The organism is Blastococcus sp. SYSU DS1021, from assembly GCF_054050995.1.
The window spans coordinates 1-57,671 of record NZ_JBJHAL010000020.1 but is presented as its reverse complement, the minus strand read 5'-3'; the positions used below and the strand labels follow the sequence as shown (position 1 = coordinate 57,671).

45 protein-coding genes (1 of these 45 running past the window's edge) are annotated in these 57,671 nt (G+C 73.8%); 15 read left to right on the top strand and 30 right to left on the bottom strand.

Annotation, left to right across the window (positions count from 1 at the left end; genetic code table 11):
* Positions 1 to 472 carry the final stretch of an acyl-CoA dehydrogenase family protein gene (locus ACI8AP_RS15150; protein WP_456590186.1) on the top strand. The gene continues 740 nt to the left of window position 1, outside the view, so only the last 472 of its 1,212 coding nucleotides appear in the window; the start codon falls outside the window, past its left edge; the stop codon is at positions 470 to 472.
* Positions 473 to 535: 63 nt separating this feature from the next.
* Here ACI8AP_RS15150 and ACI8AP_RS15145 read toward each other — a convergent pair whose 3' ends face one another.
* A complete protein-coding gene (locus ACI8AP_RS15145; protein WP_456590185.1) occupies positions 536 to 790 on the bottom strand; it encodes a hypothetical protein in 255 nt (84 codons plus the stop codon).
* A gap of 112 nt (positions 791 to 902) precedes the next feature.
* Between ACI8AP_RS15145 and ACI8AP_RS15140 the strand changes: the two genes are divergently transcribed.
* Together ACI8AP_RS15140 and ACI8AP_RS15135 are read left to right on the top strand one after the other, a co-directional pair.
* Positions 903 to 1,412, top strand: a complete 510-nt coding sequence (locus tag ACI8AP_RS15140) for a SigE family RNA polymerase sigma factor (RefSeq protein ID WP_456590184.1) — start codon at positions 903 to 905, stop codon at positions 1,410 to 1,412.
* A 1-nt stretch (position 1,413) separates the two neighbouring features.
* Positions 1,414 to 2,808: a hypothetical protein gene (locus ACI8AP_RS15135; RefSeq protein ID WP_456590183.1), complete on the top strand. Its 1,395-nt coding sequence runs from the start codon at positions 1,414 to 1,416 to the stop codon at positions 2,806 to 2,808.
* Between the two features lie 86 nt (positions 2,809 to 2,894).
* Here ACI8AP_RS15135 and ACI8AP_RS15130 read toward each other — a convergent pair whose 3' ends face one another.
* Positions 2,895 to 3,110, bottom strand: a complete 216-nt coding sequence (locus tag ACI8AP_RS15130; RefSeq protein ID WP_456590182.1) for a hypothetical protein — start codon at positions 3,108 to 3,110, stop codon at positions 2,895 to 2,897.
* Positions 3,111 to 3,316: 206 nt separating this feature from the next.
* Between ACI8AP_RS15130 and ACI8AP_RS15125 the strand changes: the two genes are divergently transcribed.
* Positions 3,317 to 4,267 carry an acyl-ACP desaturase gene (locus ACI8AP_RS15125; RefSeq protein ID WP_456590181.1) on the top strand — a complete coding sequence of 317 codons (951 nt, stop codon included), beginning with the start codon at positions 3,317 to 3,319 and terminating at the stop codon, positions 4,265 to 4,267.
* Positions 4,268 to 4,337: 70 nt separating this feature from the next.
* Here the strand turns inward: ACI8AP_RS15125 and ACI8AP_RS15120 are convergent, their stop codons facing one another.
* Both ACI8AP_RS15120 and ACI8AP_RS15115 read right to left on the bottom strand, forming a co-directional pair.
* Positions 4,338 to 4,856, bottom strand: a complete 519-nt coding sequence (locus ACI8AP_RS15120; RefSeq protein ID WP_456590180.1) for an N-acetyltransferase family protein — start codon at positions 4,854 to 4,856, stop codon at positions 4,338 to 4,340.
* Positions 4,857 to 4,933: 77 nt separating this feature from the next.
* Entirely contained in the window at positions 4,934 to 5,443 is a 510-nt protein-coding gene (locus ACI8AP_RS15115) for a GbsR/MarR family transcriptional regulator (protein WP_456590179.1), read from the bottom strand.
* Between the two features lie 75 nt (positions 5,444 to 5,518).
* On the opposite strand from ACI8AP_RS15115, the gene ACI8AP_RS15110 reads away from it, so the two are divergent.
* Together ACI8AP_RS15110 and ACI8AP_RS15105 are read left to right on the top strand one after the other, a co-directional pair.
* Positions 5,519 to 6,448 (top strand): ABC transporter ATP-binding protein, encoded by a 930-nt coding sequence (locus tag ACI8AP_RS15110; RefSeq protein ID WP_456590178.1) that lies wholly within the window; start codon positions 5,519 to 5,521, stop codon positions 6,446 to 6,448.
* Positions 6,445 to 8,049 (top strand): ABC transporter permease, encoded by a 1,605-nt coding sequence (locus ACI8AP_RS15105; protein ID WP_456590177.1) that lies wholly within the window; start codon positions 6,445 to 6,447, stop codon positions 8,047 to 8,049. Before ACI8AP_RS15110 ends, ACI8AP_RS15105 begins: the two co-directional genes overlap by 4 nt.
* Before the next feature lie 39 nt (positions 8,050 to 8,088).
* Here ACI8AP_RS15105 and ACI8AP_RS15100 read toward each other — a convergent pair whose 3' ends face one another.
* Positions 8,089 to 9,633: an LCP family protein gene (locus tag ACI8AP_RS15100; RefSeq protein ID WP_456590176.1), complete on the bottom strand. Its 1,545-nt coding sequence runs from the start codon at positions 9,631 to 9,633 to the stop codon at positions 8,089 to 8,091.
* A 164-nt stretch (positions 9,634 to 9,797) separates the two neighbouring features.
* On the opposite strand from ACI8AP_RS15100, the gene ACI8AP_RS15095 reads away from it, so the two are divergent.
* The 3 genes from ACI8AP_RS15095 (at position 9,798) to ACI8AP_RS15085 (ending at position 14,096) form a co-directional block, all read left to right on the top strand.
* Positions 9,798 to 10,586, top strand: a complete 789-nt coding sequence (locus tag ACI8AP_RS15095) for an exodeoxyribonuclease III (RefSeq protein WP_456590175.1) — start codon at positions 9,798 to 9,800, stop codon at positions 10,584 to 10,586.
* Positions 10,587 to 10,608: 22 nt separating this feature from the next.
* The gene (yaaA, locus tag ACI8AP_RS15090) at positions 10,609 to 11,355 is read left to right on the top strand and encodes a peroxide stress protein YaaA (RefSeq protein WP_456590174.1); all 747 of its coding nucleotides are present in this window, start codon (positions 10,609 to 10,611) and stop codon (positions 11,353 to 11,355) included.
* A 140-nt stretch (positions 11,356 to 11,495) separates the two neighbouring features.
* On the top strand, positions 11,496 to 14,096 hold the full coding sequence (locus ACI8AP_RS15085) for a SpoIIE family protein phosphatase (RefSeq protein WP_456590173.1): 2,601 nt from the start codon (positions 11,496 to 11,498) through the stop codon (positions 14,094 to 14,096).
* 12 nt (positions 14,097 to 14,108) lie between these two features.
* On the opposite strand, the gene ACI8AP_RS15080 is transcribed toward ACI8AP_RS15085, so the two are convergent.
* Entirely contained in the window at positions 14,109 to 15,851 is a 1,743-nt protein-coding gene (locus ACI8AP_RS15080) for a DEAD/DEAH box helicase (RefSeq protein WP_456590172.1), read from the bottom strand.
* 63 nt (positions 15,852 to 15,914) lie between these two features.
* Here ACI8AP_RS15080 and ACI8AP_RS15075 point away from each other — a divergent pair, with 63 nt between their 5' ends.
* Positions 15,915 to 17,333, top strand: a complete 1,419-nt coding sequence (locus ACI8AP_RS15075; protein WP_456590171.1) for an amidase — start codon at positions 15,915 to 15,917, stop codon at positions 17,331 to 17,333.
* A gap of 110 nt (positions 17,334 to 17,443) precedes the next feature.
* On the opposite strand, the gene ACI8AP_RS15070 is transcribed toward ACI8AP_RS15075, so the two are convergent.
* From ACI8AP_RS15070 to ACI8AP_RS15055, 4 genes are all read right to left on the bottom strand, one after another.
* Positions 17,444 to 18,802 carry a glucose-6-phosphate dehydrogenase gene (locus tag ACI8AP_RS15070; RefSeq protein ID WP_456590170.1) on the bottom strand — a complete coding sequence of 453 codons (1,359 nt, stop codon included), beginning with the start codon at positions 18,800 to 18,802 and terminating at the stop codon, positions 17,444 to 17,446.
* Positions 18,799 to 20,658, bottom strand: coding sequence for a glycoside hydrolase family 15 protein (locus ACI8AP_RS15065; protein WP_456590169.1), 1,860 nt, complete (start codon positions 20,656 to 20,658; stop codon positions 18,799 to 18,801). Before ACI8AP_RS15065 ends, ACI8AP_RS15070 begins: the two co-directional genes overlap by 4 nt.
* A 71-nt stretch (positions 20,659 to 20,729) precedes the next feature.
* Positions 20,730 to 25,745: an NAD-glutamate dehydrogenase gene (locus ACI8AP_RS15060; RefSeq protein ID WP_456590168.1), complete on the bottom strand. Its 5,016-nt coding sequence runs from the start codon at positions 25,743 to 25,745 to the stop codon at positions 20,730 to 20,732.
* A gap of 70 nt (positions 25,746 to 25,815) precedes the next feature.
* Complete coding sequence (locus ACI8AP_RS15055) at positions 25,816 to 26,187, bottom strand: phage holin family protein (RefSeq protein WP_456590167.1); 372 nt, start codon at positions 26,185 to 26,187, stop codon at positions 25,816 to 25,818.
* A 291-nt stretch (positions 26,188 to 26,478) separates the two neighbouring features.
* On the opposite strand from ACI8AP_RS15055, the gene ACI8AP_RS15050 reads away from it, so the two are divergent.
* Entirely contained in the window at positions 26,479 to 27,672 is a 1,194-nt protein-coding gene (locus ACI8AP_RS15050) for an AAA family ATPase (RefSeq protein ID WP_456590166.1), read from the top strand.
* Between the two features lie 213 nt (positions 27,673 to 27,885).
* A complete protein-coding gene (locus tag ACI8AP_RS15045; RefSeq protein ID WP_456590165.1) occupies positions 27,886 to 28,341 on the top strand; it encodes an ATP-binding protein in 456 nt (151 codons plus the stop codon).
* Between the two features lie 199 nt (positions 28,342 to 28,540).
* Here the strand turns inward: ACI8AP_RS15045 and ACI8AP_RS15040 are convergent, their stop codons facing one another.
* The 18 genes from ACI8AP_RS15040 to crcB all read right to left on the bottom strand — a co-directional run bounded on the left by ACI8AP_RS15040 (position 28,541) and on the right by crcB (position 49,732).
* Positions 28,541 to 29,035, bottom strand: a complete 495-nt coding sequence (locus ACI8AP_RS15040; RefSeq protein ID WP_456590164.1) for a hypothetical protein — start codon at positions 29,033 to 29,035, stop codon at positions 28,541 to 28,543.
* A complete protein-coding gene (locus ACI8AP_RS15035) occupies positions 29,032 to 29,394 on the bottom strand; it encodes a response regulator (protein WP_456590163.1) in 363 nt (120 codons plus the stop codon). The genes ACI8AP_RS15040 and ACI8AP_RS15035 overlap by 4 nt, the downstream gene beginning before the upstream one ends.
* Positions 29,391 to 29,924 (bottom strand): chemotaxis protein CheX, encoded by a 534-nt coding sequence (locus ACI8AP_RS15030; protein ID WP_456590220.1) that lies wholly within the window; start codon positions 29,922 to 29,924, stop codon positions 29,391 to 29,393. Before ACI8AP_RS15030 ends, ACI8AP_RS15035 begins: the two co-directional genes overlap by 4 nt.
* A gap of 5 nt (positions 29,925 to 29,929) precedes the next feature.
* Complete coding sequence (locus tag ACI8AP_RS15025) at positions 29,930 to 30,313, bottom strand: response regulator (RefSeq protein ID WP_456590162.1); 384 nt, start codon at positions 30,311 to 30,313, stop codon at positions 29,930 to 29,932.
* Position 30,314: 1 nt separating this feature from the next.
* Positions 30,315 to 31,139 carry a CheR family methyltransferase gene (locus ACI8AP_RS15020; RefSeq protein ID WP_456590161.1) on the bottom strand — a complete coding sequence of 275 codons (825 nt, stop codon included), beginning with the start codon at positions 31,137 to 31,139 and terminating at the stop codon, positions 30,315 to 30,317.
* Positions 31,136 to 32,251 (bottom strand): protein-glutamate methylesterase/protein-glutamine glutaminase, encoded by a 1,116-nt coding sequence (locus tag ACI8AP_RS15015; RefSeq protein ID WP_456590160.1) that lies wholly within the window; start codon positions 32,249 to 32,251, stop codon positions 31,136 to 31,138. The genes ACI8AP_RS15020 and ACI8AP_RS15015 overlap by 4 nt, the downstream gene beginning before the upstream one ends.
* Positions 32,252 to 32,741: 490 nt before the next feature.
* A complete protein-coding gene (locus tag ACI8AP_RS15010; protein ID WP_456590159.1) occupies positions 32,742 to 33,644 on the bottom strand; it encodes a hypothetical protein in 903 nt (300 codons plus the stop codon).
* 306 nt (positions 33,645 to 33,950) lie between these two features.
* Entirely contained in the window at positions 33,951 to 34,403 is a 453-nt protein-coding gene (locus ACI8AP_RS15005) for a chemotaxis protein CheW (RefSeq protein WP_456590158.1), read from the bottom strand.
* A gap of 1 nt (position 34,404) precedes the next feature.
* Entirely contained in the window at positions 34,405 to 36,900 is a 2,496-nt protein-coding gene (locus tag ACI8AP_RS15000; protein WP_456590157.1) for a chemotaxis protein CheW, read from the bottom strand.
* A gap of 219 nt (positions 36,901 to 37,119) precedes the next feature.
* On the bottom strand, positions 37,120 to 38,676 hold the full coding sequence (locus ACI8AP_RS14995) for a methyl-accepting chemotaxis protein (protein WP_456590156.1): 1,557 nt from the start codon (positions 38,674 to 38,676) through the stop codon (positions 37,120 to 37,122).
* A 430-nt stretch (positions 38,677 to 39,106) separates the two neighbouring features.
* A complete protein-coding gene (locus ACI8AP_RS14990; protein WP_456590155.1) occupies positions 39,107 to 40,720 on the bottom strand; it encodes a methyl-accepting chemotaxis protein in 1,614 nt (537 codons plus the stop codon).
* 299 nt (positions 40,721 to 41,019) lie between these two features.
* Entirely contained in the window at positions 41,020 to 42,621 is a 1,602-nt protein-coding gene (locus ACI8AP_RS14985; protein WP_456590154.1) for a methyl-accepting chemotaxis protein, read from the bottom strand.
* 377 nt (positions 42,622 to 42,998) lie between these two features.
* Positions 42,999 to 44,630, bottom strand: a complete 1,632-nt coding sequence (locus ACI8AP_RS14980; RefSeq protein ID WP_456590153.1) for a methyl-accepting chemotaxis protein — start codon at positions 44,628 to 44,630, stop codon at positions 42,999 to 43,001.
* A gap of 258 nt (positions 44,631 to 44,888) precedes the next feature.
* A complete protein-coding gene (locus ACI8AP_RS14975; protein ID WP_456590152.1) occupies positions 44,889 to 46,496 on the bottom strand; it encodes a methyl-accepting chemotaxis protein in 1,608 nt (535 codons plus the stop codon).
* Between the two features lie 297 nt (positions 46,497 to 46,793).
* Positions 46,794 to 47,531, bottom strand: a complete 738-nt coding sequence (otsB, locus tag ACI8AP_RS14970) for a trehalose-phosphatase (RefSeq protein ID WP_456590151.1) — start codon at positions 47,529 to 47,531, stop codon at positions 46,794 to 46,796.
* Complete coding sequence (locus tag ACI8AP_RS14965) at positions 47,528 to 48,943, bottom strand: alpha,alpha-trehalose-phosphate synthase (UDP-forming) (protein ID WP_456590150.1); 1,416 nt, start codon at positions 48,941 to 48,943, stop codon at positions 47,528 to 47,530. Before ACI8AP_RS14965 ends, otsB begins: the two co-directional genes overlap by 4 nt.
* A gap of 49 nt (positions 48,944 to 48,992) precedes the next feature.
* Positions 48,993 to 49,352 (bottom strand): fluoride efflux transporter FluC, encoded by a 360-nt coding sequence (locus tag ACI8AP_RS14960; RefSeq protein WP_456590149.1) that lies wholly within the window; start codon positions 49,350 to 49,352, stop codon positions 48,993 to 48,995.
* Entirely contained in the window at positions 49,349 to 49,732 is a 384-nt protein-coding gene (crcB, locus tag ACI8AP_RS14955; RefSeq protein ID WP_456590148.1) for a fluoride efflux transporter CrcB, read from the bottom strand. Before crcB ends, ACI8AP_RS14960 begins: the two co-directional genes overlap by 4 nt.
* Positions 49,733 to 49,820: 88 nt before the next feature.
* On the opposite strand from crcB, the gene ACI8AP_RS14950 reads away from it, so the two are divergent.
* The 3 genes from ACI8AP_RS14950 to ACI8AP_RS14940 all read left to right on the top strand — a co-directional run bounded on the left by ACI8AP_RS14950 (position 49,821) and on the right by ACI8AP_RS14940 (position 53,894).
* Complete coding sequence (locus tag ACI8AP_RS14950; RefSeq protein WP_456590147.1) at positions 49,821 to 50,918, top strand: CaiB/BaiF CoA transferase family protein; 1,098 nt, start codon at positions 49,821 to 49,823, stop codon at positions 50,916 to 50,918.
* A 211-nt stretch (positions 50,919 to 51,129) separates the two neighbouring features.
* A complete protein-coding gene (gene murJ, locus ACI8AP_RS14945; protein WP_456590146.1) occupies positions 51,130 to 52,668 on the top strand; it encodes a murein biosynthesis integral membrane protein MurJ in 1,539 nt (512 codons plus the stop codon).
* Positions 52,669 to 52,751: 83 nt separating this feature from the next.
* Positions 52,752 to 53,894 (top strand): ATP-grasp domain-containing protein, encoded by a 1,143-nt coding sequence (locus tag ACI8AP_RS14940; RefSeq protein WP_456590145.1) that lies wholly within the window; start codon positions 52,752 to 52,754, stop codon positions 53,892 to 53,894.
* 14 nt (positions 53,895 to 53,908) lie between these two features.
* On the opposite strand, the gene ngg is transcribed toward ACI8AP_RS14940, so the two are convergent.
* The gene (gene ngg, locus ACI8AP_RS14935; protein ID WP_456590144.1) at positions 53,909 to 55,669 is read right to left on the bottom strand and encodes an N-acetylglutaminylglutamine synthetase; all 1,761 of its coding nucleotides are present in this window, start codon (positions 55,667 to 55,669) and stop codon (positions 53,909 to 53,911) included.
* An 11-nt stretch (positions 55,670 to 55,680) separates the two neighbouring features.
* A complete protein-coding gene (locus ACI8AP_RS14930) occupies positions 55,681 to 57,465 on the bottom strand; it encodes an N-acetylglutaminylglutamine amidotransferase (protein ID WP_456590143.1) in 1,785 nt (594 codons plus the stop codon).
* Positions 57,466 to 57,671 lie beyond the last annotated feature (206 nt).

Below are 57,671 nucleotides of genomic sequence, written 5' to 3'. Positions count from 1 at the left end.
CATGATCGCCCAGGCGCGGCTGGGCCCCGGCCGCATCCACCACTGCATGCGCGCCATCGGCATGGCCGAGCGGGCGCTGGCGCTCATGGTGGAGCGGACCCAGAACCGGGTCGCGTTCGGCCGGCCGCTGTCCGAGCAGGGCACCGTGCGGGAGGCCATCGCGCTCTCACGCATCGAGATCGACCAGGCCCGCCTGTACGTGCTGAAGACCGCCGACCTGATCGACAAGTACGGCGCGAAGGGCGCCCGGACCGAAATCTCCGCGATCAAGGTCGCCGCACCCAAGGTGGCCCTCGACGTCATCGACCGCGCGATCCAGGTGCACGGCGGCGCGGGCGTCAGCAACGACACCGTGCTCGCCCGCTTCTACGCCAGCGCGCGGACGCTGCGCATCGTCGACGGCCCGGACGCGGTGCACATCCGCGGCGTGGCCAAGGAGGAGCTGGCGCGGGAGCGCCCCTTCACCGGCTGAACGAGGCCCGCACGACCGGTGGCCCGGAACCGCTCGTGGTTCCGGGCCACCGCCGTCCCCGGCTCAGGGGGTGAGCGTCGTCCCGAAGCCCCCACCCGCGAGCTTGCTCATCAGCTGCGTCCGGTCCAGCCCCACCGCGGCCAGCGCGTCGCCGTCCCGGTCGGTGTCGATCTCGTCGGGGAGGCGCGCCTCGACCTGGTCGGCCGTGCCGTTGTCCCCCTCGGTGCGCAGCACGCGCACCAGCTCCTTCTTGTCCAGCTTCACCCGGTCCTCCGTCCGCCGCCCGTCGGGCGTCGTCGTGAGTGTGGTGCGGGTCACCACGGGTCGCAACGGCGCCCGAGCGGAACCGTTCAGGTCACGATCCGGTCACGGCGGCGTTCGTCCACCCACCCCTCGGCCGTCCTAGTCAGTGACGACGGAGGGGGGCCCGGTGGGACGAACGGACGACGACGCCTTCGAGGCGTTCGTCGCGGCACGGTCCGGTGAGCTGCTCCGGACCGCCGTGCTGCTGACGAGGGACCGCGGTCACGCCGAGGACCTGCTGCAGACGGCGCTGGTGAAGGCCTACCGCCGCTGGGGACGGATCTCCGGCGACCCCTTCCCGTACGTGCGCCGGGTGCTGGTCACCAGCGCCGCGAGCTGGTGGCGGTTGCGCAGCACCCAGGAGATCGTGTCGCTGCCCGCGCACGACCCCGCCACCCCCGACGCGACCGACGCCCTCGCCGAGCGGGAGCGGATGGCCCAGGCGCTCGGCACCCTCCCGCCGCGCATGCGGGCAGTGCTCGTCCTCCGCTACACGGAGGACCTCAGCGAGGCGGCCACCGCCGAGCTGCTCGGCTGCTCGGTGCACACCGTGCGGAGCCAGACCGTCCGAGGCCTCGCCCGCCTCCGCACCGCCCTCGCTGCCACCGTCCCCGCCAACGCCTTCGAGGAGTGCTGACGTGACGATCTCCGACGGCGATCTGGAAGCCGGCCTGCGAGACCTGCGCTACCGCGCCGACGTCACCGCGCCTCCCCCGGCCGACCTGGCCGAGCGCACCCGCGCGCGGTACCGCGCCCAGCGGCGGTCCCGGACGGCCATGGCCGTCGGCGGCCTGGTGGCCTTGGCGGTCGCCGTCGGGGTGCCGGTCACGACCTCCGGCCTGCTGAGCGGCGAGCGGGGCGGCGAGGTCGCGGTGCCGGGCAGCCCGACCCGGAACCCGGCGCCCTCCCTCTACGACCTGCCGACGCGCGGCTCGCTCGCCGGGGACGAGGAGTGGCTGGCCGGGGTCCGCGAGCTGGACTGGGTCCCTCCGGAGCTCGCCGCCCAGCTGCCGCCGGGCGTCGAGCTGCCCGATCCACCGGTCGAAACCCGCCGGGTCGCGTGGGCGGGTGAGGTGGCCGGCAGCCGGGTGACGCTCGTCCTCGGCCGGACCGAACAGGAGGGCGTGGTCCAGGCCTGGTTCACCGGTCCCCGCGACGCCGCACCGGACGAGATGGTCCCGGTCGGCCTTCTCGCGCCAGCCCCCGGCCTGGAGTCCGCGGAGCTGTTCGCCGCCCCGTACGGGGCGCCCGAGCAGCGCATGGTGGTGGTCGTCGGCGCGCCCGGGGACGAGGCCCGGGTGCTGACCGGCCGGACGGTGACCGCGTCGGCCGACGTCGTCGACCAGTGGGAACCGGTGCCGATGGAGGAGGGCGCCGGCGCGCTGGCGCTCGGCGGGTCCTCCGACTGGCCGACAGGCCTCTCCGTGGAGCTGTCCCGGCCCGGCCAGAGCCGGCCCCTCAACCGCGCCAACACCACCGAGGAGGACCTGACCAGGGCCTGGAACGAGCCGGTGGAGATCGCCGACCCCCGCGGGCTGCGCGGGCTCGCCCACGAGGAGGTGCTACAGCAGGCCGCGATACAGCTCGCCGGGCGGTACGGGTTGCCGCTCCGCGACCTCCGCCCGACCCTGCTCGCCGCCGGCGCCGTGGACGGTGACCCGGGGACCCGGACCCTGCTCCTGGGCGTGACCTTCCCCTCGGGCGCGACGGGGGCCGCGTTCGTCGACTACTGGACGGACCAGTTCGACATGGCGCAGGAGGACTCGTTCCGCGTCGCGCTGGCCCCGGCCGGCACCCCGCTCCTGGAGCGGGTGTTCGCCGTGCCGACGTCGAACTCGGTCACGATCAGCGGGCCGGAGTCCGGCGCCCTGGCCGAGATCTATCTCGCCGACGGCAGGCTGCACGCCACGGTGCCGCTGGTGGACGGCGCCGGGGTGGGTCCGCTGGGGTCACCGACGCCCGACCGGGTGCGGATCCTGGACGCCAGGGGTGCGGTCGTCGCCGAGGCGCCGGTCTCGGAGCCCGACGGATGAGCGAGCCGGCGTCGGTGACCGCGATGCGGCAGCTGGCCGAGGAGGCCCGGCGGCGCGGAACGGCCGTCGCGCGACGGTTCGAGCACTCAGCCCCGGGTGGCGCGACGGACGAGGAGACCGCCGACGACCGCGAGCACCACCGCCACGGCCAGCTGGCCGATGCCCACGCCCGCCTGCTCGGCGGCGAACCAGGTCGGCGAGGACACCAGGAGCACGAAGGCGACCCCCAGGACGAGCAGTCCGATCAGGCGTTCGCGGCGGGCGTTGCGTGAGACGGGAGCGCCGGGGGACGGGTCGGTCATGCCCCCACCCTGCCAAACCGGCCCGCGCGCCGACCGGAGACGGCAGCCGGCCCGTTCGGGTCGGACGGCGGGGCCGGGCGGGCGCTTCCTCCCGGATGCCCGATCGAGGGGTAGCGACAGGCCGTCGGGGGAACCCGTACGAGCACGACCGGAGCCACGTCGGCGTAGGTTGCGACGACGCAGGTCGAGCCGACCCGGAGGTCCCCATGCCCCAGACATCCCCGCAGGCAGCCGTGCTCACCGAGCTCGAACCGGTGGTCGCGGAGAACCTCGACCGGCACATCAGGATGGCCAAGGAATGGCATCCGCACGACTACGTGCCCTGGGACGAGGGGCGCAACTTCGCCTTCCTCGGCGGCGAGGACTGGTCCCCCGAGCAGTCCCGGCTGGACGCGACGGCCAAGGCCGCGATGTTCGTGAACCTGCTGACCGAGGACAACCTGCCCAGCTACCACCGCGAGATCGCCACCCGCTTCGGCCGGGACGGCGCCTGGGGGCAGTGGGTGGGCCGCTGGACCGCGGAGGAGGGGCGGCACGGTGTCGCGCTGCGCGACTACCTGGTCGTCACCCGCGGCGTCGACCCGGTGGAGCTGGAGCGGGCCCGGATGGACTACATGACCACCGGCTACGACTCCGGGGACAAGACCCCGCTCGAGGCCGTCGCCTACGTCTCGTTCCAGGAGCTCGCCACCCGGGTGTCGCACCGCAACACCGGCAAGGCCACCGGTGACCCGATCGCGGACAAGCTGCTGGCCCGCATCGCAACCGACGAGAACCTGCACATGATCTTCTACCGCAACCTGGTGACGGCGGCGTTCGACATCGACCCCGACGAGATGATGAAGGCCGTCGCCAAGGAGGTCATGACCTTCGAGATGCCCGGCGCGAACATGGCCAACTTCCGGAAGAACTCCACGATCATCGCCAAGGCCGGCATCTACGACCTGCGGCTGCACCACGACGAGGTGGTCAGCCCGATCCTGCGCACCTGGAAGGTCTTCGAGCGCAGCGACCTCGGCCCCGAGGGCGAGCAGGCCCGCGAGCAGCTGGCCGAGTTCCTCGCCGGCCTCGACGCCCAAGCGACGAAGTTCGTGGAGAGCCGCGAGCGGATGCGGGCCCGCATGGCGGCCAAGGGCGAGGTCCCGGTCCAGGTCTGACGCAAGACGTCTGACGCGAGGGGTCTGACGCGAGGGCGACGGGCGGCGGCTCGAACCGTCCGCCCGACGCTCAGAGCGGACAGGCCATGACGATCTCGTCGCGGTCGTCGCCCGGTGCGACCCGGATCGCGCCGGGCAGCCGCCCGACCTCCTGGTAGCCGAGCCCCCGGTAGAACCCGTCCACGCCGGTGCCCCCGCGAACGGTCAGGTGCAGGAATTCCCAGCCCCGGTCCCGGGCGATCCGGTGCACCCCGTCCATGAGCACCCGACCGAGACCCTGGCCCTGGCGCGAGGGGTGCACCTGCACCCGCAGCACCGTCCCCCAGTGGCGGCGCAGCGGGCTCAGCGACCCGACGACGCTGGCGAAGCCCGCCGTCTCGCCGTCCACCTCGAGCAGGGCGAGCACGTCCCGGCCGGAGTGGACGCCCTCCAGGAGCTTGTCGAGCAGCGGGACGACGTCGTCCTGCGTCACCGGCGGCACGAACCCGACGGCGCCGCCGGCGTTGGTGACGTCGGTCCAGCAGGCGAGCAGCTCGGCGCGCAGCGCCGCGTCGACGGTGGCAACGGGCCGGACGGAGGGAGCGGGCACCCGGCCATTCTCCGTGGCGGCGCTCGGCGGCCTGCGGCGCCCCTCGGCGCGCAGCGGGCGGGTGCCCGCGCCCCGGGTCAGCCGGAGCGGCCGGGTACGACGCGACGGACCCGCTCCGCGGGCCAGCGGGCGACCGCCTCGGCGAGCACCTCGTGCAGGAAGGCGAGGAACTCCCGGGTCTCGGCCAGCCGGCGCCCGCCCGGGCGGTCGACGCCGATCAGCTCGATGCCCCCCGCGACGACGTCCTCGAACCGCTGCAACGCCGCCAGCTCCGCCCCGGCGAACCGCGTCCACAGGTTTTCGTCGTCGAGGACGTAGAGGTCGCTGCGCGTCCCCGGCTCCCGTTCGCGGACGAGGAACCCGACCTGCACCAGCTGGCGGACCGCGCCACTGATCGCGGCCGGGCTGACCTGCAGCCCCTCGGCCAGCTCGGCGGCGGTGTAGCGGTCGGCGTCGTCGGCGAGGGCGTAGGCGAAGACCCGGGCCGGCATCGGCGGCATGCCCGACTCCCGCAGGACCAGGGCGAACCGCTCGACGAAGCGGAGCAGGGTGGCCCGCTCCTCGTCCGTCGCATCCACGCTGGTCACTCCCTCACGGTACCGGACCCGTCGGGCACGCAATGAACTTCACAACTTTGTGAAATGAGTGTAGGTTCTGCCGCCGTGACCACAGCCATCTCCGTCTCCGGCCTGGTGAAGACCTTCGGCGCCACCCGCGCCCTCGACGGCCTCGACCTCGAGGTCGCCTCCGGCGAGGTGCACGGCTTCCTCGGCCCGAACGGGTCCGGGAAGTCCACGACCATCCGCGTGCTGCTGGGCCTGCTCCGCCCCGACGCGGGCCGGACCGAGCTGCTGGGCGGTGATCCGTGGCGCGACGCCGTCGCGCTGCACCGCCGGCTCGCCTACGTCCCGGGGGACGTGACGCTGTGGCCGACCATCAGCGGTGGCGAGGCGATCGACCTCATCGGCGCACTGCGCGGCGGCCTCGATCCGCGGCGCCGCACGGAGTTGCTGGAGCGCTTCGACCTCGACCCTCGGAAGAAGGCGCGCACCTACTCGAAGGGCAACCGGCAGAAGGTCGCCCTCGTCGCGGCGCTCGCCTCCGACGCGGAGCTGTTCATCCTGGACGAGCCGACCTCGGGCCTGGACCCGCTCATGGAGGCCGTGTTCCAGGAGTGCATCCGCGAACTGCGCGCCGAGGGCCGGACGGTGCTCCTGTCCAGCCACATCCTCGCCGAGGCCGAGGCCCTCTGCGACCGGGTGAGCATCATCCGGCTCGGCCGGACCGTGCAGAGCGGCACGCTGGCCGAGCTGCGCCACCTCACCCGGATGTCCATGGCGGTGGAGACCGAGCGTCCCGCCGACGGGCTGAGCTCCCTGCCCGGGGTGCACGACCTGCGGCACGAGGACGGCCGGGTGCACTTCGACGTCGACACCGACGCGCTCGACGGGGTGCTGCGCCACCTCGCCCCCCTGGGCGTGCGCGGCCTGACGAGCACCCCGCCCACCCTCGAGGAGCTGTTCCTCCGGCACTACGGCGACGAGCTCGCCGCCGACGGCGTGCCCGTTCCCCAGGAGGCGGGGCGGTCGTGAGCAACGCATCGAGCACGCTCGCCGGCACCGGCGCCCTGTTCCGCTTCGCCCTGCGCCGGGACCGGCTGCGGCTGCCGATCTGGATCGCCGCCGGCACCTTCATGGTGCTCACGCAGTCCGTCTCCAGCCAGGCCCTCTACGACACCCCCGCCGACCTGGCCGCGTACCAGGCCTCGGTCGGCAGCAACGCGGCGACCATCGCGCTGGCCGGCCCCCCGGTCGGGCTGGACACCGTCGCCGGCGCGGTCGCGTTCGAGATCTCCGCGACGCTGATGCTGATCGCCGCGCTGATGGCGATGTTCACCGTCACCCGGCACACCCGCGCCGACGAGGAGGCCGGCCGCACCGAGCTGCTCCGGTCGGCGCGCGTCGGCCGGCACGCGCCGCTGCTGGCCGCCGTGCTGCTCTCCTCGCTGGCGTGCGTCGTGCTGGCGCTGACCATCGGCGCGGCCACGACGGCCTCGGGGCTGCCGGCGGTCGGCTCGTTCGTGCTCGGCGCGTCGGTGGGCGCGTGCGGGCTGGTCTTCACCGGGATCACCGCGGTCGCCGCCCAGGCCACCGGTTCCACCCGCGGCGTCTACGGCCTGGTCGGTGGGCTGTTCGCCGTCGCGTTCGTGCTGCGCGCCATCGGCGACATCGAGGGCAACTGGGTGGTGTGGACCTCGCCGATCGGCTGGGCGCAGGCCACGCACCCGTTCACCGACGACGCCCCCGCCCCCCTGGCACTGTGCCTCGTCGTCGCCGCCGTCCTCGTCGTCGCCGGCTTCGCCCTGCTCGACCGCCGGGACCTCGGCTCCGGGCTCGTGCAGCCCCGGCCCGGCCGGCCCACCGCGCGGCGGGCACTCCTCTCCCCGCTCGGGCTGGCGCTCCGGCTGCACCGCGGTGCGCTCATCGCCTGGACGGTCGGGCTCAGCCTGCTCGGCGTGGTCTACGGCGCCCTGGCGGAGTCGGTCGAGACGCTGATCGCGGGGAACGAGCAGGCACTGGCCGTCTTCGGCGACCCCGACCTCGGCCGGCTCGTCGACGCCTACCTCGGCACAACGTTCGCCGTCACGGCACTGCTGGCCTCGGCCTACGCGGTGTCGGCGGTCCTCCGGGCCCGCACCGAGGAGTCGGACGACCGGGCCGAGGTGCTGCTCGCCACGGCGACCAGCCGCCCGGCCTGGCTGGGCAGCCACGTGCTGGTCGCGCTGCTGGGCTCGGCGCTGGCGATGACCGCCGCGGGGGTGACCACCGGGCTGGTGCGGGTGGCGCAGACGGGGGACGCGGCGGCGCTCGGCCGGATGGTGGGCGCTGCGGTCTCCTACGTCCCGGCCATCTGGGTCGTCGCCGGCATCGCCGTCGCGCTCTTCGGGCTGCTGCCCCGCCTGGCCGCGGCCGTGGCGTGGGCCGCGGTCGGGCTCTTCCTCGTGATCACCATGTTCGCCGAGTCGTTCGACTGGCCGGGCTGGGTGAGCGACCTGTCGCCGATCGCCTGGATCCCGACGCTGCCGCTCGAGGAGTGGCGACTCGCGCCACTCGTCGGGCTGGCCGGTGTCGCCGGCGTCCTCCTGGCGGCCGGTTTCACCGGCTTCCGCCGGCGGGACATCGCCCTGGGCTGATCGGCACCGCCCTGGGCCGTCCGGCATCCGCCCGGGTGCTCACTTGGTCGGCGGCTCGCCCTCCGCGCGCGCCTCGGCCGCACGGGCCGGGTCGTAGGCGCAGGCGTCGGCGACGTCGATGACCGGGTCGTCCTCCGGCTCGGGGGCCTCCGGCGGTCCAGGGGCTTCCGCCCCCGGCGCCCCGTCCCCCGGCGGCGCAGGCGCAGGCGCCGGCGGCGGGTCGATCGCCTCCTGCACGAGCTGCCGGATCCGGTCGTAGTCCGGATACGCGGGATCGATCACCGAGGGGTCGAACACGACGCTGCGGATCTCGGCGTCCTTCACGAGGAAGGCCAGGTCGACGAAGTCGTCGAGCCGCGAGCGCGGGATGTCGGTGCTGACGATGTCCTCGGTGGTCGCGGCCAGCTGCTGGTAGCGCTGCAGGAGCGTCACCGGGTCGGCGGCGTCGACGATCGCGGAGATGGTGCAGCGCTGCCGCGCCATGCGGTCGTAGTCGCTCAACCCGAACCGGCCCCGGGCGAACTGCAGCGCGGTGTACCCGTCCATGCGGCGGTCCGGCCCTGGCTCGATGTAGTCGTCGGGCAGCTCGCCGGTGCCCGGGTCGCCGTTGATGGGCACGTAGTAGTTCACGTTGACCGTGATCCCACCGAGCGCGTCGACCAGCCGGCTGAACCCCTCAAGGTTGACCAGCACGAAGTAGTCGATCCGCAGGCCGAGGGCCTCCCCGACGCCCAGCTTCAGGAAGTCGGCGCCCGGGTCGTCGGTGGGGCCGAGGGCGTCGGGGTACCAGGCCGGGCCGTTGCGGTAGACGGCGTTGAGGAGGCTCTCGCTCTCGCTGCCGGCGTCGAAGCCCTCGGGGTAGAGCTCGGCCAGCGGGCTGTCCTCGGGGAACGGCAGGTCCTGGAGGTTGCGGGGCAGGCTGAACAGGAGGGTCTCGCCGGTGGCGGTGTCGGTGCTGGCCACGATGACCGTGTCGGTGCGAACGCCCTCACGCCCCTCCCCGCCGTCGCCCCCCAGCAGCAGCACGTTCACCCGCTCGCGCCCACCGAAGAGCTCGGCGGTGCCGTCGTCCGGCTCCTCGTCGACGGTGGCCGACCTCCGGTCGTCGTCGAACACACCGGCGATGAGGTCCCGCGACGTCGTCGCCAGGCGCCCCACGAAGACGGCCGGGACGACGATCGCCACGACGAGCACCGCCACGACCAACCCGCCGGCGACGCGCCGCCCGCGCGACGTGCCGGCCGGCACGAGCATCCGGTAGCCGGCCACGACGACGGCGATCCACAGCGCGGCCAGCACGCCGATGCCGATGGTGGTCCAGAGCAGGACGTCGGTGTCGACGAGGGTGCGGGCGGCGAACCGCTGTCCCCCGGTGGCCAGCCACCCGGCGGCGGCGGCCAGGAGGAGGAAGACGGTGAGGACGACCGCGCCGAGCCGTCGGCGGCCGGCGGCGAGCAGCGCGACGCCGGGCACCAGCGCGCCGAGGACGGTCCAGCCGAGGGCGGCGCCGAACCCGCGCCGCGGAACGGCCCCCGACGCCCGCGCTCCACGCTGCGGGGCGGGAGGTGTCGTCCCGACGGTCATCCCACGCCCTCCGCGCCAGCCCAGCTCACGCGGCCATGCTCCCACCGTTCGGCCAGGTCGGGACGCCCGCGGCCGGCCCTCCGGGCAGGTCCGCCCGATCCGGCGACACCGACACCCGGGGCGGCCGGGCCGCTCCGTCGGTGGCTCTCCGTAAGCTCCGGGTCGTGCGCCTGGCCACCTGGAACGTGAACTCGATCCGCACCCGCGCCGACCGCGTCGCGGCCTTCCTGGAGCGGCACGACGTCGACGTCCTGGCCATGCAGGAGACCAAGTGCCGGGACGACCAGTTCCCGCTGGACCGGTTCACGGCGCTCGGCTACGAGGTCGCGCACGTCGGCTACTCGCAGTGGAACGGGGTGTCGATCCTGTCCCGCGTGGGGCTGGAGGACGTCACCGTCGGCTTCCCCGGTCAGCCGTGCTGGGGCGAGGAGACCACCTGCGAGGCGCGGGCGCTGGCCGCCACCTGCGCCGGCGTCCGGGTGTGGAGCCTCTACGTGCCCAACGGGCGCACGCTGGCCGACCCGCACTACACCTACAAGCTGGAGTGGCTGGCCGCCCTGCGGGACACGGCGGCGGGCTGGCTGGCCGAGGACCCCGCCGCGCAGGTCGCCCTCGTCGGCGACTGGAACATCGCCCCGCAGGACGACGACGTCTGGGACATGTCGGTGTTCAGCCAGTCGACGCACGTCTCCGCCCCGGAGCGGGCGGCCTTCCAGGCGGTGGTCGACGCCGGGTACGCCGACGTGGTCCGCCCGCACGCCCCCGGCCCGGGGGTCTACACCTACTGGGACTACACGCAGCTGCGCTTCCCCCGGCGCGAGGGCATGCGCATCGACTTCGTCCTGGGGTCCCCGGCGCTGGCCGCGCGGGTCGGTGGGGCGTTCATCGACCGCGAGGAGCGCAAGGGGAAGGGCGCGAGCGACCACGCCCCGGTGGTGGTCGACCTGAGCTGACGGGCGCTTAGGCTGGCGCCTCGTGCTCGTCCTGCTGCCCCCGTCGGAGACCAAGGCCCCCGGCGGTGACGGCCCTCCGCTCGACCTCGCCGCGCTCACCGCGCCGCAGCTCACCCCGGTGCGGACCCAGCTCACCGAGGCGCTGGTGGAGCTCGCCGGCGACGTCCCGGCCTCCCGGGCGGCGCTCGGGCTCTCCCCGAAGCAGGACGAGGAGATCGCCCGCAACGCGGCCCTCTTCTCCGCCAGCACGCTCCCGGCCCTGCAGCGCTACACGGGCGTCCTCTACGACGCCCTGGACATCGGCTCCCTCTCCCGGGCGCAACGGGCCCGCGCCGACCGCCGGCTGGCGGTGGGGTCGGCGCTGTTCGGCCTGGTCGCCGGCGGGGACCGGATCCCGGCCTACCGCCTGTCGGCGGGCTCCACGCTGCCCGGTCGGCCCACCCTGCGCGCCCTGTGGCGGCCGGCGCTCGGGCCGGTGCTCGACGGCGTCGAGGGGCTCGTCGTCGATCTGCGCAGCGGTTCCTACGCGGCGCTGGCCCCCGCGCCCGGCGCGGTCACGGTCACCGTGCTGAGCGAACGGCCCGACGGCACCCGCGCGGTGGTGAGCCACTTCAACAAGGCGCACAAGGGCCGGGTGGCCCGGTTGCTCGCCAGCACGACGGCCGAGCCGGACGACGTCGTGCGGCTCAGGGGACTGCTGAGGCGGGCGGGGTTGCACGTGGAACATGACGGCGGCACGGCGTTGACCCTGGTCGTGCCCGCCCGGTGAGGCCCATCTCTCCCGCCCATACCGAGCAGTTGGTTGCACGCAACCGGCTAGTCGTGACATAACTGCGGTGATCCGGTGCGCCCGAACAGTGCGGCGCCCGGTGTCACGGATCCGGCGACCGCCGGGGCAGAAGGGCTTCGGTGGACGGATCGGACCGCACGGTCGGCGCGGCAGCGACCCTCGGCGCCTGGTCGGCGGCCCAGCTGCGGCAGGATCCCGCCCGGGTGGCGGCTGCCCGCGCCGTCCTCCCGTACGGGGACCTCACCGGCCTGGACCGCCTCGCGGCGCTCGCCGCCCGGCTCCTGGGCACCAGCGGGAGCCAGGTCTCTCTGCTGGTGGACATCCAGCACGTCGCCGCCGGCACCGGCGCCGCCGCCGTGGGCACCACCGGACCGCTCGAGGAATCCCTCTGCACGGTGACCGCCGCGCTGCCCGCGGGGGAGGCGCTCGTCGTTCCCGACGCCCGGTCGGACGAGCGCGTCCGCGACCTCCCGCCCGTCCGGGCCGGCGCCGTCGGTTCCTACCTGGGCATCGCGCTCACCGACGCCTCGGGTGCCGTCGTCGGCGCGCTCTGCGTCTTCGACCCCGAGCCGCGGCCGTGGGCCGCGTCGGAGATCGACACGCTCCGCGAGCTGGCCGGCTCGGTGATGACCGAGCTCGAGCTCTCGGCGCTGCTGCGGCGGTCCGAGAACGACCGGGTGCGCTGGGAGCTGGCGACCGAGGCCGGCGAGGTCGGCACGTTCGACTGGGACCTGGCGACCGGGCAGCTGATCTGGGACGAGCAGCTGATCACGCTGTTCGGCTACGACGCCGAGGGCTTCGACCAGACGATCGAGGCGTTCAACGCGCGGCTACACCCGGACGACCTGGAGCCGGTCGGGGAGGCGCTGCAGAACGCCATCGACGAGTGCGGCGACTTCGACGCGACCTACCGCGTGGTCCGACCCGACGGCGAGACCCGGTGGGTGCACGCCCGCGGCCGGGCGCTGCCCGACCGCCACGGCTCCGCCGTCCGCCTGCTCGGCGCCGCCTTCGACATCACCGGCGAGCGGGAGGCGGCCACCCTGGTCACCCGGGTGCTCGAGGCGATGCCCGCCGGCTTCTACAGCCTCGACCGCGACTGGCGGTTCACCCACGTGAACGCCGAGGCCGAGCGGCTGCTGCAGGTGACCCGCGACGAGCTGCTCGGCCGCGTGCTGTGGGAGGCCTTCCCGGACGCGCTCAACAGCGTCTTCGAGGACGGCTTCGACCAGGCGGTCCGCACCGGCGAGCCGGTGTCGTTCGACGCCTACTACCCGGCCCCGCTGGACGGCTGGTACGAGCTGCGCGCCTGGCCGAGCCCCGACGGGCTCTCGGTGTACTTCCTCGAGGTCACCGAGCGCCGCCGGATGCAGGAGCAGGCGGAGCGGTCGGCCCAGCGACTGGCGCTGTTGGCACGCGTCAGCGCCGACCTGGCCGGCGCCCTGGACCAGCAGGCAGCGATGGCGCACCTGCCCCAGCTGGTCGTGCCGGCGCTCGCCGACTTCTGCATCGTCACGATCGTGGACGAGGACGGCCGGCCGCGGGACGTCGGCGGCTGGCACGCCGACCCCGCGATGTGCCCGGTGCTGGAGCGGTACCGGAGCGTGCGGATGGACTCGATGCCGCCGGACTCGCCGGCCGCGATCGCGCTGCGCACCGGTGAGCAGCAGCGCAGCGACGGGGCCGCGGTGCTGGAGCTCATGGCCCCGGGCGAGGCCAGGGACCTGCTGGCCCGGCTCGGCCCCCGCGAGGCCGTCGTCCTGCCCATGCGCGGGCGCAACCGCACGCTGGGCCTGCTCACCGTCTACTACACCCGTGCGACCCCGACCCAGGCGGAGAACCTGGCCACCGCCCAGGAGGCCGCCGACCGCGCCGGTCTGGCCCTGGACAACGGCCGCCTGTACACCGCCCAGCAGCAACTCGCCGAGGGGCTGCAGCGCAGCCTGCTCACCGAGCCCCCCGAGCCCGACCACGCCGAGATCGCGGTGCGCTACCTCCCCGCCGCGGAGGCCGCCCGGGTCGGCGGGGACTGGTACGACGCCTTTCTGCAGCCAGGTGGCTCGACGATGCTGGTCATCGGCGACGTCGTCGGGCACGACACCGAGGCCGCGGCCGCCATGGGGCAGCTGCGCGGGCTGCTGCGCGGGGTCGCCACCTACAGCGACGCCGGCCCCGGCGAGGTCCTGCGCGGGCTCGACGCCTCGATGACGACGCTGCAGATCCCGACGCTGGCCACCGCGGCCGTGGCCCGGTTCGAGCAAACCCCCGAGGAGCTGGGCCAGGGCATCACCAGGATGCGCTGGGCGAACGCCGGGCACCTGCCGCCGCTGGTCCTCACCCCGGACGGCAAGGTGGCGGAGCTCGGCGAGTGGACCGGCGACCTGCTGCTCGGTGTCGACCCCAGCACCCAGCGGCGGGAGACGGTGGCCACGCTCGAGCGCGGCTCGACGGTCCTGCTCTACACCGACGGGCTCGTCGAGCGCCGCGACTCCGACCTCGACGAGGGGATCCAGCGGCTGCGCGAGGCGGTGGTCGAGCTGGCCGACCTGCCGCTGCAGCACCTGCTGGACGAACTGCTCGACCGGCTGGTGCACGGCCGGCCCGAGGACGACGTCGCGCTGGTCGCGGTCCGGCTGCACCCCCAGGACCGCCCCCGGCCGGCCGAGGCCGGACCGGTCCGGGTGCCGCCCACCGTGCCCCAGGATCCGGCCGGGGCCTAGCCCGCCGGTGGGTCAGCGGCCGCGGTCGCGCCGCACCTGCGCCTTGCGCCCCTTGATCATCGTGGCGCGCAGCGCCTGCACGACCTCGTCGGCCGCGGACTCGGGCACCTCCACCAGGGCGAACCGCTGGTGGATCTCGATCGACCCGACGTCGCGCCCGGTCAGCCCGGTCTCCCCGGTGATGGCGCCGACCAGGTCGCCCGGCCGGATGCCGGCGTCCCGGCCCACCCCCACGAACAGGCGCGCGCCCGGAGCGCCGCCGGAGCGCCCGGCCGGACGGCCGCCGCGCTCGTCCCGGCGCCCGCCGTCCCGGCCGCCCCCCGCGCGCCCGCCGTCCCGCTCCGGGCGGAAGGAGACCTGGGGGATCTCCTCGTCGTCGTCCACCGGCCCGGCCGCCTCGTGCGCGAGCTTCACCGCCGCGAGCGCCACCTCCATGAGGTCGAACTCGTCGGTGAGGGTCTCGACGACCACCCGGAAGCGGTCCAGGTCGTCGGTGAGCAGGCTCTCCCGCAGCGCGCCCCGGGTGAGGTCGAGCCGGCGGGCCCGCAGGTCGGCGACCGTGGGCACCTTCTCGACGGCGATCGGCGCGCCCGCGACCCGCTCGATGGTCTTGAGCATCCGGTGCTCCCGGGGCTCGGCGAGCGTGATCGCCACCCCCTCGCGGCCGGCCCGGCCGACCCGGCCGATGCGGTGCACGTAGGACTCCGGCGCCGACGGGACGTCGTAGTTGACGACGTGGGTGAGCTGCTCGACGTCCAGCCCGCGCGCCGCGACGTCGGTGGCCACCAGCAGCTCCGCGGTCCCCCCGCGCAGCCGGCCCATCACCCGGTCGCGCTGCTCCTGGCTCATCCCGCCGTGCAGGGCCTCGGCCCGGTACCCGCGGCCGTTCAGGGTCTCGGTGAGGGAGTCGACCTCCTCGCGGGTGCGGCAGAAGACGATCGCCGCCGTCGGCGCCTCGACGTCCAGGATCCGGCCCAGCGCGGCCGGCTTGGCACCGCGGGGGACGACGTAGGCGGTCTGCCGGATGCGGGGCGCCGTACCGGGCGCCGCCCGCTCCCGGGCGATGGTGATCCGCACCGGGTCGGTGAGGTGGCGGCGCGCCAGCGCGTCCAGGCGGCGGGGCATCGTGGCCGAGAAGAGCACCGTCTGCCGCTCCTCCGGGGTCGCGTCGAGGATCGCCTCGAGGTCCTCGGCGAAGCCCATGTCGAGCATCTCGTCGGCCTCGTCCAGCACGACGGTCGCGATCTCGCCGAGGTGCAGCGCGCCGCGGTTGAGCAGGTCGAGGGCGCGGCCGGGGGTCGCGACGACGACGTCGACGCCCGACTCCAGCGAGCGCAGCTGCCGCACGATCGGTGCCCCGCCGTAGACGGGCAGCACGCGGGCGCCCAGGTCACGGCCGTAGCGGTGCAGCGCCTCCGACACCTGGACGGCGAGCTCCCGCGTGGGCAGCAGCACCAGCGCGACCGGGTCCCGGTCGGTGCGGTGGGCCGGCATCCGCTGGAGCACGGGCAGCGAGAAGGCGGCGGTCTTACCGGTACCCGTGGCCGCCTGGCCCAGCAGGTCCCGGCCCTCCGCCAGCGGCGGGACGGCCTCGCGCTGGATGGGGGTCGGCTCCTCGTAGCCGAGGGCACCGAGCGCCTTCAGCAGTTCGGGGCGCAGGCCCAGGTCCTCGAAGGTGGTGCCCTCGAAGGTCGTGCCCTCGTTCGTGGTGTCCGCGGAGCCCGCGTCGTCGGCAGTGGTGCGTTCGTCGGTCATCACCGGTCATCGTTCCCCGGAGGCCGCACCCGCACGCACGCGGGCTTCTGGCAGGCTGCCGGGGTGACCGCCGACGACGAGCTCTGCACCCGCCCCGCCACCGAGCTGGCCGCACTCGTGCGCCGCCGGGAGGTGTCCGCCCGGGAGCTGCTCGAGGCGCACCTGCGGCGCATCGAGCGGGTGAACCCGCGGGTCAATGCGATCGTGACGCTGGACGCCGAGGCCGCCCGGGCCGCCGCCGACGCCGCCGACGCCGCGCAGGCCGCCGGCGAGCCGCTCGGCCCGCTGCACGGGCTCCCGGTCGCGCACAAGGACACCCACGCCACCGGGGGCATGCGCACGACCTGGGGCTCTCCGGTGCACGCCGACACCGTGCCGGACGCCGACGAGCTGGTGGTGGCCCGCCTGGTGGGCGCCGGGGCGATCCGCGTGGGCAAGACCAACGTGCCGGAGTTCGCGGCGGGCTCGCACACCTTCAACCCGGTGTTCGGCGCCACCCACAACCCCTACCGGCACGGGCTCTCCGCCGGCGGCTCCAGCGGCGGGGCCGCGGCCGCGCTGGCGGCCGGGCTGGTGCCCCTGGCCGAGGGCAGCGACATGGGCGGCTCGCTGCGCAACCCGGCCGCGTTCTGCAACGTCGTCGGGCTGCGGCCCACCCCCGGCCGCGTGCCCACCTGGCCGGCGCCGATGGGCTGGTCGACCCTCTCGGTGCAGGGGCCCATGGGGCGGACCGTGGCCGACGTCGCCCTGCAGCTGTCGGTGCTGGCCGGGCCGGACCCCCGGGTGCCGATCGCGCTGGAGGAGCCCGGCGCCGGGTTCGCCGCACCCCTGCCCGAGCGGCTGGACGGGCTGCGGGTGGCCTGGGCGCCCGACCTCGGCGGGCAGGTGACCGTCGACCCCGCGATCACCGCCGGGCTCGCGCCGTCGATCGCGGTGTTCGAGTCGCTGGGAGCGACGGTGGAGGAGGCCTGCCCCGACCTCTCCGGCGCCGACGAGGTGTTCGGCACGCTGCGGGCGTGGCTGTTCGACGCGTCGTTCGGCGAGCTGATCCGCCGCCACCCGGACCAGGTCAAGGAGTCGATCCGCTGGAACGCGGCGCGGGGCGCGGAGCTCACCGGCGCCGACCTGGCCCGCGCGGAGCAGCTGCACACGAAGCTGCACGAGCGGATGGTCGCGTTCTTCGAGCGGTACGACGTGCTGCTCGCCCCGACGACGCAGGTGCTGCCCTTCCCGGTGGAGATCGAGTACCCGACCGAGATCGCCGGCGTCCACCAGGACAACTACCTGGAGTGGATGCGCTCCTGCACGGTCATCTCGGCCACCGGCTGCCCGGCGCTGTCGGTGCCCGGCGGCTTCACCGCGGACGGGCTGCCGGTCGGCCTGCAGGTGATCGGCCCGGCCCGGGCCGACCGGCGGGTGCTCGAGGTGGGGCACGCGTTCGAGCAGGCGACCCGGTTCGGCGAGCGCCGGCCGGCCCTCTGAGCTCGTCTACTTGGTTCTAGCGCTCCAGCTAGATCTCCTTAGACCGGGCGAGATCTGCACACTCGCCCGCATCAGGTCCCTGATGGGGGCGGGTGTGCAGATCTCGCACGTCAAGCGGGGGTGGGGCCGTCGGAGCCGGCGGGGTACTCCAGCAACGGCGCCTCGCCGGCCGCCCACGCGGCGAGGGCCGGCTCCACGATCCGCCACGACTCCTCGGCCTCGACGTCGCTGATCGACAGCGCGGCGTCGCCCGCCAGCATCTCCCGGAGCAGCAACCCGTAGGCCGACAGCCCGGCCGGGGGCAGGGCGATGTCCAGGGTCCGCCGCTCGAGGTCGAACGGGTCGCCGGCGCCGTTGAGGTTGACCTCCAGCGCGATGCCGTCGGGGTCCAGCTGCATGCGCAGGACGTCGGGCTCGGGATCCTCGTCGGTGAAGGCGAGGTGCGGGACCGGCCGGAAGCGGATCACGATCTCCCGCCGCTGGGCGCCCAGTGCCTTCCCGCTCCGCAGGCGGAACGGGACGCCCGACCACCGCCAGTTGTCGATGGTCACGGTGAACTCGGCGTAGGTCTCGGTCCCCCGGTCCGGGTCCACGCCCTCCTCGACGGCGTAGTCGGGCAGCGCCCGCTCGCCGACGGTGCCGGCGGTGTACCGGGCGCGCACGGTGTCCCGGCGCACGTCCTCCGGCGGCCGGACGGCGCGCAGCACGTCGCCCTTGCGGGCCGCGAGCCCCGCCGCGTCGACGGTCAGCGGTGGCTCCATCGCCACCAGGGCCAGCAGCTGCAGCAGGTGGTTCTGCAGCATGTCGCGCAGGGCGCCGGCGGTGTCGTAGTAGCCGGCCCGGCCCTCCAGCCCCAGCGTCTCGTCGAAGACGATGTCCACGCGCTCGATGTGCGCGGCGTTCCACACCGGTTCGAACAACCGGTTGGCGAACCGCAGCCCCAGGACGTTGAGCACCGTCTGCTTGGCGAGGAAGTGGTCGATGCGGAAGACGGCGTCCTCCGGCGCCAGCTGGTGGAGGAGGCGGTTGAGCTCGCGCGCGTCGGCCCCGTCCCGGCCGAACGGCTTCTCCACGGCGACGATCGCCCCGTCGGGAAGCCCCACCTCCACCAGCGCTTCCAGGGTCGGCCGGAAGACGGTGTTCGGCAGCGCCAGGTAGACCACCGGCACGTGCTCGACCCGGTCGAGCGCCCGGCGCAGGTCCTCGCCCACGGTGACGTCCCCGCGGACGTGGCGGAGACGACCGACGACCCGGTCCCGGGTGCCCTCGGGGACGTGGGCGGCGTGGGCGTCCAGCCGGCGGCGCGCCCACCCCCGGTAGTCCTCGTCGCTCCACTCCTCCCGGCTCACCGCGAGGACGTCGACCTCCTCGTCGAGCACTCCCGCCTCGACGAGCTCGGCCAGCCCGGGCAGCAGCAACCGGCCGGTGAGGTCACCGCTCCCACCGAGGACGACGAACGACCGCTTCATGCCCGCTCCTCCCCCGCCCGCGCCGACTCGGCACGAGCCAGGTTCCACCCGCTCGTGATCACCCCGACGTGGCTGAACGCCTGCGGGAAGTTGCCGAGGAAGGCACCCGTCGAGGGGTCGACCTCCTCGGCCAGCAGACCGACCTCGTTGGCCCGCCCGCACAGCGAGTCGTACAGCGAGTGCGCCTCGTCGAGCCGGCCCTGACCGGCCAGGTTGTCGACCAGCCAGAAGCTGCAGAGCAGGAAGGCGCCCTCACCCCCGGGCAACCCGTCGGGCGACTCGTCGTGCAGGTACCGGTAGAGCAGCCCGTCGCCGGCGTCGAGGTGCCGGCGGACCGCCTCGGTGGTGGCCACCATGCGCGGGTCGTCCGCGGCGACGACCCGGCGCAGCGGCAGAGTGAGCAGCGAGCCGTCCAGCCCGCCCCGCTGCGCCTCCCCCGGCGGCGCCAGGTGCTCGGTGAAGGTCCCCCGCTCGTCGTCCCAGGCCTGCTCGAGCAGCGTCGCCCGGATCAGGTCGGCCTCCCGCTGCCACTCCCGCCGGGGGTGCGGCAGCCCGCAGAGGTCCGCGATGCGCAGCGCCCGGTCGACGGCGACGTGGCACAGGGCGACGGAGTAGGTGAAGGGCCGGCCCGCGGCGCGGATCTCCCAGATGCCGTTGTCCGGCGTCCGCCAGTTGGCGATCGCCTGGCCGGTCAGCTCGCACAGGGCGCGCCAGAGCGGCGGGGACACCTCGCCGCCGGCGCGCGCCCACTGGTAGGCGACGTCGAGCAGTTCGCCGTAGACGTCGTGCTGCACCTGCCGCGCCGCCCCGTTGCCCCACCGGACCGGCCCCGATCCCCGGTACCCCGAGAGCGTGAGGTCCTGCCACTCCAGGCCGGGGCGCCGGCCGTCGAGGGTGTAGACGATGCTCGCCCGGTCGTCGCGCTCGATGTTGCGCAGCGTCCAGGCCAGGAACGAGTCGGCCTCCTCGTGCATCCTGATCCGGCGCAGGGCGTAGGTGGTGAAGGCGGCGTCGCGCACCCAGGTGTAGCGGTAGTCCCAGTTGCGCACGCCGCCGATCGCCTCCGGCAGCGAGGAGGTCGCCGCGGCCATGATCGCGCCGGTGGAGGCGTGGTCGAGCAGCTTCAGCGTGAGCGCGGAGCGGCGCACGAGCTCCCGCTGCGGGCCGTCGTACTGGATGCGCCCGGCCCAGTCCCGCCAGGCGGCGGCGGTCTGGTCGACCAGCCGCTGGGGCGCGGTGCGCGACCGGGTGTGCGTCTGCCCCGACCAGTGCAGCGTGCAGGTGAGCAGCTCGCCGTCGTCGAGCTCCACGCGGGCGCTCAGGGCGCCGGTCCGGTCGACGGACAACTCGTGCGAGCACCACAGGGAGAGCTCGAGCTCCGGGTGGGCCGGCCAGAGGATGCGCCACGCGCCGAGCTCGCGCCGCACCTGGACGCCGTCGAGCGGGTCGAGGTGGACCTCGACCGTCACCCGACCCCCGACCGCCCGGGCCAGGCGCAGCAGTTCCCCCCGCCCCGGCGGCACCTGCTCGCCCAGGTCGGACCCCGAGCGCAGCGTCATGCAGTCGGTGAGCTCCAGCCGCCCGTCGGCGCCCTGCAGCTCGGTCACCAGGATCCCCGTGTCGGGCAGGTAGCGCTGGGCCGACTCCCGCAGCCCCGCCGGAGCGATGCCGAAGCTGCCGCCGCGCTCGGCGTCGAGGATGCCGGCGAGGAAGGGCCGGCTGTCGAAGTTCGGCAGGCACAGCCAGGGGATGCTGCCGTCCCGGGCCACCAGCGCGCAGGTGAGGCCGTCACCGATCAGGCCGTGGTCCTCGATGGGCAGGTACCCGTCGGTGCGGTCGAGCGGGCGCAGCGGCACAGCGGCTCCTCAGGTCGGGACGGCGGACGCCCCGACCCTGCCCGCTAGGGCGCGGAGTCATTCGGCGGCGGCTACTTCTCCTCGGGGCGCGGCAGGCGCCGGGCCTGGCGGCGTCGGCGCAGCCCGCGCAGGGTGCGGACGGCGACCAGCAGCTCCGCGAGCTCCTGCCGCTCCCCGGCGGTGATGTCGGCCAGCTGGGCGGCCGCGCGGTGCTGCGCGGCGGCCCAGCCCTCCTCCCACCTCGACACCAGCTCGTCTGCGTCGTCGGTGTCCGCGGTGCGCAGGCTCAGCACGTCCTCGGTCAGCGAGGACTGCTCCATGGCGAGGTCGTCGCGCAGCGAGGCCCGGGCCATCGCGGGCCAGCGGCGGTCGCGGGGCAGGGCGGTCACCTGCTCGCGCAGGGCGACCAGGCCGAGCCGCTCGGCCAGTCGCTGCATGACCCGGCCGACCAGGGCCACGGGTGCCCCGGTGCGCTCGGCGACCACCGCGAGGTCGAGCGCGGCGGGCATCAGCGGTGCGGCCGCGACGCGGGCTGCGAGCTCCGCGGGCAGGCCGGCCTCCTGCAGCCGGGCGGCCCGGGACGCGTACGCCTCCGCCTCCCTGCCCAGCAGCCAACCGGGCAGCCCGCCGGCCACCTGCGCCACCGCGGGGGCGAACCGGGCGGTGACCTCCGCCAGGGGAGCCGCGGTCTCCGCGGTGAGGTCGGGCTGGCGGAGCAGCCAGCGGGTCGCCCGCTCGGCCAGCCGGGTGGCCTCGGTGCGCACCTCGACCTGGGTGGCGGCGGAGACCTGGTTGTCGAGCGGGCGGACGGCGTCCCACAGGCCATCGATGCCGAACACCGCCCGCGCCACCGCATGCGCCCGGACGACCGCCGGCAGCGGCACGCCGGTCTCCTCCCCCAGCCGGAACAGGCCGGTGACGCCGGCGATGTTGACCGCCCGGTTGGTCAGCGCGGTGGCGATGATCTCACGGCGGAGCGGGTGGCTGGTGACCGCGGCGGGGAACCGGTTGCGCAGCGGGGCGGGGAAGTAGCCGATCAGCAGCTCCTCCAGGGCCGGGTCGTCCGGCAGCGGGGAGGCCAGTACGGCGTCACCGGTCTGCAGCTTGGCGTAGGCCAGCAGCACCGACAGCTCCGGGCTGGTCAGCCCCTGCCCGTCGCGACGGCGCTCGGCCAGACCGCGGGCGTCGGGCAGCGCCTCCACCGAACGGTTGAGCCGCCCCGACCGCTCCAGCGACCGGATGAACCGCTCGTGGGAGTCCAGCAGGCTGCGCGCCGCCGCGGCCTCCCCGGCGAGGGTCGCGTTCTGCGCGTGGTTGTCGGTGAGGACGGCGGCGGCGACGTCGTCGGCCATCTCGCCGAGCAGCGCCGCCCGGCCCTCGGCGTCGATCCGCCCCTCGTCGACCACCCGGTTCAGCGCGATCTTGATGTTCACCTCGTGGTCGGAGGTGTCGACGCCGGCCGAGTTGTCGATGGCATCGTTGTTCACCCGGCCACCGGCCAGCGCGTACTCGACCCGGCCCCGCTGGGTGAGGCCGAGGTTGCCGCCCTCCCCCACCACCCGGACCCGCAGCTGCCCGCCGTCCACGCGCACCGCGTCGTTGGCCTTGTCCCCCACCTCGAGGTGGCTCTCGGTCGCGGCCTTCACGTACGTGCCGATCCCGCCGTTGAACAGCAGGTCCACCGGCGCGAGCAGCACCGCGCGGATCAGTTCGACCGGGCTCAGCGCCGTCACGTTCCCGGGCAGCCCGAGGGCGACCCGCATCTGCTCGGACACCGGCACGGTCTTGGCCGTGCGCGGCCAGACGCCACCGCCCTCGCTGATCAGCGAGGTGTCGTAGTCCGCCCACGACGACCGGGGCAGCGCGAACAGCCGACGGCGCTCGGCGAACGACGTCGCGGCGTCGGGCGTGGGGTCGACGAACACGTGCCGGTGGTCGAACGCCGCCACCAGCCGGATGTGCTCGGAGAGCAGCATGCCGTTGCCGAACACGTCCCCGGACATGTCGCCGATGCCGACGACGGTGAAGTCGTCGCGCTGGACGTCGAGGTGGAGCTCGCGGAAGTAGCGGGTGACCGACTCCCAGGCCCCGCGGGCGGTGATGCCCATGGCCTTGTGGTCGTAGCCGACCGAGCCGCCCGAGGCGAAGGCGTCGCCCAGCCAGTAGCCGCGCTCCAGCGCCACCTCGTTGGCCAGGTCGGAGAAGGTCGCCGTCCCCTTGTCCGCGGCGACGACCAGGTAGCTGTCGTCGCCGTCGTGGCGGACCACCTTCGGCGGCGGGACGACCCGGCCCTCGACCAGGTTGTCGGTGAGGGACAGCAGCGCGCCGATGAACAGCCGGTAGCAGGCCTGCCCCTCGGCGAGCACCTCCTCGCGGGAGGCCCCCTCCCCCGGCGGGCGCTTGACGACGAAGCCACCCTTCGCGCCGGTGGGCACGATGACGGTGTTCTTCACCATCTGCGCCTTCACCAGCCCCAGCACCTCGGTGCGCAGGTCCTCCCGGCGATCGGACCAGCGCAGCCCGCCACGGGCGACCTTGCCGAACCGCAGGTGCACGCCCATCACGCGGGGTGAGCTCACCCAGACCTCGTGCGCGGGCCGGGGCTCGGGGAGATCGGGCACCTCCGCCGGGTCGAGCTTGAGAGCCAGGGGGGTGGGCTGGGTCGACGACGTGGCGTAGTACGTCGTCCGCTGGGTGGCGGTCACCGCGGCCAGCAGGGAGCTCAGCACCCGGTCGGCGTCGAGCGAGGCGACCTCGCCGATCGAGCGGCGCAGCGCCTCGACCAGATCGGCCTGCCGAGCGTCGCGGCCGGTCACCCGGCCCGGCGAGAAGCGGGTCTCGAACAGCGCCACCAGCCGGGCGACCACGCCGGGGTGGGCGGCCAGGGTCTGCTCGACGTACGCCTGGCTGAACGGCAGCCCGGCCTGGCGCAGCCACTGCACGTAGGCCCGCACCACCGTCACCTGCCGCCAGTTCAGCCCGGCGAGCATGACCAGCGCGCCCAGGCCGTCGTCCTCGGCGTCCCCGCGCCACACCGCGGCCACGGCCTCGGTGAACCGCTCCGGCAGGGAGCGGACCAGCGGTAGCTCGACCTGGGGGACGGCGACGCCGAAGTCGTAGATCCAGGTGGGTGGCGCCCCGATCCGGTCGATCTCGTAGGGCCGCTCGTCGACGACGTCGACGCCCATGTTCTGCAGCATGGGCAGCATCTGCGAGAGCAGCAGCCGCTCGCCGACCCGGTACACCGACAGCCGGCGTTCCCCCGGGGCCGCACCGGTCGGCGTCCACAGCCGCAGCGACAGGTCGCCGGGAGCAAGGCCGTCCAGGCGCTCGAGGTCCTCGACGGCGCGCTCGGCGGGGAAGTCCTCCTGGTAGGCGGCGGGGAAGGCGTCGGCGACCCGGGAGAACACTCTCTCCGCGTCCGCGCCGAAGCGCGCCGAGAGGGCAGCGGACAGGTCGTCGGTCCAGCTGCGCGCGACCGCGGCCAACTCGGCCTGCAGCCCCTCGACGTCCACGTCCACCGGGGGCGCCGAGCGCTGCCTGCCCACCGGCAACCGGACGACGAAGTGCAGCCGGGCGAGCACCGACTCGGTGGACCGGGCGGTGAACTCGATGCCGGAGCCGCCCAGCCGCTCGAGCAGCAGCCGCTGCATCGCGAGCCGGACCTCGGTGGTGTACCGGTCGCGCGGCAGGTAGACCAGCGCGGACCAGAACCGCCCGGTCGGGTCCTGCCGGAGGAACAGGCGGGTCTGGCGCCGCTCCTGCAGGTGCAGGACCGCCATCGCCACCGGCAGGAGCTCGTCGGCCCCCACCTGCATCAGCTCGTCGCGGGGGTAGGTCTCCAGGATGTCGAGCAGCTGCTTGCCGGTGTGGCTGTCGGCCGGGACGCCGGAACGGCGGACCACCTCGGCGACGCGGCGGCGCACGAGCGGGACGTCGAGCACGCTCGTGCCGTACGCGGTGGACGGGAACAGCCCGACGAACCGGCGCCGTCGGGTCTCGCCATCGCTGTGCGGCAGGGTGACGGCGACCAGGTCCAGCCACGCCCGGCGGTGCACCGTCGAGCGCGTGTCGGCCTTGGTGACCGTGAGCCGGTGGCGCCCGGTGAGCCCCGGGGCCTCCGGCGGGGCGGTCGCCGAGCGGGCCATGTCGGTGTCGCTGCGGAGAACTCCGAGGCCCGTCCCGGGCACCGGCCGGGCGACGGCGTCCACTCCTGCGGTGATCTCGACGTCGCGGGCGCCGAGGAGCACGAAGTTGCCCTCGGCGAGCCAGCGGAGCAGCGCTGCGGCCTCGGCGGGGTCGTCGGCGGGATCATCGGCAGCCTCCGGGCCGGCCCCGCTCACCGGGCCCAGCTCGTCGAGCTCGGCGGCGAGGGCGACCATCCGGGCGCGCATCCGGTCGCCGTCCTCGTGGACGGCGCGCACGTCGTCGAGGACGGCGCGCAGGCCCGTCACCAGGTCACCGGCCGCCTCGCCGTCCAGCGGGCCGTCGAGCACGACGGCCATCCACGACTCGGCGACGGCATCGTCACCGCAGGCAGCGGCGTCCAGGCTGTCGCACAGGGCGGTGATCCGGCCGCGGATGTCGCGGCGGACGACCAGCAACGGGTGGACCACGTGCTCGAGCCGGAATCCCTGGCGGACCACCTCGGCGGTGACCGAGTCGACCAGGTACGGCATGTCGTCGGTGACGAGCCGGATCACCGTCCGGCCGGCGCCCTGCCCGCGCGGGACGGCCTGCACGTCGACGATGGCTGCGCCGACCGGGCGGACCTCGGCGAGGGAGAGGTGCCCGAGGGCGAGCGCGGCCAGCTGGGCAGGATCGGTGGCGAGGACCTCCTCGGCCGGTTCGCTCCAGTAGTACCGGCGCAGGAACGCCGGCAGGTCGTCGGCGGTGCAGCCCGGAGGGAGCGCCGGCGACCCGCGGCCGGCCTCGGCGACGGCGGCGCGGGCCGCCTCGCGCAGGAGCAGCTTCTTCTCGTCGCGGCCGGCCTCGAGGGCGGCGAGCTCGGTGAGGGAGCCGCCCCCCGGCCCGCCGTCCCGGTCGCGCACCGGGGTCCCCGGGGCGACACCGGTGTCACTGGCCATGTCAGGCCACGCTACTGCCCACTGAGACCGTCGTCACGGCGGCGCGGGACCAGTGCGGGCACGAGGCTGCTCAGCGGTCGAGCAGCTGATCCGCGACCCAGCCGGCCACGGCGAGGATCAGCCCACCGATGACGGCCGTGCCGAAGCCGTCGACCATCAGGCGATCGGTGATCGCGGCGGTGAGCCCCAGCAGCGCGGCGTTGATCAGCAGCAGGAACAGCCCGAGCGTGAGCAGCACGAAGGGCAGCGACAGCAGGCGCAGGATCGGCCCCACGATGGCGTTGACCACGCCGAAGATGAGGGCAATCCACAGGTAGGTGCCGAACTCGCCCAGTGGCGCGTCGGGGTTCGGCACGACCTCCAGCCCCGGGAGCACGTCGAAGTAGGTCAGGGCGTAGAAGACCGCCCCGAGGATGACCACCTTGAGCGCGAACTTGATCACGTGGTCACGCTAGCGGCGGCGCGCGGCCGATCGTGGGATCTCCGTGCATCTGGCGCCGTCTAGCTCTGGAGCTAGAGAGCCGCAGAGCGGGGTCGACCGTCGGGGAGTGCCCGGCGAGGCCGTCTCGCGAGCGCCGTATGACTGCGTCTAGCGACTGCGCTAGACGAACCGATACGGACCTCGCGACGGCGCGCGGTCTCCCCGGTGCACCACCCGTCCCACGCGACACGCGGTGAGCGCCTTCTACGAATCTCTACGGCGAACGCTAGAGAAGCCCATACGGTGCTCGGCATGGACCCCGTGCGGAACCCCTACGCCCCGGGCGCCGGCCAGCGCCCGCCCGAGCTGGCCGGCCGCGACGGCGAGCTCTCCGCGTTCGACGTCGTCCTGGAGCGCATCGCCCGGGGCCGGCCGGAGCGGTCGCTGGTGCTCACCGGGTTGCGCGGCGTGGGCAAGACGGTGCTGCTCAACCAGCTTCGTTCCGCAGCCATCTCGCGCGGCTGGGGCACCGGCAAGATCGAGGCGCGGCCTGAGCAGTCGCTGCGCCGCCCCATCTCCTCGGCACTGCACATGGCGCTGCGGGAGCTGGGGCCCCGCCACGGCGACCAGGAGTCGGTCGCCGAGGTGCTCGGGGTGGTCAAGGCCTTCGCGCAGCGGGTGAACACGCCGGAGGCCAAGGTGCGCGACCGCTGGCAGCCGGGCATCGACGTCCCCGCGGCGACCGGGCGGGCCGACTCCGGCGACATGGAGATCGACCTGGTGGAGCTGCTCAGCGACGCCGCCGGGGTGGCCGCCGACATCGGCAGCGGCATCGCCCTGTTCATCGACGAGATGCAGGACATCCAGGCCGACGACGTCTCGGCCATCTGCGCGGCCTGCCACGAGCTCTCCCAGCAGGGGGCGCCGCTGATCGTCGTCGGCGCCGGGCTCCCCCACCTGCCGGCGGTGCTCTCGGCCTCGAAGAGCTACTCGGAGCGGCTGTTCCGCTACCTGCGGATCGACCGGCTGGAGCGCGAGGCCGCCGACCGCGCGCTGCTCGCGCCCGCCGAACGGGAGGACGTCACCTTCGAGCCCGCCGCGCTGGACGCCCTCTACGAGGCGGCCGACGGCTACCCCTACTTCGTGCAGGCCTACGGCAAGGTCACCTGGGACGTCGCCGCCTCCTCCCCCATCACCCCCGCCGACGTCGCGATGGCCGCGCCGGTCGCCGAGGCCGAGCTCGCCGTCGGCTTCTTCGGCTCGCGCTACGACCGCGCCACCCCCGCCGAGCGCGAGTACATGCACGCCATGGCCGAGCTGGGCGGCCCCGGCGGCACCGCGGTGGCCACCTCCGAGGTCGCGGTCGCCCTCGGCCGCAAGCCGGCGTCCCTCTCCCCCGCCCGCGACTCGCTGATCAAGAAGGGGCTGGTCTACTCCGCCGAGCGGGGCCAGATCGCCTTCACCGTGCCGCACTTCGGCCGGTACCTGCTGCGCCACCCGGACTGACGGAGTCCTGCACCCGCAGGCCGCGCCACACCGCACCGCACCGGGAACCGGGCCCGGCCGCACGAGGCGCGCACGGTCCGGGAACGAGATCCCACCTGCCGGGAGGGAGCGGGTGATGCCGCACACAGCACGTCGCCACCGCGCCCGAGGGGGTTGACAGTCACCCGGGCGGGGCACCACGAGACGGTCGTGCAGCCGAGTCGAGGGGGAGGCATGGGGCGACTCGCGTGGCCGGTGCGACCGTTACCGGACGGACGCGGCGAGGTGTGGCGCTGGCGGCTCGGCGCCCTTGCCGAGCTCCCTGCGGCCCGGGCGGCCCTCCGCTCCCGGCTCCGGGACGTGGGGCACCCGCCCGCCGACGACGAGTGCGGCGAGCAGCTGGTGCTCGCCTTCGACGAGCTGGCCTCCAACGCCCTGCGCCACGGGGAGCACCCCGTGGTGGCCACCGTGGTGGCCGGCAGCGGCGGCTGGCTGCTCGACGTGAGCGATCGTGCGCCGGAGGCGATGCCCGCACCCACGGCCGACCGCGACCCGGCCCGGGGCGGCATGGGCCTGCAGCTGGTGGCCCGCCTGTCGGTGGCGCACGGCTGGTACGTCGACGAGGAGTGCAAGCACGTCTGGGCCTGCCTGCCGACCGAGAGCGAGAACCGGGCGCCCGCTCTCACCTGACCACCTGTTCCACGTGCAACACGGCGAGACCCCCGTCGCCCGGAGGCGGCGGGGGTCTCGCCGTGCACGACCGTCGGCCGCGGTGCGTCACGGCGAGTGGGCCCCGGAGGGGTCCGGGATGCCATGACGGAGCGGCTCAGCGCCGCCCGGGGACGGCACCTGACCGCGGTGCGGTCCGGAGGACCGCCATGTCATCGCCTCACGGCACGACGAAGGAGATCGCTCCCTTGCCGTAGGTGGGCACCTCGATGGCGAGGTCCACCCGGTTGAAGGCGGAGAGCATCCCGGCGAGGTCACCGGGCAGCTCCTCGCCCGGGGCGTACAGCTTGTGCAGCTTCGAGTGCGGGGCGCCCGCGGTGTTGAACAGCGCGGAGAGCACGTTCACCACCTCGTGCAGCGCCTCGACCTGCATGCCAGTGAGCTCGCCGTCCTCCTCGACCGCGTCCTGCGCGCCCCCGGGGGGCAGCAGGGCGAGGGCGGAGCCGGTGTAGGCGGCCGCACCCAGGTCCATGAGGCAGAGCGCGTTCACGCCCATCTGGGGGTCGACGTAGACGGCGACCGCCACCGGCTTCTCCGGCGTCGGCGTCACCGGCGCCCCGGGGGAGACGGTGACCGGCCGGCCGACCAGGCCGGTGAGCATGTCGCGGATGTCCTTGGCGGCGGGCAGCTGCACGGTGCCGGCGGGGGCGGTCATGCGATCACCCCGTCCAGGTGCTCCTTGAAGGTGTCCTCGTTGAACGGCTTGGCGATGAGGAACAGCGCGCCGGCGTTCGCGGCCTTCTCCCGCATCTCCGGGGAACCCTCGGAGGTGACGAAGCCGAAGGGGACCGCCGAGCCGGAGGCCCGCAGCGCCTGCAGGCACTCGATACCGGTCATGTTGGGCATGTTCCAGTCGGACAGGACCAGGTCCGGCTTCTCCGCCGAGACCTTGGCCAGCGCGTCGGCGCCGTCCTCGGCCTCGACGATGTCGTGGTCGTCGTAGCCGGCCTGGCGCAGCGTGCGGATGACGATCTGCCGCATGACGCGGCTGTCGTCGGCGATCAGGATCTTCACAAGGACACCTCGTTCTCGCGGGTGGGGGTGGGGACAGGCAGTGGCGGGAGGGCGCCCTGCACGGAGATGGCGATCGGCTCGCCGCGCCAGACGACGTCGATGCGGCAGACGTCGGCCGGGTTGCGCACCAGCGGTGCGTTGCCGACCTGGGGCAGGCTCAGGGCCGAGTGGCCGGGCAGCGCGGCCTTGACGCTGCCGCCGACCACGTTGGCGATCTCGCCGAACGCATCCGCGACGTCCTCGCCGTCGAGCACAGCCGGAGCGTGCTCGCGCAGCAGGGCACGCGAGAGCTCCTCGGCGGTGGCGCGGGCGGTGGTCAGCACGACGCTGCCGGTCCACGGGCCGACGATGTCGACCCAGCTGGACAGGATGTCGGCGGGCAGGTCACCGGGCACCGGGACGAGCACCTCGTCCTCGCCGACGAGCGAGATCCAGGCCTCCTGCGCGATCGACAGGACGGTGTCCCCGTCGATCAGGTCGGCGATGACGGGGCGGGCGTCGCCGGCGCGACGACGCTCGCCCGTGTCCATGGCGGTCACAGGGAGACCTCCTGCGGGAGCAGGCCGAGCAGCGCGAGCTTGTCGCGGAAGGCGTCGGCGGTGAACGGCTTGATCATGTACTCGTGGGCGCCGGCGGCCAGGGCGCGGACGATCTGGGTGTGCTCGCTCTCCGAGGTGACCATCATCATGGTCATCCGGCGCCAGGCCGGGTTGGCGCGCACGGCGGAGACGAACTGCAGCCCGTCCATCACCGGCATGTTCCAGTCGATGGTCGCCAGGTCGGGGACCCAGCCCTCGTCCAGCACGTCGAGGGCGGCGCGGCCGTGCTCGGCATCCCGGACCTCGTAGCCGAACCCGGTGAGGATCCCGGTGACGATCCGGCGCATCGCGCGCGAGTCGTCGATCACCAAGGCACGCATGTCAGGCCCCCTTCAGTGGGCGGTAGGCGGAGCTGCGGCCGATGACGACCCGCTCCCAGGAGTCGTCGACGCCGAGGGTGGTCTCGGCGGCGCCGAGGAACAGCCATCCGTCGGGTCGCATGAGGTCCCGCACGCGGCGGAGGATCGACTGCTTGGTGGGCAGGTCGAAGTAGATGAGGACGTTGCGCAGGTAGACCACGTCGAACGGGCCCATCCGCGGCAGCGGCGCCGCCAGGTTGCACTCGCTGGCGTTGACCATCCGCCGGAGGTTGGCCGACACCTCCCACTCCGTGCCGGCCCGGGTGAAGTGCCGGACCAGCATGGGGGCCGGCAGGCCCCGGTTGACCTCGAGCTGGCTGAACCGGCCGGCGCGCGTGCGCTGCACCATCTCGCGGGAGAGGTCGGTCGCGGTGATCGAGACGCGCGAGGCGGCGTTCGGCAGCGCGTCGTCCAGAAGCATGGCGATCGTGTACGGCTCCTGCCCGCTGGAGCAGGCGGCCGACCAGATCTGCAGGCGCTCGCTCGGGCCGCGGGCCTGCAGCAGCGCCGGGAGCACGGTCGAGGTCAGCGCGGTGAACGGGTCACCATCGCGGAACCAGGACGTCTCGTTGGTGGTGAGCGCCTCGACGATCTTGCGGGTCTCGTCGGCGCTCGGCCGGGTCCGCACCGACTCGACCAGCTTGGTGACGTCGGCGAGGCCCATCTGCCGGGCGATCGGGAGGAGACGCGCCTCCACCAGGTACTCCTTGCCCGGCTGGAGGACGATGGCGCTCTCCTTGCGGACGAGTTCTCGGACCCAGTCGAAACTGGTCGCGGTCAGGCTCATCGACGACCTCCCACGGCCATAGCTGTTGCGTTGTTCAGGGGTGCGGTACCGGCGAGGTGCCGCTGGATGGCTTCGGCGACGCGGTCGAGCGGCAGCACCTCGTCGGCGTAGCCGGCCTGGGCGACGGCGCCGGGCATGCCCCAGACCACCGACGTCGCCTGGTCCTGCACGACGACCGTGCCGCCTGCGTTGCGGATCTCGCCGCAGCCGTTGCGCCCGTCGGCGCCCATGCCGGTCAGCACGACGCCGAGCACGGCACCGTCGAAGGCGGCCACCGCCGAGCGGAAGAGCGGGTCGACCGCCGGGCGGCAGAAGTTCTCCGGAGGGCCCTGGTTCAGCGAGGTGGAGAAGCCTGCGCGGCCGTTGGCGCGGACGACGAGGTGGTGGTCACCGGGGGCGAGGTGCACGGTGCCGGGCACCAGCGGGGTGCCGTCGACGGCCTCCACCACGCGCAGCGGGCTCAGCCGGTCGAGCCGCTGGGCGAACTGCCGGGTGAACACCGGCGGCATGTGCTGGGCCAGCAGCACCGGCACGGGCAGGGTGGCCGGCAGCGCGGGGAGGACCCGGGCGAGAGCCTCGGGTCCACCGGTCGAGGACCCGATGACCAGGACCGCCGGCTTCTTGCCCGGCCCGGTTCGTGGCACGGCCGGGCGCGGCGGCGGGGGCGGGGGCGCCTGGGCGGTGGCCCGCGACGGCGTCATCGGCCGGCCGGTGAGGGCCTTGATCCTGGGGATCAGCTGCTCGCGGACGCTCTCCATGGACTGCGCCACGCTGCCGACGTTGGCCGGCTTGGTCACGTAGTCGTTGGCGCCTGCGGAGAGCGCGTCGAGCGTCGCGGTGGCGCCGCGCTCGGTGAGCGTGCTGAACATGACGATCGGCACGCGGTTGCGCGCGCCGCGGATGGCCCGCACCGCCTCGATGCCGTTCATCTCCGGCATCTCGATGTCCATCGTGATGAGGTCGGGCTTGAGCTGCTCGAGCTTGCCGAGGGCCACCTTGCCGTTGACGGCGGTGCCCACGACCTCGATCCCCGGGTCCGCGGAGAGCACGTCGGTGACGATCTTGCGGACGACGACCGAGTCGTCGACCACCATCACCCGGATCGGGTTCACACGTCCTCCTGGCCCCTGCCCGCGCCGACCGGCGGGCTCGTTGTCTGTATCGGCATCTCCGCGTCGGGCTTGAGCCCTTCGGCGGTACGGCCCCCGACGTCCGCCGATTCGTTCGGGAACGGACGCCAGGAATGCTGCAGCACGGCGCCAGAGAAAGACGGAGCTGCCGACCGGCGACCGTTCTCGGCATTCCGGGGAATGGCCGTGGACGGTGCGCGGACAGGAGAACGAGAACGCCGGACCCTCTGGAACGCCGCAGCCCGTCCTGGTCGTGGTGGATCCCGACCAGGGCGGGCTGGTGCTGCCTCAGAGTCTCGGCGGGAGAGGGCCGGGCTACAGCCGACACGCGAAAAGGTTTGACGCTATTTTCTGGCCGTCAATGGGGTGTCGACAATGCCCACTCGACGACCGTGACGGTCGTGGTCGACATGTGCCCCGGAAATGGTCGGCCACCGGGGGATCGCGGACCGATGCGGACCGCAGCGGCCGGTCAGGACAGGATGCCGACCCGACGCCCGGGGGCGCGGAGCACCGCGGCGCTCTCACTGCCGAGCAGATCGTCGAGGACCAGTGCCTGGACGCACCCGGCCACGGCGTTCCAGGCACCGGCGGCGCCGTCGTGCAGGTCGAAGCCGCCGTCGAGGAACGCCTGGACGGCGAGCAGCTGCGCGGCGGCCAGCGCCCGGGTGCGCCCGGAGACGTGCGCTCCCCACGAGGCCTCGTGCATCGCGGTGGCCCAGGGACGGTGGGCGGCGCGCCCTTCGTCCACGGCCGCACGCCAGCGCGACCGCCCCGCGTCGTCCAGGTCGCGCACGGCGGCGAGGAAACCGTTCAGTTCCGCGGCGTGCTCCAGCCCCCACCCGGCGGGGCCGGCCAGCGGGCCGGTGTCGAGGGCGCGGTCGAAGGCGGCGGTCAGCTCGCGGCGCACGAGGGGCGGCAGCACCCCAGCGGCCCAGAAGCCGACGGCGGCGTCGGCCAGGACGTCGGCGGCCTGCTCCCAGGTGTCGGCGTCCAGCCGGCCGGAGAGGGCGTGCTCGGGGCCCAGGACGTCCTCGCGGAGCAGCCGCTCCAGCGTGGGGGCGTCGCCGATGGTGCCCATCTCCAGCTGGCGGACGAGCAGGGCGGTGCGGTCCCCGGCGCCCTGGGCGGCGTCGGCGGCGGTGCGCACGTGGGGCACCGCGGCGGCCATCTCCCGCGCCCGGCGCGACCGGACCGCCCGTACGCCGCGCTGCTCACGGTCCAGGCCGCGGGCGGGGTGGACGCCGGCGAGGCGGCTGATCGCCGGCTCGTCGGCCCCCAGTCCGGCGAGCAGCACCTCGGCGACGGCCCGGCCGCCCGGAAGACGGACGAGGTCGAAGCCGAGGGTGGCGGCACTGACCAGCGAGTAGGGCACGACGCCTCCACGGCTCCGACAACGGGACGGACCCATGCTGGCTGCCCGGGCAGGGCAGCACCATGCGCCCGTCACCCCATCGCAGGAGCGCCTGTACACCTACAGCGCGTGTCGCACCGTGTGCGGTCAGCGATTGATCACTGAGCGTCATCGATCGCTACCCGAGGTGCTGGCGTGGCCGTCCCCGTCGTCTCGTCCCCGGCCGCCCGCCGCCGAACGCACGAGCGGCGGGGAGGTGGTCCTCCCCGCCGCCCGGTGCTGCGGTGTCGCTCCTGGTCGTGGCGTCCTCCGGAGGAGGACGAACCGCTACGCGCTGACGGCCTTCTGGACGTCCAGCGCCAGCAGCAGCTTCCCGTCGAGCTTGTAGGCGCCGCGGATGAGGTCACGGGCCTGACCCTCCAGGGTGTCCGGCGGCGCCTCGAAGTCGCTGGCGTCGACGTCGACCACGTCGGCGATGGAGTCGACCAGCATGCTGACCGCCTCGCCGTGCAGCCGGACGACGATGACGACGGGGTCGGTGCCCTCCGGACGCGGCGGCCGGCCGAGCCGCTCACGCAGCTCGATCGCGGTGACCACCTGGCCACGCAGGTTGATCAGGCCGGCGACCGCCGTCGGCGCGAGCGGCACGCGGGTGAGCTGCTGGCTGCGCAGCACCTCCTGCACGTGCTCGACCTCGATGCCGTACAGGTCGCCGTCCAGCCGGAAGGTGGCCAGCTGACCGCTGGTCGCCGGCGCGAGGGTGTGGGTCGAAGCGGTCACGTCAGACCTCCAGCAGAGCGGTGGGGACGCCGTCGGGCGTCGTCGTGGGAGGAGCGGAGTAGAACGCCGGGTCGGCGGCGAGGATCGCGGCCCGGACGTCGAGCAGCTCGGTCACCTTGTCCCCGAGGACGGCCGAGCCGAGCAGACCCATGTCGTCGATGTCGCTGCGCACAGCGGCCTCGCCGTCGACGATGTCGAGGATCTCCTCCACGACGATGGCGACGCTGCGGCCGTGGTCGGCGTAGACGATGACCTCGAGCACCTCCCGGTCGCTCTCCCCGTAGGCGCCCAGGTGCCGGTCCAGCCGGACCATCGGCAGGATGGCGCCGCGGTACTGGACGACCTCCCGGTTGCCGACCTTCTCCACCGCCTCGGTGCGGACCTGCTCGAGGCGGGTGACCGTGTCGAGCGGGATGGCCACCCGGCGACCTCCCCCGATGGCCGCCAGCAGCATCCGCTGCCGGTCGGTCTCGGCGGAGGCGACCTGGAGCGAACCGGCCCGCGCCTCCTGCCGGTCGGTGGTCTCGGTGCGCAGGGCACGGCGGGCGAGCGCCTGCACGTCGAGGATCAGCGCCACGGTGCCGTCACCGAGGACGGTCGCCCCGGAGTACAGGCCGATCGCCTTCAGCTGGCCGCCGACCGCCTTGACGACGATCTCCTCGGTGTTGATGACCCGGTCCACGACCAGGCCGAAGCGCCGGCCCTCGGAGCGCAGGACCGCGATGACGACGTGCCCGTCGTGCCGCTCGGAGGTCAGACCCAGGACATCGGTGAGCCGGACCAGCGGGAGCAGCTCGCCGCGGAGGCGGTACACCTGCGCCCCACCGACCTCCTCGACGGCGTTGACGGCCTTCTCGGCATCCAGCGACACGAGCTCCTGCAGGCTGATCTGCGGGATCGCGTAGCGGTCGGTCGCGCACTCCACGGTCAGCGCCGGCACGATCGCCAGCGTCAGCGGGATGCGCAGCCGGCAGACGGTGCCCACCCCCGCGTCGGACTCGACCTCGATCGTGCCGCCGATGGACTCGATGTTGGTCTTGACGACATCCATGCCGACGCCGCGGCCGGAGACGTTCGTGACCGCCGCGGCGGTGGAGAAGCCGGGCAGGAAGATCAGCTGCAGGATGTCCGCCGGGCTCATCCGGGACAGTGCGTCGGCGGTGAGCAGGCCGCGCTGGACGGCCTTGGCGCCGAGCTTGACCGGGTCGATGCCGGCACCGTCGTCGGCCACCTCGACCACGACCTGGCCGCTCTCGTGCCGCGCGCGGAGGGTGAGGACGCCCTCGGCGGGCTTGCCGGCCTTCTTGCGGTCCTCGGGTGCCTCGATGCCGTGGTCGACGGAGTTCCGGACCAGGTGGGTCAGCGGGTCCTTGACGGCCTCGAGGAGGGTCTTGTCGAGCTCGGTGTCCCGTCCCTCCATCTCCAGGCGGATCGACTTCTTCAGCTGGAGGCCGAGGTCGCGGACGACGCGCGGCAGCTTGGACCAGATGTGGTCGATGGGCTGCATGCGCGTCTTCATGACGCCCTCCTGCAGCTCACTGGCGATCAGGTTCAGCCGCTGGGAGGCACGGATCAGGTCGGTGTCGGTCTGCCGCGCGACGTTCTGCACGATCTGGTTGCGGGTGAGGACCAGCTCGCCGACGAGCAGCATGAGCTCGTCGAGCAGGTCGACGTCCACGCGGATCGTGCTGTCGGCGACGGCACGGCGGACCTGACCGCCGGCGGCGGCGTCGGCGGGGACGGCCTCCCCCTCGGGGTGGTCGACGGCGACGGACTCGGACACCGGGTGCTCCTCGGTGACGGGGGCCGGGGTGAACGGCTCCTCGGGCAGGTCGGCCCGCAGGTCATCCTGCGGGCCCTCGGGCAGCTCCTCGACGACGGGAGCGAGGACGGGCTTGGCCCGTGGGGCGCGCTTGGCCGGCGCCTTGGCGGCGGCGGGCTTGGCGGGGGCCTTCGCAGGGGCCTTCGCGGCCGCCTTGGCCGGCGCCCTGGTGGGCGTCTTCTTCGCGGGCGCCTTCTTCGCCGGGGCCGCCGCAGCGGGCCCCGCGGCCACGGGGGCCTCGGCAGCGGGGGCCTCGACCGTGGCGGCCGGGCCGTCCTCCATGGCGGCGCTGATGGCGGCGACGACGGCGGAGACGTCGACCGAGCCCTCACCGCCGGAAGCCTCGATCGAGGTCAGCAGCGACCGGACCGTGTCCACCATCTGCAGCAGCACGCTGGTGCGCTGGGGCGTCAGGGCGAGCTCACCGTCGCGCAGGCGGGACAGCATGTTCTCGCCGACGTGCGTGACCTCCTCCAGGCGGTTGAACGCCAGGAAGCCACTGGTGCCCTTGATGGTGTGGATGGTCCGGAAGATGCTGGACAGCCGCTCACGGGAGTTCGGTTCCTGCTCGAGCGCGACCAGGTCGGTGTCGAGCTGGTCGAGGTTCTCGTGGCTCTCGACGAGGAACTCCTCGACGATGTCGTCCAGACCGTCCACTGCTGCCTTCTCTCTCATCGCGGCGGAGCACAGGCGGCCCCGTTGGGTCATCGGCGGATCGGCCGCGGATTCAAGGTGAACCCGCACCGCACCGGTCAGCCGTGTTATCGGCAGTTCATGGCCCGCAACCGACCCCCCAGCCGGGGGGGCGCCGGGCCGGCACGTGGGCCGGCCCGGCGCAGGCCCCGTCCGGAGGCCCACCCCGAAGCCTGCGAGGAGTGAGTGGACGGGGGCTCCTCAGTAGGTGAAGCGGCCGACGGTGGTGCGCAGGTCGGCGGCCATCCGGGACAGCTCGTCGACGGCGATGCGGGTCTGGCCCAGCGCCTGGGTGGTGGAGTCCGCGGCGGACGAGACGCCGGTGATGTTCTCGGCGATCTGCGTGGATCCGCTGGCCGCCTCCTGCACCGAGCGGGACATCTCGTTGGTGGTGGCCGTCTGCTCCTCCACCGCCGAGGCGATGGTGGTCTGCCGGTCGGAGATCTGCGCGACGATCGTGGAGATCTCCCCGATCGCGGTCACCGCGGCCGTCGTGTCGCCCTGAATGGCCTGCACGCGCCGGGCGATGTCCTCGGTCGCCTTCGCCGTCTCCTGCGCCAGCTCCTTCACCTCGTTCGCCACCACGGCGAAGCCCTTGCCGGCCTCACCCGCGCGGGCGGCCTCGATGGTGGCGTTCAGGGCGAGCAGGTTCGTCTGCTCCGCGATGCTCGTGATCACCTTGACGACGTTGCCGATCTCCGCCGAGGACTCCCCCAGCTTGGCGACCGTGGCCGTGGTGGTCTCGGCGGCCTGCACCGCGCGGGTGGCGACGTCGCTGGCCTCCGCCGCGTTGCTGGCGATCTCCCGGATCGAAGCGCCCATCTGCTCCGCGCCGGCGGCGACGGTCTGCACGTTGCGGCTGACCTCCTCGGCGGCGGTGGAAACCACGCCCGACTGTGCGGAGGTCTCCTCGGCACCGGCCGAGATCTGCGCCGACGAAGCGCTCAGCTCCTCGGAGGAAGCCGCGACCGCGTCCGCCGACCCGACGACCGAGGCCATCACCGCCCGGAGGTCGGTCACCGCGGAGTCCAGCGCCTGGCCCATCCGGCCCAGCTCGTCCTTGGTGGTCAGGCCACTGGAGCGCGTCAGGTCACCAGCGGCCAGGCCGGTCGCGACGTCCTGCACCTTGCGGGTGGAGCGGGCGATGCCCGTGGCGACGTAGAGGCCCCCCGCCAGCGCCAGGGCGATCCCGACGACCATGATGATGATCGACACGACGCGCTGACTCTCGTACTCGCTGCGGATCGCGGCGGCCGCCTGGCTCGCCTCCTCGGCCTCCATGTCCCGTAGCGCCTGGATGCCGCCGCCCATCTTCTCGGCGAGCGGCGCCCCCTGCTCCGCGTTCGCGCTCATCCAGCTGGCGAAGTCCTGCTTCTGCGCGTAGGGGACGAGGACGTCCTTCTGGAAGGCGACGTAGCTGCTGATGTCGGCGTCGACCCCATCGAGGATGTCGAGCTTCTCCGGTGCGCTGGTCCCGGCGCGGTACTCCGCGACGACGGCCTGGAGCTCGGCGCTCAGGTTGTCGATGTCGGCGATCTTGGCCGCCGTATCCGTGCCGAGGACCGTGTCGCGCAGGTTGACGCGCATGTCACCGAGCAACCCGTCCATGTCGGCGGCGGCCGCGACGCCCAGGAGGTTGTCCTCGTACAGCTGATCCGCCGCCGTGGCGGACGCGCTGAGTGCCTGGAGTCCGAGCACCCCGATGGCGCCGGCGACGACGCCCGCGGCCGAGACGGTCGTGAGGACCTTGGTCTTCACCGATCGGTCACCCCACCAGGAGAGCGGTGAGCGGGAGGGCCCGGTGGCATGAGTGGAACGAGCGGCGGCGGACATGACGGTTCTCCAGGAATAGGGCAGCGGGGTGGGCCGAGGACTTCGTCGGGAAGCGAACGAAACACCTCGGTGGAGGCGCGGCCGACACGTAGGGCCGAGGCGACGAGCAAAATGTTAGGACACTTCCAAGATTGACGTTGCACCAATCATCGACGTGTCGCACGGCATCGCCGAGAATGGCCGGCAATCGCATTTCCCGTGTCGACTTGACGAGAATTTGCCGAGCCGCCGCGGCGCGGACGGCGGCACCGCCGAGCCCTCGCCCACCCGGGCACCCGTCCAGGAACGACGCGGGCCGGGTGGCGACCGGGGAAGGGGTCACCACCCGGCCCGGCCGGGGGAAGCTCGCGTCAGGTCAGTAGGTGAACCTCCCGACGGTGGTGCGCAGGTCGGCGGCCATCCGGGACAGCTCGTCGACGGCGGTGCGGGTCTGGGTCAGTGCCTGCGTCGTGGAGTCGGCGGCCGTCGAGACCCCGGAGATGTTCTCCGCGATCTGCGTCGTACCACCGGCGGCCTCCTGCACCGACCGCGACATCTCGCTGGTCGTCGCCGTCTGCTCCTCCACCGCCGAGGCGATCGTCGTCTGGTAGTCGTTGATCTGGGCGATCACCTCGCTGATCCGCCCGATCGCCGCGACCGCTCCCCCGGTGTCGCCCTGGATCGCCTCCACCCGGCGGGCGATGTCCTCGGTCGCCTTCGCCGTCTCCTGCGCCAGCTCCTTCACCTCGTTCGCCACCACCGCGAAACCCTTGCCCGCCTCCCCGGCACGCGCCGCCTCGATCGTGGCGTTCAGCGCCAGCAGGTTCGTCTGCTCTGCGATGCTCGTGATCACCTTCACCACGTCACCGATCTCCCTGCTGGACTCCCCGAGCCTGGTGATCGTCGTCGTGGTCGTCTCGGCCTCGCTCACCGCCGCCGCGGCCACCCGTGCCGCCTCGTTCGCGTTCTGCGCGATCTCCCGGATCGAGGCACCCATCTGCTCCGCGCCCGCGGCCACCGTCTGCACGCTGCGGGACACCTCCTCCGCGGCACCGGACACCACACCCGACTGCGCCGCGGTCTCCTCCGCACCCGCCGAGATCTGCGCCGACGACGCGCTCAGCTCCTCCGACGACGCCGCCACCGCATCCGCCGAGGCACCGACGCCCGCCAGCACCTCCCGCAGGTTGTCCTGGGCAGCGGAGAGCGCCTGCGCCATACGACCGAGCTCGTCACCCGAGGTGACCTCGGGGCGGACGGTCAGGTCGCCCTCGGCGAGGGCCTCGAGCGAGGCCTGGACGGAGCGGACGGTCCGGACGATCTGGCGGACCACCCACGCGGCCAGGGCGGACGCGACGGCGATGCCGACGGCCAGCGCGGTCCACAGGAAGACGGTCGCCGAGGCCGCGAGGTCGTCACCGGCCGCGGCGTCGCGCTGCGCGTCGGCAGCCTGGCGCTCCTGCTCGGCGCCGAAGGCGTCGGACAGCGCCCGGCCCGCCTGCGCCAGCTCACCCGACACCAGCCGCTGGACGGTCGCGACGTCGCCGGCCCGCGCAGCCGGGTACAGCTGCTCGTCGACGACGGCGTAGTACGCATCGATGCTTTCGGCCACCGCGGCGAAGTCCGCGGGGTCGTTGAGGGTCTCGACGTAGGCCTCCTGCTCCCGCTCGAGCTGCTCGCGGCGCTCGAGCAGCGTGGCGTCGAGCTCCGCCCGGGCCGCCGGGGCCACGAAGCCGTAGATGTTGTTGCGCGCACGGTCCCCCTGGAACGTGCGCTGCACCTCGGCCAGCTTGTTCAGCGGGACGATCGAGTCGCCGTACAGATGGTCCCCGGACTCCGCCAGGCTGCCCAGCCGCTGCACGGCGAGCCCGGTCAGGGCGATGGCGACCACGGCGAGGACGCCTAGGGCGGCGCCGATCTTCACCGCCAGCGGCCGGCTGGTGAACCAGCCGGAGGGGCTCCGGCGGTGGGATGCAGGAAGAGCGGACATGGTGCTCCGAACGGAAAGGAGATGGATTGCTGAATGCGCGCACCGCGGTCGGTCCGCGCTGTGACGAGGACAAGAATGTAAACGGTCCAGAAACACCGGTTGAGCGTTTGATGGCGCGTGTCTCGGCACCGGACGAGAACGTCCGCCCATCGCATTTCTCGTGTCGACATGGCACTTTCGCCCACCCGGCTGCGCAGGTCCACCGACCGGTGGCATGGGTGCGCGCAGAACGCCGAGAGCGCACGGCCGGCCGGCCGTGCGCTCTCGGATCAGGGTGCGGCCGGTGCGGCCGCCGGGGATCAGTAGCTGAACTTCCCGACGGTGCTACGCAGGTCGGCGGCCATCCGGGACAGCTCGTCGACAGCGGTGCGGGTCTGGGTCAGCGACTGCGTCGTGGAGTCCGCCGCACCCGAGACGTTGGAGATGTTCGCCGCGATCTGCCCGGTGCCGTCAGCGGCCTCCTGCACCGATCGGGACATCTCGTTCGTCGTGGCGGTCTGCTCCTCCACCGCGGACGCGATGGTGGTCTGCCGGTCGGAGATCTGCGCGACGATCGAGGAGATCTCCCCGATCGCGGCCACCGCCGCCGTGGTGTCGCCCTGGATCGCCTGCACCCGGCGGGCGATGTCCTCGGTCGCCTTCGCCGTCTCCTGCGCCAGCTCCTTCACCTCGTTCGCCACCACCGCGAAGCCCTTGCCGGCCTCACCCGCCCGCGCCGCCTCGATCGTGGCGTTCAACGCCAGCAGGTTCGTCTGCTCCGCGATGCTCGTGATCACCTTCACCACGTTGCCGATCTCCGCCGAGGACTCCCCCAGCTTCGCCACCGTCGCCGTCGTCGTCTCCGCCGCCGTCACCGCACGCGCCGCCACCTCGCTGGCCTCCGCCGCGTTGGACGCGATCTCCCGGATCGAGGCACCCATCTGCTCCGCGCCGGCCGCGACCGTCTGCACGTTCCGCGACACCTCGTCGGCCGCCGAGGCCACCACACCCGACTGGGCGGAGGTCTCCTGCGCCGACGTCGAGATCTCCGCCGACGACGCGCTCAGCTCCTCCGAGCTGGCCGCGACCGCGTCCGCCGAGGAGACGACGGAGGCCATCACGGCGCGCAGGGACTCCTGGGCCTCGTCGAGAGCGGTGGCCATCCGCCCGATCTCGTCGGACTGCTGGACACCGGTCTGCCGGGTGAGGTCCCCCTCGGCCAGGCCCTGGATCACGTGCTGCACCTTCTCCAGGTTCCGGCGGATGCCGCGCGCGACGAAGAAGCCCACCGCGAGGGCGATGGCCGAGCCGATGGCCAGCAGGGCGATGACGAGCGTCCGCGCCCGCTCGCTGGTGTCGGCGACCGCGGCGGCGGAGGAGCTCGCCTCGGAGATCTCGGAGGCCAGGAGCTGGTCGATCTCCCCGGTCAGCTGGTCCATGAGCTTCGAGGACTGCGCGTACAGCGTGCCGGCCGCGGCGGCGTCGCCGGCGCTGTAGGCCTGCCGCGTCTGGGCGTAGACCTCGCCCCAGGTGCCGTAGGTGTCCAGGGACTGCTCGGCCAGGGCCCGCTGCTCGGCGGCGGGCGCCGTGCCGAGGTAGGCGGAACCGGCCGCGCCGAACGCCTCGGCGGCCGCCGTGGCGCCCGCGGCCCACGTCGTGGCGTTCTCCTGGCTGACGTTCGGCAGCAGCAGGGCCGTCTGGTTGAGCTGGAGGGTCAGCAGCTGCGAGCGCATCTCCTCGACCTGCACGAGCGCCTGGGTGCTCTCCCGGTAGGTGGCGTCGGCCTTGTCGGCGGCATCGCCGAGGGAGCTCCAACCCACGGTGCCGACGGCGATGCCGGCGACGACCGCGACCGAGACGGAGCTGAGGATCTTGGCGGATACCGACATCCGGCCGAGCGCGCGGCGCGCGACATGTGCCATGGGAGAAGTCCGTTCTGGAGAGGGATCCGAGTGCAACCCGATCCGGAGACGGACGACGGACGACGGACGAATCCGCCACCGCTTTCGGTTGCTGCGGAGAAGCTAAGGCCACGAACTGTCAGGTGTCGAGCCTTTCTGTGCGTGTTGGGAAATGGCGGACACAACGATTTGGAAACGGAGTCAACGAGTCGACTCGGTCGCGATGGCGACATTCCACCATTGTCGACAGCGGGCGCTCACCTGTGCGACGTCCCGCAAGGGGCGCCATTTTCCGGACACGCGCCGAGGGGCGCCCGACCGTTGGTCGAGCGCCCCTCGGCGGCCTCCGTCCCGCCTCACCCCGCGCGTGCGATAGATGAGGCGGGACGGGGGTCCTGCTAGTAGCTGAACGTCCCGACGGTGCTGCGCAGGTCGGCGGCCATCCGGGACAGCTCGTCCACAGCGGTGCGGGTCTGGGTCAGCGCCTGGGTCGTGGCGTCCGCGGCCGTGGAGACACTTGTGATGTTCTCCGCGATCTGCCCGGTGCCGCCGGCGGCCTCCTGCACCGACCGCGACATCTCGCTGGTCGTCGCCGTCTGCTCCTCCACCGCACTGGCGATGGTGGTCTGCCGGTCGGAGATCTGCGCGACGATCGAGGAGATCTCCCCGATCGCGGCGACCGCGGCCGTGGTGTCGCCCTGGATCGCCTGCACCCGGCGGGCGATGTCCTCGGTCGCCTTCGCCGTCTCCTGCGCCAGCTCCTTCACCTCGTTCGCGACCACCGCGAAGCCCTTGCCGGCCTCCCCGGCCCGCGCGGCCTCGATGGTCGCGTTCAGGGCGAGCAGGTTCGTCTGCTCCGCGATGCTCGTGATGACCTTGACGACGTTGCCGATCTCGGCCGAGGACTCCCCCAGCTTCGCCACCGTCGCCGTCGTCGTCTCCGCCGCCGTCACCGCACGCGCCGCCACCTCGCTGGCCTCCGCCGCGTTGGACGCGATCTCCCGGATCGAGGCACCCATCTGCTCCGCACCGGCCGCGACCGTCTCCACGCTGCGCGACACCTCCTCCGCCGCACCGGACACCACACCCGACTGGGCGCTGGTCTCCTCGGCCGAGGCCGCGATCTGCGCCGAGGAGGCGCTCAGCTCCTCCGAGCTGGCCGCGACCGCGTCCGCCGAGGAGACGATGTCGGCGATGGTGGTCGCCATCGCGTCGGCGGCGGTGTTGAGCGCCGTGGCCATCTGACCGATCTCGTCACGGCCGCGCACCGCCAGCCGGGTGGTCAGGTCGCGTGCGGCCAGCCGCTCGAGCCCGGCCTTGACCTCCTGGACCCCGCCGGTGATGCTGCGGGAGACGAGCAGCGCCAGGGCGCCACCGAGCACGAACGCCAGGCCGGAGACGACCAGGGAGACCGTCAGCGTCTCGCTGCGTGCGTCGGCGACCGCGGCCTCGGACTCCGCGACCCGGGCGTCGACCGACGCGACCAGCTCCACCATCGCCTGGTCGAGGACGTAGAAGACGTCCCACTTCTCGCCCTGCGAGAGGGCGTCGCCCTCGTCGAGGCGCCCCTGCTGCCACAGCAGGAAGATCTGCTCGTTGTAGTCGCTCATCAGCGCCCAGTTCCGCTCGATCACCTCGAGGCTGGCCTCGGCGTCGGCGTCCAGCTGGTCGCGGTCCAGGTCGAAGAGGGCCTCGAAGCCGGTCGCGCCGTCGCGGTAGGCGGCGACGTTGTCGCCATCGGCAGCCGCGGCCACGGCGCCGCCCTCGACCCGCGCCTTCCAGGCGGTGATGTTCTGCCAGTTGGCGGCCCAGAGCAGGTCGTAGCGCGCCCCCTCCACGACGCGCTGCGCAGCGACCGCGTCGCGCGCCTCGGCGTGCAGATCGGCGACGCGCTGGGTGCCGGTGATGCCGGTGACCGTGGCGGCCAGCATGCCCAGCAGGAGGGCGGCGCAGACCGCGAAGATCCGTGTCCCGATACCGCGGTCGCGGTACCAGTGCCGACCTGTTGCGTCGGGCCGTGGTGCGGACATGGCGAGGCTTCCTCGTTCTCGAGCGGGCGGGCCGACTGCCCTGCCCCGGGGGTTCGGAGTGCGTTCGGTGCGAGCAGATCGTCACCCGACCGATCGGTTTCTCAACGTTGAAGAAGTCCGTGTCGCGCGTGCCGCGGAAAATGCCCGGGTGACCATTCTCAGGCCAGCAGATTTGTCGACCCGAGCACGAGGAGAGGCGGGGGGCGCCCGACCGGAATGGTCGGAAGCCCCCCGCCTCGGGGAGTCGCCGGCGGTGCGTCAGTAGACGAAGCGCCCCACGGTGGTCCGCAGGTCCGCCGCCATCCGGGACAGCTCGTCCACGGCGACCCGCGTCTGGGTCAGCGCCTGGGTGGTCGAGTCGGCCGCGGTGGAGACCCCGGTGATGTTGGCCGCGATCTCGCCGGTGCCGCCGGCGGCCTCCTGCACCGATCGTGACATCTCGTTCGTCGTCGCCGTCTGCTCCTCCACCGCGGACGCGATGGTGGTCTGCCGGTCGGAGATCTGCGCGACGATCGTGCTGATCTCCTCGATCGCGGTCACCGCAGCCGTCGTGTCGCCCTGGATCGCCAGCACCCGGCGGGCGATGTCCTCGGTCGCCTTCGCCGTCTCCTGCGCCAGCTCCTTCACCTCGTTGGCCACCACCGCGAAGCCCTTGCCGGCCTCACCGGCCCGCGCGGCCTCGATGGTGGCGTTGAGCGCCAGCAGGTTGGTCTGCTCGGCGATGCTCGTGATCACCTTGACGACGTTGCCGATCTCCGCCGAGGACTCGCCCAGCTTGGCCACGGTGGCGGTGGTGGTCTCCGCCGCCGTCACCGCACGCGCCGCCACCTCGCTGGCCTCCGCCGCGTTGCTGGCGATCTCCCGGATCGAGGCGCCCATCTGCTCCGCACCCGCGGCGACCGTCTCCACGCTGCGGGAGACCTCCTCGGCCGCCGAGGCCACCACCCCGGACTGCGTCGAGGTCTCCTCCGCACCCGCCGCGATCTGCGCCGAGGAGGCCGACAGCTCCTCCGACGACGCCGCGACGGCGTTCGCCGAGTCGGCGACCGAGGTGAGCACACCCCGCAGGCTGGCCCGGGCGGTGTCGAGCGCGGCCGCCATCTGGCCGACCTCGTCCCGGGAGGAGACCCCGGTGTCCACGGTCATGTCGCCCGTCGCGAGGGCGTCCAGGGACTGCTTGACCCGCTGGACCGGCCGGGTGACCGAGCGCAGCGTCAGCACGCTGATCCCGATGATCACCAGGACGCCGACGGCGGCCGCGATCTCCGCCACGACCGCCGCCCGCGCCAGCGCCTCGTCGAGCCGGACCTGCGCGGCGTCGCTCTCGGTCCCCAGGACGTCCTTGGCCTCGCTGACGGCGCCGTCGGTCAGGTCGTTCGCCTGCTGGATCTCCTCCCAGCGCGGCCGCATCGCGGCGGGGTCGGCGACGGCCAGGTCCACCCACGCGGAGATGGCATCGGTGTAGGCCTCGAAGCTCTCGGACAGGCCGGCCACCGAGTCGGCCGCCCGGCCGCTGAGGCGGATCGTGGCGAGCTCGGCCAGCATGCCCTCGGGCGTGGCGATGTCCTCGGCGAGCTCCGCGCGCTGGGCCTGGGGGTCCTCCCGGACGAGCGTCTTGAAGCCGTCCACCTTCAGCTCGCTGGCCCGGGTGTCGAGCTGGAGCACCAGCTCCTCGGCCTCGTTGAGGCGCTGCAGCTCGGCGTTCGCGTCGTGCACCGTCGCATTGCCGACCAGGACCGCGGACAGCAGCCCCGCGAAGGCGGTCACGACGACACCGATCAGGATGCCGAACTTCACCGCCAGGGGGCGGTCGGCGAACCACCCGGCACGCCGCCGGGTACCGGGGGAGGGGAGTGGTGCGTGCACGCTGGACCGTCCTGGGGGAGAGGTGCCCGCCGGTGTGGCGGCTCGCTCATTGTGGTGACTCCACCCAGGTCGCAGAGCACCGTTCCGCAGCGGATTGCACATCGTTATGCCATCGCCGGGTCAGCGACTCCGGCACGCGATTCATCGACAATCCCGAGACGCTCGTCGTCGCGTGCCAGGTCCATTCCCGCATTTCGAGGAAGGGTATTGCGGGCATGTCGACACCCCAGGGCCCGGTGACCGCCGGGCAGCGGTCCGGCCGCGCGCCGCGCGGTGCGACACGGAGACGGAGCGGGCTCAGCCCAGGCGGTCGGCGAGCGCCCCGAGGAGGCCCACCACGTCCTCGGGCCCGGTCACGCGGTGGCGGGCGGCTGTCTCGCCGTCGCCGACCTTGACCGTCAGGTCATCCGGCCGCAGCGCCCGGAACGCGTCCTCGTCGGTGACGTCGTCGCCCAGGTACAGCGCCGCCCGGGCACCCAGCTCGCCGACGAGCCGCTGCAGCGCGGCGCCCTTGTGCGCGTCGGTGACGGCGACCTCGAGGACGTCCTTGCCCGGCTTGAGCGTCAGTGACGGATCCACCGCCCGGCGGGCCTGTTCCAGCAGCTCGGCCGCTCGGGTGCGATCGGCCACCTGCCGCACGTGGACGGCGACGCTGGCCGGCTTGATCTCCAGCCGGGCGCCGGGTGTGCTCTCGACCAGCGGCCGCAGCACCCCGGCGAGCTCGTCCCGCCGACCGGCGTCCGCGCCGGCGAGGGGGCCGTCGAACTCCGCCCCGTGGCTGCCGATCCAGCGGAAGGGACCGGACAGGCCGCTGGTCCGGCGCAGGTCCTCCACCCCGCGACCGCTGACCAGGGCCACCGTGACGCCGTCGGCCGCCGCCAGCCGCGCCAGCGCCTCGGCCACGCCGGGCTCCGGGACGGCCGCCGCCGGGTCGTCGCGCAGTCGGGCGAGGACGCCGTCGTAGTCGCTGGCCACCAGCAGCGGTCGGCGTGCGGCGAGCGCCGTCAGCGCCTCGTCGAGGCCGGGGGAGGTCACGCCTGGCCCCGCAGCGCCTCGAAGAACGAACTGGCCCAGTGGTCCAGGTCGTTGCGGAACAGGTGCCGGCGCATGGTCCGCATCCGCTTGGCCGCCTCGGCCGGCTCGATGCGCAGCGCCCGGACCAGCTGCGTCTTGACGCTGGCGATGTCGTGCGGGTTGACCAGGAAGGCCTGCCGCAGCTCCGCCGCCGCCCCGGCGAACTCCGACAGCACCAGCGCGCCACGGAGATCACCGCGCGCCGCGACGTACTCCTTGGCCACCAGGTTCATGCCGTCGCGGTAGGGGGTCACGAGCATGACGTCGGCGGCCCGGTAAAGCGCGGCGAGCTCCTCGCGCGGCATCGACTGGTTGAAGTAGTGGACGGCCGGGCCGGCGATGGACCCGAAGACGCCGTTGATGTGGCCGACCTGCTGCTCGATCGTCTCCCGCATGTGCACGTAGTGCTCGACGCGCTCCCGACTCGGCGTCGCGACCTGCACCAGCACCGTGTCCGGCGCCTCGATCGCACCGTCCTCGAGGAGCTCCTGGAACGCGTTGAGCCGGACGCTGATGCCCTTGGTGTAGTCCAGCCGGTCGACACCCAGGATGATCTTGTCCGGGTTGCCGAGCTCGGCGCGGATCTCCTTCGCCCGGGCGAGCACCTCCGGCGAGGAGGCGAGCTCGTCGAAGCCCCGGACGTCGATGGAGATCGGGAAGGCCTTGGCCACCACCGTGCGGCCGTCGTACTCGATCTGATCGCGCTTGCAGCTCAGGTCGTGCAGCCGCCGGGCAAGCTGCACGAAGTTCACGGCCGCCGACGGGCGCTGGAAACCGACCAGATCCGCGCCGAGCAGGCCCTCCACGATGGCCGACCGCCAGGGGAGCTGGGTGAACAGCTCGTAGGGCGGGAACGGGATGTGCAGGAAGAAGCCGATGGTCAGGTCCGGCCGGACCTGGCGCAGCATCGCCGGCACCAGCTGCAGCTGGTAGTCGTGCACCCAGACGATGGCGCCCTCGGCCGCCACCGCCGCGGTGCGCTCGGCGAACCGCTTGTTGACCTGCACGTAGGTGTCCCACCAGGCGCGGTGGTACTCGGGCTTCTCGACCACGTCGTGGTACAGCGGCCACAGCGAGGCGTTCGACATGCCCTCGTAGTAGCGGTCGACCTCCTCCTCGCTGAGCTCGACGGGGATCAGCGACATGCCACCGGACTCGAAGGGCTCGGGCGCCTCGCCGGCGGACCCGGACCAGCCGACCCACGCGCCACCGCGCCCGGCGACGAACGGCTCGAGCGCCGTGACCAGCCCGCCGGGGCTCCGCTGCCACCGGGTGCTGCCGTCGGGATCGGTGACCTGGTCGACCGGCAGCCGGTTGGCGACCACGACGACGGGGCTGTCGGCCCCGACCCTCTGCTCCGTGTTCTCCGCCATACCGCCCTGACCCTATCCAGCACCGGCCCGTCCCGCTGCGCGGGGCCGCTCAGATCACCCGGCCGAGCACGTACCCGCCCGCCGCGGCCGCCAGTCCCACCAGCACGGTCGCGGCGACGTAGCCCACGGCGCGGAGGGGGGCGCGGGCCTCCGCGAGCCGGACCACCTCGGTGCCGAACGTCGAGAACGTGGTGAGGGTGCCGCACAGGCCGACGCCCACCAGCGCGACGACCCACGCCGGGGCGGTGGCGGTCCCGAGGAGCACGCCGAGCAGTGCGCTGCCCGCGACGTTCACGGTGAAGGTGCCCAGCACGCTGCCGGTTCCGCGGCGGGCCACGGCGACCCGCTCGGCCAGCAGGCGCAGCGGCGCGCCGACCAGGGCGCCCGCGACCACCAGCCACGGCGTCACCGAGGCCCTCCGGCGAGGGTGCGGCCGGCCAGCGTCCCAGCGGCCGCGGCGATGACGCCGCCGAGCACCGAGAGGGCGACGTAGGACAGCGCGGTGCCGACCGCGCCGGACTCCACCAGCCGCACCACCTCCACCGCGAAGGTCGAGTACGTGGTGAAGCCGCCGAGCACGCCCACGCCCAGGAACGGGCGGGCCCAGGGGGAGCCCGGGGCCCGCGCCACCAGGACGGCCGCCAGCGCGCCGAGGAGCAGACAGCCGGTCACGTTCACGCCGAGGGTGGCCCAGGGCAGGCCGGCGGGGGACGGCGGGAGCGCCTCCGCCACCGCCCAGCGGGCGAGGGCACCCAGCGCGCCGCCCAGGGCAGCGAGCAGGTAGGCCATGTGACCAGGCTCTCCTCCCGGGTGCGGCGTCGGGCAGCATGCCTCCGGGAGGGTCGCACGAGCGCGGCCCGGAGCAGGGGAGGACGCCGTGGGACCGCTGGAAGGTGTGCGGGTCGTCGAGTTCGCCGGGCTCGGGCCCGGTCCGTTCTGCGGGATGCTGCTGGCCGACCTCGGTGCCGACGTCGTCCGCATCGACCGCAAGGGCGACCGCGGGGGACTGCTGGGCTCGCTGGGCGCGACCTCGCTGCTCGACCGCGGCAAGCGCTCGATCGCCCTCGACCTCAAGGACCCGGACGACGTCGGCGTGGTGCGCGCCCTCGTGCGGCGGGCCGACGTCCTGCTGGAGGGGTTCCGCCCGGGCGTGATGGAGCGTCTGGGGCTGGGACCGGACGAGCTGCTGGGGGAGCACCCCGCGCTCGTCTACGGCCGGATGACCGGCTGGGGGCAGACCGGGCCGCTCGCGCACAGCGCCGGCCACGACATCGGCTACATCGCGCTGACCGGCGCGCTGGGCGCCAGCGGGCGCCCGGACGAGCGCCCGGCCCCGCCGCTGAACCTGCTCGGCGACTTCGGGGGCGGGGGAGTGTTCCTGGCGCTCGGTGCGCTCGCCGCGCTGCTGCACGCCCGGGCCACGGGGGAGGGGCAGGTGGTCGACGCGGCGATCGTCGACGGCACCGCCGTCCTGACCACGATGATCCACGGGATGCTGGACGCCGGGGTGTGGACCGACCGCCGCGGCCGCAACCTTTTGGACACCGGGGCGCCTTTCTACGATGTCTACCGCTGCGCCGATGGGCAGTTCCTCGCCGTCGGCGCGCTGGAGGAGCAGTTCTACGCCGCGCTGCTCGAGGGCCTCGGGCTCGCCGGGGACGAGACGCTGCCGCGCCGCGAGGATCCCCGGCAGTGGCCGGCGCTGCGGGAGCGGTTCGCCGGGGTCTTCGCCTCCCGCACCCGCGCCGAGTGGTGGTCGGTGTTCGAGGGCACGGATGCCTGCGTCGCGCCGGTCTGGTCGCTGCTGGAGGCGACCGAGGACCGGCACAACCGCGAGCGGGGGGTGTTCGTCGAGGTCGACGGGGTGCGGCAGCCCGAGGTGGCCCCCCGGTTCTCCCGCACGCCGGGCGCCGTCGGCAGCGTTCCGCGGCCCGGCCAGCACGGCGACGAGATCCGCGCCGAACTCGGGCTCTGAGCGACGTCCTGGCTCACCTGCCGGGGTCCTGACTCACCGTCGACAGTGAGCCAGGACCCCCGACGATCAGGTCACCTGATCACCGATGAGGGCGAGGGTGGCGGCGGGTCCGGTGCAGCCCCGGCCCGGTCGACCGTCATGATCGGACCCCGTGACACGTGACGGGGGACCCCCACCCGGGGACGCCCGGCGCGGGCCCCGGCGCGGGGGAGTGGCACGGGCAGCGACGCTCCTGATCTCCCTCACCGCCGTCAGCCAGCTCCTCGGGTTCGTCCGGGACGCCGTCATCGCCGCCGTCTTCGGTGCCGGCGCGGCGCTCGACGCCTACCTCGTCGCCCAGGGCGTCATGAACCTGGTGCTCGCGCTGGTCGCCGGCGCGCTGGCGCGGGCAGTGGTGCCCCCCGTCGCCCGTGCGGTGGCCGCGGACGACGGCCCGCGGGCCGATCGCACGGTGCGCACGGTGCTGACCCTCGGCACGCTGGTGCTCGTCGCCGGTTCGGTGCTGATGTTCCTGGCCGCCGAGCAGGTGGTCGCGGTGCTGGCCCCCGGCTTCGACGAGGCGACAGCAGCGCTGACCGTCGAGCTCACCCGCATCGTGCTCATCGCCGCCGTCTTCATCGCCGCCACGGACATCCTCGCGGCCGCCTGCCAGGCCCACGGCCGCTTCTTCGCCTCCGGGCTGCAGGGCGTCCCCTTCAACCTCGTCATGATCGGCGCGGCGCTCTGGGCTGGCGCGCGTTTCGGGATCGAGGCGCTCGCGGTCGGCTTCGTCGTCGGCTCCGCCGTCCGCATGCTCGTCCAGCTCCCTGCCGTCCGCGCCGCCGGCATGCGGCTGCGGCCCCGGCTGGCCCTGCGCGATCCGGACGTCCGCGAGGTGCTCCGGCTGACCCCGCCCCTGCTGGTCGGCAGCGCGGTCCTCAACGTCAACACGCTCGTGGACCGGGCCGTCGGCTCGGCGCAGGGAGAGGGCGTCATCACCGCGCTGAGCCTCGGCTTCCGCGTGATCCACCTCGTCGACGCGCTGCTCGTCGCGACGGTCGTGGCCGCGCTGTACCCGACGTTCAGCGCCGTGGGCGCACCCGACCGCCGGGCCGACCTGCGCGCCCTCGTGGACCGCACGTCACGGCTGCTCGTCGCCCTGCTGGTCCCCGTGGTCGCCGCGCTGGTCGTGCTGGCCCGGCCGGTCGTCCAGTTCCTGTACGGCCGGGGCGACTTCGACCAGGCCGCGGTGACGGCGACGGCCACCGCCGTCGCCTTCTCGGCCGCGGCGGTCCTCGGCATCGCGCTCCGGTCCACCACCGCTCGGGCCAGCCTGGCGGTCGGGGACAGCCGGACCCCCACGGTCGTCGCCGTGGCCGCCATGGTCGTCAACGTCGTCGGCGACCTCACCCTGGGGGTCGCCTTCGGCATCGCGGGCCTGGCGGCGTCGACGAGCCTGTCCCTGCTGCTGGCGGCGGCGCTCGCCGTGGCCCTCCTCGCGCGCCGGCACGCCGCTGTCACCCCGCGGGCACTGGTGGGGACGGTCGCGCGCGCCTCCGCGGCGGCAGCCGCCGGGGGGCTCGCCGCCACGGCCGTGCTCGCGGGGTGGGCGGGCGAGCCGGCGGACACGCTGACCGCGGCCGGTCAGATCGTCTCGGGAGGCCTCGTCGGGGCCGCCGTCTACGCCGCCGCCCTGGCCGCGCTGCGCGGGCCGGAGCTGGGCGAGCTGCGCGACCTCGCACGCCGCCGTCTGCGGCGCCCGGTCTCCTGAGCCGCCCACCGACCTCCCCCCCGTGCGGGCGGGCGGGACGGGGCACCCACCCGCAGCCCGACCCGACCTCATAGGGTTGCGCGATGCCTTCTGCCGGTCGCGCGCTCGTGCTCACGTCGAGCCGGGACCGCGGGGCGCTGGCGGCCGTCCGCGCGCTCGACCGGGCCGGCTGGCACGTCGGCGTCGGGTCGCCCGACGCGGGTGGCATGGTCGCCGCCTCCCGCTCCAGCCGGCGGACCCACCACGTACCCCGCCCGCGTGGGCACATGGACGACTTCGTGGCGGCGGTCCGGCGCGCCGTCGCCGGGGGCGGGTACGACGTCGTCTTCGGCAGCGGCGATGACTGGATGGCGGCCCTGGCGGTCAGCGCGGGATCGGTACCCGCAGTGGTCGTCCACCCGCCGGCCGAGGTCGCCCTGGCCGCGCTCGACAAGGCCGAGCTGGCGCAGCGCGCCACCGACGCGGGGCTGCCCTCCCCCCACACGGAGCTGGCGACCCCGGCCGCGCTCGCCGGCTGGACCGGACCGGTCGTGGTGAAGTGCCGCGCCCACTGGCAGCCGGGTCTGCGGCAGCGGCTGCGCATCGAGGCGCGCCGCTACCCCGATGTCGAGCAGGCACGGCCCCGGGTCCGGCTCCTGCAGGACGCGGGCTTCGAGGCGCTGCTGCAGGAACCCGTCGACGGGGAGCTGGAGGCGCTGGTCGGGCTGCTGCACGAGGGCCGGCTCCACGGGCGCGTCCAGCAACGCGCGCTGCGGCTGTGGCCGACGCCGAGCGGGGTCACCAGCCGCGCCGTCACCGTGCCGGTCGACGAGGAGCTCGCCGCCGGTGCGACCCGGCTGCTGACCGGGCTGGGCTGGTCGGGGCTCGTGCAGCTGCAGTTCCTGCGCGACGATGACGGTGGCCTGCGGCTGATCGACCTCAACGGCCGGTTCTTCGGGTCGATGGCCCTGTCGACCGCGGCCGGGCCCAACCTCCCGGACGCCTGGGCACGGCAGGCGCTCGGGCTGCCGCTGCCGCCGCTGCCCGACGGGACCGCCGGGGTGCGCTACCTCTGGACGGCGGGCGACTTGCGGCGGGCCGCGGCCGAGCGCCGGGGTGGACTGCTCGCCGACGGCGCCTCGGTCCTGCGCTGGTTCCCGGGCGCCGTCTCCAGCGTCTGGGACGCCCGCGACCCGGGGCCGACCCTGGCCCTCGCCGCCGAGCGCGTGCGGCGGCGCCGGGTCTGATCCCGGCCCGGGCGTCAGCCGCGGCGGCGGGTCTCCGGGAAGAGCAGGTCGACGAAGCGCTCCGCGGTCGGCTGGGGCTCGTGGTTGGCCAGCCCCGGCCGTTCGTTGGCCTCGATGAACACGTAGTCGGGCCCGCCGACGTCGGGCACGAGGAAGTCGATCCCCGTCACCGGGATGTCCAGCGCCGTGGCGGCGCGCACCGCGGCATCGGCGATCTCCGGGTGCAGCCGGTCGGTGACGTCCTCGATCGTGCCCCCGGTGTGCAGGTTCGCCGTCCGCCGCACCTGGATCCGCTCGCCGTTGCGGGGGACGTCGTCCATGTCGTAGCCGGCTGCGGCGATGACCTCGACGGTGGTGTCGTCCAGCGGGATCCGCGACTCGCCACCGGTCGCCCGCTCCCGGCGGCGGCTGGTGGAGCGGACCAGGTCGGCGACGGTGCTCCGGCCGTCGCCGATGATCTCCGCGGGCCGCCGGACCGCGGCCGCGACCACCTCCCGGTCGATGACGACCACCCGCAGGTCCTGGCCGGGCACCAGCTCCTCCACGAGGACGTCGGGGCAGAACTGGGCCGCGTGGTGGACGGCGCGCTGCAGGGCGGCGTCCCCCTTGACCCCGACGGTGATGCCCTTGCCCTGCTCTCCCCGCGCGGGCTTGACGACGACGGCGTCCACCTCGCGCAGCAGGGCGGAGGCGGCCGCCAGGTCCTCCGCGGTGGCGCGGGCGCCCCGGGCCACCCGGACCCCCGCCCGCTCCATGATGCGGCGGGTGACGCGCTTGTCGTCGCAGCGGCTCATCGCGACCGCGGTGGTGAACTCCGAGAGCGACTCGCGGGTGAGCACGGTCCGGCCACCGACCGACAGCCGCATCTCGCCCCACTCGGCGTCGGTGACCTCCACCCGGATGCCCCGGCGCAGCGCCTCCTCGGCGATGATCAGCGCGTAGGGGTTCAGGTTCTCCAGGCCGGGGGGCCGGGCGGCGAACAGCGGCGTGTTGATCGGGTTCTTCCGCTTGACGCAGACCGCCGACACCCGGGTGAACCCGAGCTTGCGGTAGAGCGCGATGGCGCCGCTGTTGTCGTGCATGACGGAGAGGTCGAGGTAGGAACGGCCACGGCCGACGTAGCGCTCGGCGAGCACCCGCACCAGCGCCTCACCCGTCCCGGGCGGGGCGTCCTGGTTGTGCACGGCCAGGCACCACAGGCTGGTGCCGCCCTCGGGGTCGTCGAAGGCCAGGACGTGGTCGACCCCGGTGACCGTGCCGACGATGGCGCCCGTCCGCCGGTCCTCGGCCACCAGGTACGTGAAGCAGCGCGTGCGGTGGTTGCGCCACATGACGTCGGCGTCGCCCACGACCATGCCGTTGAGCGCGTAGATCTCGTTGATCCGGTCCATGTCCGCGCGCGAGGTCGCGGTGCGGACGAACACCCCCCGGATCAGCTCGTGCCGCGCCCGGTAGCGGTGCAGGTCCAGCCGGTAGGTGTAGCTCGGGTCGATGAACAGCTCGTCGGGTGCGAGCCCCACCAGCACGTGCGGGTCCCGGGGGTAGATGCAGATGTCGCGCTCGCCGGTCTCCTCGGCGCGCAGCGCGTCGACGATGCCCTCCAGGTCGGAGAAGGTCTGGCCGTAGACCAGCCGCCCCCACCCCATGTCGAGCACGACGTCGGACTGCATGCCCTGCAGCTGGTGCTCCGACGGCTCCCGCCACGAGTGGTCGGTCAGCGCGGGCGTGCTGGCCACCGCAGTCCGGCGTCGGTGGCCGGCGAGCCGGGGTGCCATGGTCATCTCCCTCAGACCGAGTGCGTCTGCAGCCACAGCTCCAGCAGGCCCAGCTGCCAGAGCTTGTTCCCGCGCAACGGCGTCAGCTCGCCGTTCGGGTCGGCGAGCAGCTCCCGCACGTACTCGGGACGGAACAGCCCGCGGTCCCGGGCCGCATCGCTGGAGAGGGCGTCCCGCACCAGGTCCAGCACCTTGCCCTGCAGGTGGGTGATCGCGGGCACGGGGAAGTAGCCCTTGGGCCGGTCGATGACCTCCGGCGGGATGATGCGCCGTCCGATGGCCTTGAGGATGCCCTTGCCGCCGTCGGCCAGCTTCAGCTCCGGCGGGCAGAGGGCCGCGAGCTCCACGAGGTCGTGGTCGAGGAACGGCACCCGGGCCTCCAGGCCCCAGGCCATGGACATGTTGTCCACCCGCTTCACCGGGTCGTCGACGAGCATGACCTCGCTGTCCAGCCGCAGCGCGGCGTCGACGGCCGTCTCGGCCCCGGGCGCGGACATGTGCTCGCGCACGAAGGCCAGGCTCGGGTCCTGGTCGAGCGCGTACCGGCCGGAGACCACGTGCCGCATCTGCGCATGGTCGCGGTCGAAGAAGGCCTTCGCGTAGGTGCGCACCGCCTCGTCGCGGTCCACGCCGGCCAGCGGCGGGTACCAGTGGTAACCGGCGAAGACCTCGTCGGCACCCTGGCCCGACTGCACCACCCGGATCGACTGGCTGACCCGTTCCGAGAGGAGGTCGAAGGCGACGACGTCGTGGCTGACCATCGGCTCGGCCATGGCACCGATGGCGTGCCCGAGCGAGCCGGCCAGTTCGTCGGAGCCGACGCGGATGCGGTGGTGGTCGGTGGCGAAGCGCTCGGCGATGACGTCGGAGTACTGGAACTCGTCGCCCTCGCGGCCACCGACGGACTCGAAGCCGATGGAGTAGGTGGCCAGCCCGGTCTGGCCCTCCTGGGCCAGCAGGCCGACGATCAGGCTCGAGTCCAGCCCGCCGGAGAGCAGCACGCCGACCGGGATGTCCGCGACCAGGCGGCGCCGGACGGCGACCCGCAGCGCCTCCTCGATCGCGTCCTCCCAGTCGCGAGCGGACCAGTTCGCGTGCTCGGGACGGCGCTCGTAGGTGGCCTCCCAGTAGCGGTGCTCGCGGCTGGTGCCGTCGGGCTCGATGACCCGGACGGTGGCCGGCGGCAGCTTGCGCACGCCGTTGAGGATCGTCCGGGGCGCGGGGACCACGGCGTGCCAGGTCAGGTAGTGGTGCAGGGCGACCGGGTCGACGGAGGTGTCGACCTCACCGGCGCGCAGCAGGGCCGGGAGGGTCGAGGCGAACCGCAGCCGCTTGCCCGGCGTCTCGGAGAGGTACAGGGGCTTGATGCCCAGCCGGTCGCGCGCCATGACCACCCGGCCGGTGTCCCGCTCGGCGATGACGAAGGCGAACATGCCGTGCAGGTGCGAGACGACGTCGGTGCCCCAGTGGTGGTAGCCCTTGAGGATCACCTCGGTGTCGCTGTGCGAGAAGAACCGGTAGCCGTGGCCCTCGAGCTCGGCCCGCAGCTCCTGGTAGTCGTAGATGCAGCCGTTGAAGACCGCGGTCAGGCCCAGCTCGTTGTCGACCATCGGCTGGGACCCGCAGGTGGTGAGGTCGATGACCGAGAGCCGGCGGTGCCCGAAGGTGATCCGCCCGTTGCTCCAGAAGCCCTGGCCGTCCGGACCGCGGGGGACCAGGGACTCGACCATGCGGGTGACCGCTGTCGTGTCGGCCATCGAACCGTCGAACGTGATCTCGCCACTGAGGCCGCACATGCAAGATGATCTAACCCCTCTCGGCGGAAATCCGCTCGTCGAGACTCCCCCGGGCGGGGCGGTCGTGGCGCACCTCACGCGCGGTTCCACGTGGAACGACGAAGCAGGAGCCGCCGTCCCGACCGCCGCATCCTGGCTCACCTGACGGGGTCCTGGCTCACCTGACGGGGTCCTGGCTCACCGTCCACCGTGAGCCAGGACCCCGG

What these genes read in the sequence shown, in the direction of transcription:
- ACI8AP_RS15080 (WP_456590172.1), bottom strand. Translation starts at nt 15,851, where the DNA reads ATGACCGACGAACGCACCACTGCCGACGACGCGGGCTCCGCGGACACC.
- ACI8AP_RS15025 (WP_456590162.1), bottom strand. Translation starts at nt 30,313, where the DNA reads ATGCGTGCCTTGGTGATCGACGACTCGCGCGCGATGCGCCGGATCGTC.
- ACI8AP_RS15030 (WP_456590220.1), bottom strand. Translation starts at nt 29,924, where the DNA reads ATGGACACGGGCGAGCGTCGTCGCGCCGGCGACGCCCGCCCCGTCATC.
- ACI8AP_RS14985 (WP_456590154.1), bottom strand. Translation starts at nt 42,621, where the DNA reads ATGGCACATGTCGCGCGCCGCGCGCTCGGCCGGATGTCGGTATCCGCC.
- ACI8AP_RS15060 (WP_456590168.1), bottom strand. Translation starts at nt 25,745, where the DNA reads ATGGCCAGTGACACCGGTGTCGCCCCGGGGACCCCGGTGCGCGACCGG.
- ACI8AP_RS15020 (WP_456590161.1), bottom strand. Translation starts at nt 31,139, where the DNA reads ATGAGCCTGACCGCGACCAGTTTCGACTGGGTCCGAGAACTCGTCCGC.
- ACI8AP_RS14965 (WP_456590150.1), bottom strand. Translation starts at nt 48,943, where the DNA reads ATGGCGGAGAACACGGAGCAGAGGGTCGGGGCCGACAGCCCCGTCGTC.
- ACI8AP_RS14990 (WP_456590155.1), bottom strand. Translation starts at nt 40,720, where the DNA reads ATGTCCGCTCTTCCTGCATCCCACCGCCGGAGCCCCTCCGGCTGGTTC.
- ACI8AP_RS14980 (WP_456590153.1), bottom strand. Translation starts at nt 44,630, where the DNA reads ATGTCCGCACCACGGCCCGACGCAACAGGTCGGCACTGGTACCGCGAC.
- ngg (WP_456590144.1), bottom strand. Translation starts at nt 55,669, where the DNA reads ATGGCACCCCGGCTCGCCGGCCACCGACGCCGGACTGCGGTGGCCAGC.
- crcB (WP_456590148.1), bottom strand. Translation starts at nt 49,732, where the DNA reads ATGGCCTACCTGCTCGCTGCCCTGGGCGGCGCGCTGGGTGCCCTCGCC.
- ACI8AP_RS15100 (WP_456590176.1), bottom strand. Translation starts at nt 9,633, where the DNA reads ATGACCGTCGGGACGACACCTCCCGCCCCGCAGCGTGGAGCGCGGGCG.
- ACI8AP_RS14940 (WP_456590145.1), top strand. Translation starts at nt 52,752, where the DNA reads ATGCCTTCTGCCGGTCGCGCGCTCGTGCTCACGTCGAGCCGGGACCGC.
- ACI8AP_RS15040 (WP_456590164.1), bottom strand. Translation starts at nt 29,035, where the DNA reads ATGACCGCCCCCGCCGGCACCGTGCAGCTGCCCGCCGCCAAGGACATC.
- ACI8AP_RS15050 (WP_456590166.1), top strand. Translation starts at nt 26,479, where the DNA reads ATGGACCCCGTGCGGAACCCCTACGCCCCGGGCGCCGGCCAGCGCCCG.
- ACI8AP_RS15130 (WP_456590182.1), bottom strand. Translation starts at nt 3,110, where the DNA reads ATGACCGACCCGTCCCCCGGCGCTCCCGTCTCACGCAACGCCCGCCGC.
- ACI8AP_RS15000 (WP_456590157.1), bottom strand. Translation starts at nt 36,900, where the DNA reads ATGAGAGAGAAGGCAGCAGTGGACGGTCTGGACGACATCGTCGAGGAG.
- ACI8AP_RS14930 (WP_456590143.1), bottom strand. Translation starts at nt 57,465, where the DNA reads ATGTGCGGCCTCAGTGGCGAGATCACGTTCGACGGTTCGATGGCCGAC.
- ACI8AP_RS15045 (WP_456590165.1), top strand. Translation starts at nt 27,886, where the DNA reads ATGGGGCGACTCGCGTGGCCGGTGCGACCGTTACCGGACGGACGCGGC.
- ACI8AP_RS15070 (WP_456590170.1), bottom strand. Translation starts at nt 18,802, where the DNA reads ATGAAGCGGTCGTTCGTCGTCCTCGGTGGGAGCGGTGACCTCACCGGC.
- ACI8AP_RS15125 (WP_456590181.1), top strand. Translation starts at nt 3,317, where the DNA reads ATGCCCCAGACATCCCCGCAGGCAGCCGTGCTCACCGAGCTCGAACCG.